Consider the following 56,737-nt stretch of genomic DNA (forward strand, 5'->3'; position numbering starts at 1 on the left):
GGGCAAGCTCGACATCGTCGCGCTGAGGAAGGCGTACGCGGGCGAGTAGCGGCGTGGGGCGGGCCCCCCCCCGGGGGGGGGGCGGGGGGCCCCTTTGGGGGGGGGGCCCGCCGCCGTCGTCGGGGAAGAGCGCGCCTCAGGCCTCGGTCAGCCCCGCCACCAGCTCGTCCGCCGCGCGGTACGGGTCCAGGTCGCCCGCGACGATCCGCTCGGCCAGGGCGCTCAGCCGCCGGTCGCCGTGCAGGTCGCCGATCCGTTCGCGCAGGGCCGTGACCGCGATGGTCTCCACCTCGTGGGCCGCGCGGGCCAGCCGGCGCTCGGCCAGCACCCCGTGCTCCTCCATCCAGGCGCGGTGCTTCTCCAGCGCCTCCACGACCTCGTCGACGCCCTCGCCGCGCGCCGCCACCGTCTTCACGATGGGCGGGCGCCAGTCGCCCGGGGCGCGGGCCTCGCCGAGGCCCAGCATGTGGTTCAGCTCGCGGGCGGTCGCGTCCGCGCCGTCCCGGTCCGCCTTGTTGACCACGTACACGTCGCCGATCTCCAGGATTCCGGCCTTCGCCGCCTGGATGCCGTCACCCATGCCCGGGGCCAGCAGCACCACCGAGGTGTCCGCCTGGGACGCGATCTCCACCTCCGACTGGCCGACGCCGACCGTCTCGACCAGGATCACGTCGCAGCCCGCCGCGTCCAGCACCCGGATCGCCTGCGGGGCGGACCAGGCAAGTCCGCCGAGGTGACCGCGCGTCGCCATGGACCGGATGTAGACACCGGGGTCGGAGGCGTGCTCCGACATCCGCACCCGGTCGCCGAGCAGCGCGCCGCCGGAGAACGGGGACGAGGGGTCGACGGCCAGGACGCCGACCCGCCGGCCCTGCTTGCGGTACGCCGTCACCAGCGCCGACGTGGAGGTCGACTTGCCCACGCCGGGCGAGCCGGTGAGGCCGACGACGTAGGCGTTGCCGGTGAGCGGCGCCAGCGCCGCCATGACCTCCCTCAGTTGCGGGGACGCCCCCTCCACCAGGGAGATCAGCCGGGCCACGGCCCGCGGCCGGCCTTCCCTGGCCTGGGCCACCAGAGAGGAGACGTCCTGCATCACAACTCCGATCACGAGGAAGACGTACGGGAATCAGGCCTTGGGGACCCGGACGATCAGGGCGTCGCCCTGGCCGCCGCCACCGCACAGGGCGGCCGCGCCCACGCCGCCGCCCCGGCGCTTCAGCTCCAGGGCCAGGTGCAGCACGAGACGGGCGCCGGACATGCCGATCGGGTGACCCAGGGCGATGGCGCCGCCGTTGACGTTCACCTTTTCCGTGGACACGCCGAGGTCCTTCATTGACTGCACGGCGACGGCGGCGAAGGCCTCGTTGATCTCGATCAGGTCCAGGTCGGCGACCTCCAGGCCCTCCTTCTTCAGGGCGTGCAGGATCGCGTTGGACGGCTGGGACTGCAAGGAGTTGTCCGGGCCCGCCACGTTGCCGTGGGCGCCGATCTCGGCGATCCAGTCCAGGCCCAGCTCCTGCGCCTTGGCCTTGCTCATCACGACCACGGCCGCAGCGCCGTCCGAGATCTGCGAGGCGGAGCCGGCCGTGATCGTGCCGTCCTTGGCGAAGGCCGGGCGCAGCTTGCCGAGGCTCTCCGCCGTGGTGTCGCCGCGGATGCCCTCGTCCTTGCTGAACAGGACCGGGTCGCCCTTGCGCTGCGGGATCTCGACCGGGGTGATCTCGGCCTCGAAGACGCCGTTCTTCTGGGCGGCGGCGGCGCGCTGGTGCGACAGGGCGGCGATCTCGTCCTGCTCCGGGCGGGCGATGCCCAGGCGCGTGTTGTGCTTCTCCGTCGACTCGCCCATGGCGACGTTCTCGAAGGAGTCGGTCAGACCGTCGTACGCCATCGCGTCCAGCATCTGGACCGCGCCGTACTTGAAGCCCTCGCGGGACTTCGGCAGCAGGTGGGGCGCGTTGGTCATGGACTCCTGGCCACCCGCGACGACGATGTCGAACTCACCCGCTCGGATCAGCTGGTCGGCCAGCGCGATCGCGTCGAGGCCGGACAGGCACACCTTGTTGACGGTGAGCGCCGGGACGCTCATCGGGATGCCGGCCTTCACCGCGGCCTGGCGGGCCGGGATCTGCCCCGCCCCGGCCTGCAGCACCTGGCCCATGATGACGTACTGGACCTGGTCGCCCCCGATCCCCGCACGGTCGAGGGCGGCCTTGATCGCGAAGCCGCCGAGGTCGGCTCCGGAGAAGGACTTGAGCGAGCCCAGCAGGCGTCCCATGGGCGTCCGCGCGCCCGCGACGATCACTGAGCTGTTCGTTCCAGAAGACATGAGCTGGATCCCCTTACCGGCCTGCACGACCGAGGAGTGAACGAGGGTTTACTTCGAATGTACTGAGGGGTAGTCCGCCGCGTCATCGGGCCGCCGGTGTGATCGCGCGCACGTTGCGTAACCACCTCCGGAGCGCTGCACTGAATTCATGCTGACGCGAATCGACCACATCGGGATCGCCTGCCACGACCTCGACGCCACCGTCGAGTTCTACCGTGCCACCTACGGCTTCGAGGTGTTCCACACCGAGGTCAACGAGGAGCAGGGTGTGCGGGAGGCCATGCTCAAGATCAACGAGACGTCCGACGGCGGCGCCTCCTACCTCCAGCTCCTGGAACCGACCCGCGAGGACTCCACCGTCGCGAAGTGGCTGGCCAAGAACGGCGAGGGCGTCCACCACATCGCCTTCGGCACCGCGGACGTCGACGCCGACGCCGCCGGCATCCGCGACAAGGGCGTACGCGTTCTGTACGAGGAGCCCCGACGCGGCTCCATGGGGTCACGGATCACCTTCCTGCACCCCAAGGATTGTCATGGCGTCCTGACAGAACTGGTCACTTCGGCGCCTGTTGAGTCGGCTGAGCACTGACCCTCGTACATAAGGGCCGGTAGGGTTGGGGGCGGTCGTCCCCGAAACAGGGACGACCGCTTTCCGGGGTCCGGTTTTCGGGGGACGAGCGTCGGGGCGGCAGCCCGTGCTCCGCCGTTGATCTGACACCATTCCCCGGGGGCCCCGTTCGGCGGATGGACGGAGCTCGTTTGGAGAAGCTTGCGACCAGGGGACGGATGGGACCGCGCAGTGCGGGGCTACGAACGCCAGGAGCGAGAGCCGGCGGCTGACGTCGACCACCTCTCTCGGTTCGAGGCCGAGATGGAGCGGCTGAAGACCGAGCGGGAAAAGGCGATCCAGCACGCCGAGGACCTCGGCTACCAGGTCGAGGTGCTGCGCGCCAAGCTGCACGAGGCGCGGCGCACCATCATGACCCGGCCCGCCTACGACAGCGCGGACATCGGCTACCAGGCCGAGCAGCTGCTGCGGAACGCGCAGATGCAGGCCGACCAGATCCGCGTCGACGCCGAGCGCGAGCTGAGCCAGGCCCGGGCGCAGACCCAGCGCATCCTCCAGGAGCACGCCGAGAACGCGGCCCGGCTCCAGGCGGAGCTGCACCAGGAGGCGGTCACCCGCCGCCAGCAGCTCGACCAGGAGCTCGCCGAACGCCGGCAGACCGTCGAGTCGCACGTCAACGAGAACGTGGCGTGGGCCGAGCAGCTGCGCTCCCGCACCGAGCAGCAGGCCCGCCGCCTCCTCGACGAGTCCCGCGCCGAGGCCGAGCAGGCGATGGCCGCCGCCCGTGCCGAGGCCGAGCGACTCGCCTCCGAGGCCCGGCAGCGGCTGCAGAGCGACGCCGAGGCGGCCCGCGCGGAGGCCGAGCAGATCCTGCGCCGCGCCCGCACGGACGCCGAGCGGCTGCTCAACGCCGCCTCCACGCAGGCCCAGGAGGCCACCGACCACGCCGAGCAGCTGCGCTCCTCCACCGCCACCGAGTCGGACACCGCCCGCCGTCAGGCCGCCGAGCTGAGCCGGACCGCCGAGCAGCGGATGGCCGAGGCCGAGCAGGCGCTGCGCGAGGCGCGCAGCGAGTCCGAGAAGCTGGTCGCCGAGGCCAAGGAGGCCGCGGCCAAGGCCCTGTCCGCCGCCGAGTCGACCAACGAGCAGCGCACCCGGACCGCGAAGGAGCAGGTCGCCCGGCTGGTCGAGGAGGCCACCAAGGAGGCGGAGAACACCCGCTCCGACGCCGAGCAGCTGGTCGCCGACGCCCGCGCCGAGGCCGAGAAGATCGTCGCGGAGGCCGCCGAGAAGGCCCGCACGATCACCGCCGAGGAGAGCGCCACCCAGCTGTCCAAGGCGGCCAAGACCGCCGAGGACGTCCTCAACAAGGCCTCGGAGGAGGCCAAGAACACCACCAAGGCCGCCGCCGAGGAGGCCGAGCGGATCCGCACCGAGGCCGAGGCCGAGGCGGACCGGCTGCGCGCCGAGGCGCACGACATCGCCGCACAGCTCAAGGGCGCGGCCAAGGACGACACCAAGGAGTACCGCGCCAAGACGGTCGAGCTGCAGGAGGAGGCCCGCCGGCTGCGCGGCGACGCCGAGCAGCTGCGCGCCGACGCGGTCGCCGAGGGCGAGCGGATCCGCGCCGAGGCCCGGCGCGAGGCGGTCCAGCAGATCGAGGAGGCGGCGAAGTCCGCCGAGGAGCTGCTGGCGAAGGCCAAGGCCGACGCCGACGAGCTGCGCGGCACCGCCCAGACCGACAGCGAGAAGGTCCGCACCGAGGCCATCGAGCGGGCCACCACGCTGCGCCGGCAGGCCGAGGAGACCCTGGAGCGCACCCGCAAGGAGGCCGAGCGGCTGCGCGCCGAGGCGACCGAGCAGGCCGAGTCGATCCGTGACGAAGCGGAGCGGGCCGCGGGCGAGCTGCGCGAGGAGACCGAGCGGGCCCTGACCGCCCGGCAGGACGAGGCCGCCCAGGAACTGACCCGCCTGCACACCGAGGCCGAGCAGCGCTTCACCGCCGCCGAGCAGGCGCTGACCGACGCCCGTGAGGCGGCCGCGCGGATCCGCCGCGAGGCAGCCGAGGAGACCGACCGGCTGCGCGGCGAGGCCGCGGAGCGCATCCGCACGCTCCGGCGGCAGGCGGACGAGGAGGCCGAGCGGCTGCGCGACGAGGCCGCCTCCGACGCGTCCGCCTCCCGCGCCGAGGGCGAGGCCGTCGCCGTACGCCTGCGCTCGGAGGCCGCCGCCGAGGCCGAGCGGCTCAAGGCCGAGGCCCAGGACACCGCCGACCGGGTCCGCGCGGAGGCGCAGGCCGCCGCCGAGCGCCTGGGCGCCGAGGCGTCCGAGACGCTGGCCGCCGCGCAGGAGGAGGCCGCCCGGCGCCGCCGCGAGGCCGAGGAACTGCTCGGCGCGGCGCGGCAGGAGGCCGACCAGGAGCGGGAGCGGGCCCGCGAGCAGAGCGAGGAGCTGCTGGCCTCCGCGCGCAAGCGGGTGGAGGAGGCGCAGGCCGAGGCCACCCGCCTGGTGGAGGAGGCCGACCGGCGCGCCGGCGAGATGGTGTCCGCCGCCGAGCAGCACGCACAGCAGGTGCGGGACTCCGTCGCCGGGCTGCACGAGCAGGCGCAGGAGGAGATCACCGGTCTGCGTTCCGCCGCCGAGCACGCGGCGGACCGCACCCGGCGGGAGGCCGAGGAGGAGGCCGACCGGGTCCGCGCCGACGCCTACGCGGAGCGGGAGCGGGCCGGCGAGGACGCGGGCCGGCTGCGGCGCGAGGCGCACGAGGAGACCGCGGCCGCCAAGGCGCTCGCGGAGCACACCGTGTCCGAGGCGGTCGCCGAGGCGGAGCGGATCCGCGCGGACGTCTCCGAGCACGCCCTGCGGCTGCGCACCGAGGCCTCCGACACCCTCGCGCAGGCCGAGCAGGACGCCACGCGCACCCGCGCGGAGGCCCGCGAGGACGCCAACCGGATGCGGTCGGACGCGGCGACGCAGGCGGACACGCTGATCTCCGAGGCGCGGGGCGAGGCCGAGCGGCTGCAGACGGAGACGGTGGCCGAGGCCGACCGGGTGCGTGCCGACGCGATCGCCAGGGCCGAGAAGCTGATCGCGGACGCCACCGGGGACGCGGAGCGGCTGCGCGCCGAGGCCGCGGAGACCGTCGGCTCCGCGCAGACGCACGCCGAGCGGATCCGCGCCGAGTCCGGGCGGGTCAGGGCCGACGCGGAGGCCGAGGCCGAGCGGCTGGTGTCGGCGGCCCGCGAGGAGGCGGAGCGGACGCTGGACGAGGCCCGCAAGGACGCCAACAAGCGGCGTTCGGAGGCGGCCGAGCAGGTCGACACGCTCATCACCGAGACCACGGCCGAGGCCGACAAGCTGCTCACCGAGGCCCAGCAGAGCGCGGTGAAGGCCAAGGCGGACGCCGAGTCCCAGGCGGACACCATGGTGGGCGCGGCCCGCAAGGAGGCCGACCGGATCCTGTCCGAGGCGACCGTCGAGGGCAACGGGCGGGTGGAGAAGGCCCGTACGGACGCGAACGAACTGCTCGTCGGCGCCCGCCGGGACGCCACCGCCATCCGGGAGCGCGCGGAGGAGCTGCGCGACCGCCTCACCACCGAGATCGAGGAGCTGCACGAGCGCGCCCGCCGCGAGTCCGCCGAGACGATGAAGTCGGCCGGCGACCGCTGCGACGCGCTCATCAAGGCCGCCGAGGAGCAGCTGGCCAAGGCGCAGGCGAAGGCCAAGGAGATCGTCTCGGAGGCCAACTCCGAGGCGGGCAAGGTGCGTATCGCCGCGGTCAAGAAGGCCGAGGGCCTGCTCAAGGAGGCCGAGCAGAAGAAGTCGGCGCTCGTGAAGGAGGCCGAGGAGCTCAAGGCCGAGGCGATCCGCGAGGCACGGCGCACGGTCGAGGAGGGCAAGCGCGAGCTGGAGACCCTGGTGCGGCGCCGCGAGGACATCAATGCCGAGATCTCCCGTGTCCAGGACGTCCTGGAGGCGTTGGAGTCTTTTGAGGCCCCGGTGGGCGGCAAGGACGGCGGTGTCAAGGCGGGAGCCACGATCGGTGCCCCACGATCGGGTGGCAAGTCGTCGGAGAACTAGCGCCGGTGGCGGTTTACGTGTCTTCTGGGGCCCTTTGACCGGTTCTCGCGCAACCCGTCCGGCGGTCAGCCACCCAAAAGAGGTGTCATTCTCCAGATCAAACGCGTATCCGCTCGATGACACGCCGCTAAGGCGCCTAGGATTCCACCTATCACCTCACCGGTCTCATTCGACAGGAACCCCATGAGCGACACTTCCCCCTACGGCTTCGAGCTTGTGCGGCGTGGGTACGACCGCGCTCAGGTGGACGAACGTATCTCCAAGCTCGTCTCCGACCGTGACAGCGCTCTCGCCCGCATCACCGCTCTGGAGAAGCGCATCGAGGAGCTCCACCTCGAAACGCAGAACGCCCAGGCCCAGGTCACCGACGCCGAGCCGTCGTACGCGGGTCTCGGCGCGCGGGTCGAGAAGATCCTCCGCCTCGCCGAGGAAGAGGCGAAGGACCTGCGGGACGAGGCACGGCGCGCGGCCGAACAGCACCGTGAGCTCGCCGAGTCGGCGGCCCAGCAGGTGCGCAACGACGCGGAGTCGTTCGCCGCGGAGCGCAAGGCCAAGGCCGAGGACGAGGGCGTCCGGATCGTCGAGAAGGCCCAGGGCGAGGCCTCCCAGCTGCGCACCGAGGCGCAGAAGGACGCGCAGTCCAAGCGCGAGGAGGCGGACGCCCTCTTCGAGGAGACCCGCGCCAAGGCCGCGCAGGCCGCCGCCGACTTCGAGACGAACCTCGCCAAGCGCCGCGAGCAGTCCGAGCGCGACCTGGCCTCCCGTCAGGCCAAGGCCGAGAAGCGGCTCGCGGAGATCGAGCACCGCGCCGAGCAGCTGCGCCTGGAGGCCGAGAAGCTGCGCACCGACGCGGAGCGCCGCGCCCGCCAGACGGTGGAGACCGCCCAGCGCCAGGCCGAGGACATCGTGGCCGACGCCAACGCCAAGGCCGACCGGATCCGTTCCGAGTCCGAGCGTGAGCTCGCCGCGCTGACCAACCGCCGCGACTCGATCAACGCCCAGCTGACGAACGTGCGCGAGATGCTGGCGACCCTCACGGGTGCCGCGGTGGCCGCCGCGGGCACGCCCGCCGAGGACGAGCCGATCTCCCGCGGCGTCCCGGCCCAGCAGAGCCGGTGACACCGTCCCGCGCAGCGGGCTGAACCTCGCGGAGCCCTCCGCCACTGAAGTGGCGGGGGGCTTCGTGCCGTTCTAGCGTGGCCGCATGATCGAGCTCGACGGGCTGACCAAGCGGTACGGCGGGAAACTGGCGGTCGACGACCTCACCTTCACCGTCCGGCCGGGCACCGTCACGGGCTTCCTCGGCCCCAACGGGGCCGGGAAGTCCACCACCATGCGGATGATCCTGGGTCTGGACCACCCGACGGCCGGGGACGTCCGCATCGACGGCCGGCCCTACCACCGGCTGCGGGATCCGCTGACGTACATCGGCGCCCTGCTCGACGCCAAGTCCGCGCACGGCGGGCGCACCGCCTTCCACCATCTGCTGTGCCTCGCCCAGAGCAACGGCATCCCCACCGCCCGGGTGCACGAGGTCCTCGACACCGTCGGCCTCACCGCGGTCGCGCGGAAGAAGGCGAAGGGCTTCTCGCTCGGCATGAGCCAGCGGCTCGGCATCGCCGGCGCGCTCCTCGGCGACCCGCGCATCCTCATGTTCGACGAGCCGGTCAACGGCCTGGATCCCGAGGGCATCCACTGGATCCGCGGCCTGATGAGATCGCTGGCCGCCCAGGGCCGTACGGTCTTCGTCTCCTCCCATCTGATGAGCGAGATGGCGCTGACCGCCGATCATCTGGTCGTCATCGGGCAGGGCCGGCTGCTGGCCGACACCTCCATGTCCGAGTTCATCGAGCGCCACTCCCACTCGTTCGTGCGCATCCGCACCCCGGAGCGCGAGCGGCTGCTGGACGCGCTGCACGGGGCCGGGATCACGGCGGTCGAGACCGGGGGCGGACTGCTGGAGGTGGACGGCGGCAAGCCGGAGCACATCGGCGAGCTGGCCGCGCGGCACCACGTCGTGCTGCACGAGCTGAGCGTTCGGCAGTCCTCGCTGGAGGAGGCGTTCATGCGGCTCACCGCAGGGTCGGTGGAGTACCACGCGCACGCGGAGACACCCGGCCGTCCATGGGGCGGCGACTGGCAGACGGAGGGCTGAGGCATGGCGGCGACCCAGGTGATCCGGTCCGAGTGGACGAAGATCCGGTCGGTGGCCTCCACGGTGTGGACGCTCTCCCTGGCCGTGGTCGTCACCGTCGCCCTCGGCATGCTGATCTCGGCCCTGTCGAAGAGCGAGTCCGGCCGGGTGGGCCCGCGGGACCTGACCACCTTCGACCCGACCTATGTCAGCTTCGCGGGCATGACGCTCGGGCAGCTCGCGATGATCGTGTTCGGGGTGCTGGTGGTGTCCAACGAGTACAGCACCGGCATGATCCGCCCGTCGCTGGCCGCCGTGCCGCGGCGCGGGACCTTCCTCTTCAGCAAGGTGGCGGTCGCCGCCGGCCTCGCGCTGGTGGTCGGGACGGCCACCAGCTTCGCCGCGTTCTTCCTCGGGCAGACGGTGCTCGGCCCGCTGCGGACGTCGCTGGGCGACCCGGGGGTGCTGCGGGCGGTGATCGGCGGCGGCCTCTACATGACCCTGATCGCGGTGTTCTCGATGGGGGTCGCCGCGATGCTGCGCTCGCCGATGCTGTCGCTCGGCATCCTGATGCCGTTCTTCTTCCTCGTCTCCAACATCCTCGGCAACGTGTCGGCGACGAAGAAGGTCGGCCAGTTCCTGCCGGACCAGGCCGGCAGCCGGATCCTGCAGGTGGTCCCCCGGGCCGGCGACGACACCCCGTACGGGCCCTGGGGCGGCCTCGGCATCATGGTGCTGTGGGTGGTCGCCTCCCTCGCCGGCGGTTACGCGCTGCTGCGGAAGCGGGACGCCTAGGGACTCTCAAGATCCGAGAGAGAGGCCCCATCTATGGCCTGGCCTGTTCACCCCGGTGCTTTTTACTCGCCCTTTAGGGGAACCGTGGGCTCCCCGATATCCTCCTAACCCTTACGGGGGCGTGGCCCCGCTGTCCTGAACCTTCCGATGGGTGCGGAGCATGATCGAGGCAGTCGGCCTGACCAAGCGCTATGGCGACAAGACCGCCGTGTACAACCTCTCCTTCCAGGTGCGGCCCGGTGCCGTCACCGGCTTCCTGGGGCCGAACGGCTCGGGCAAGTCGACGACCATGCGGATGATCCTCGGCCTGGACAACCCCACCGCGGGCACGGTGACGATCGGCGGTCACCCCTACCGCGACCTGCCCAACGCCCCCCGCCAGGTCGGTGCCCTGCTGGACGCCAAGGCCGTGCACGGCGGCCGGTCCGCCCGCAACCACCTGCTGTCCCTGGCCCAGCTGTCGGGCATCCCGGCCCGGCGCGTAGACGAGGTGCTGGGCGTGGTCGGGCTGCAGGACGTGGCCGGAAAGCGGTCCAAGGGCTTCTCCCTCGGCATGGGCCAGCGGCTCGGCATCGCCGCGGCCCTGCTGGGCGACCCGCAGGTGCTGCTGTTCGACGAGCCGGTGAACGGTCTCGACCCCGAGGGCATCCTCTGGGTGCGGAATCTGATGAAGTCACTGGCGGCCGAGGGGCGGACCGTGTTCGTCTCCAGTCACCTCATGAGCGAGATGGCGCTGACCGCCGACCACCTCATCGTCATCGGACGCGGGCAGCTGCTCTCAGACATGAGTGTGCGGGAGTTCATCTCCGCCAACTCCGCGGGCTTCGCGCGGGTGCGCACCCCCGACGCCGAGCCGCAGCAGCGGGAGAAGCTGACCTCGGCACTGACCGAGGCGGGCGGGCACGTCCTGCCGGAGCAGGACGGCGCGCTGCGGGTCACGGGACTGCCGCTGCCCCGCATCAGCGACATCGCGCACGACAGCGACGTACGGCTGTGGGAGCTGGCGCCGCATCAGGCCTCGCTGGAGGAGGCGTACATGCGGATGACGCAGGCGGCCGTCGACTACCGCTCCACCATCGACCAGAAGGCGGGGCTGATGCAGCCGCTGCCGCCCGGCGCCGAGCCGCCGATGCCGGTGCCGGGACAGGGCCAGCCCGGCTGGTACGCCCCGCCACCGCCCCGGCAGGGCGGGCAGCCGTTCGCGCCGCCGCAGGAGCAGGCCGGCGCCCCGGCGGCCGGCCCCTACGACGCTCCCGCCGACCCGACCAAGCCCGAGGACGCCCGATGAGCTCGCCCCAGACCCCGATGCCGCAGGCCGGGCCCGCCTGGCAGCAGGCGGCCGGTTCTCCCCCGCCCGGCTACACCTCACCGATCCCGGTCGTGCCCACGCACCTCGGGCACGCCGTCGCGTCGGAGTGGACCAAGATCAAGTCGGTGCGCTCCACGATGTGGACGCTCGGGGTGTTCGTGGTCCTCATGCTCGGCCTCGGCCTGCTCTTCGCGGTCATCGTCGCCGCCTCGGACGCGCATCTGGGGGGCGAGGCGCCCCTCGGCCTGGGCATCGGCGGAGCCCTGACCGGCAGCATCTGCATGATCACCCTCGGCGTGCTGACCACCGCCTCGGAGTACGGCACCGGGATGATCCGTACGACCATGACGGCCTGCCCCAGCCGCACCCGGGTGCTGCTCGCGAAGGCGATCGTGTTCTTCGGCGTCGCCTTCGTGATCACCACGGTGTCCGCCGCGCTCGTCGGCCTGCTCCAGACGTCGATGCTGGCGAGCAACGGCCTGGCCCACCCCACCGCGGCACAGTGGCTGAAAGGAACGGTCGGCATCGGGCTGTACGTCGCGCTGCTCGGGCTGCTCTCGCTCTTGATCGGTTCGATCGTCCGGCACTCGGCCGGCGCCATCACGATCATGATCGGCCTGCTGCTGGCCCCGCTGGTCATCGCGATGTTCCTGTTCGCGGACTCCCTGCGGGACCTGCAGAAGTTCCTGCTGGAGTACTCGATCCCGAGTCAGCTGAGCGTCCTGTACGGCGAATCCCTCAACGGCTCGGGCCCCACCGGCCTGGACCCGCTGTGGATCATCATGGGTGTGACGGCCGTCGCCTTCGCCGGCGCCTGGGCGCTGCTGCAGAAGCGGGACGTCTGACCCGTAGCTCAGAACCGCGGCGCGTTCCGGGACCGCTGCACCCGTGTGGTGCGGCGGTCCTTCGCGTTCCAGCAGGCCTTGTGCCAGTGCCGGCGGTCGTCCACGCCCGCGTGTTCGGGCCAGGCCACCACGTGCGGGACGCCGGAGGCGATCATCTGGTCGCAGCCCGGGCACCGGTAGGTCTTGCCCTGCGCGCTCGCGCCCGCCACATGGCGCACGCTCCACTCCTCGCCCTGCCAGCTCTCCGAGGACTGCCAGCCGCCGTAGCGGCCCGCCGGGTCGTCCTCGGCGCTCCGGCCGGACGAGCCGGACGAACCGGACCCCTTGGATCGGTTGCGACGCGGGGACACAGGACACCTCTCGGAGCGGTACGGGGAGCGCGGGTCCCGTCCAGCCTACGCGGCGCCGGGAGGGGTACGCGTACGGCGCCGAGGGCGCCGACCTCCCGCATCTCCCCTTCCTGTGCGGCCCATTCCGCAGACAATCCGCAAATCTCTTCGCCAGGCCGTGTCCTCGGCACGTGTCGACCGGTTATGCCGGGTGGGGGAGCTCCGGGTCGGAGCCGAGGAAGCAGGAAATGCAATGCGCGTAGGAAGTTTCGTGTTGGCGGCCCAGTTCCCGGGCCAGGGCCAGGGGGAGGCGCTGCACCGGGCGGTCCGCTCCGCCGAGGTCGCCGAGGAGGCCGGGCTCGACTCGGTCTGGCTGGCCGAGCACCACTTCGTGCCCTACGGCACGTGTCCGTCCGCCGTCACCCTGGCCGCGCTGCTGCTCGGCCGCACCCGCCGTCTGCGGGTGGGCACGGCGGTCAGTGTGCTGCCCACCGTCCACCCGGTCGCGCTCGGCGAACAGGCCGCGCTGCTGCACGTGACGAGCGGCGGGCGGTTCTCGCTGGGCGTGGGACGCGGCGGCCCATGGGTGGACCTGGAGGTCTTCGGGACGGGGCTGCGGGCGTACGAGGAGGGGTTCCCGGAATCACTCGATCTGCTGGTGCGCTGGCTGCGCGAGCCCACCGTGTCCGCCTCGGGGGAACGATTCACCTTCCGTGAGGTCCCCGTGGTCCCCCGCCCCTCGGAGGCCCTCACCGAGGTGGCGGGCCCCGAGGTCGTGGTCGCCTGCACCTCCCCCGCGAGCGTACGGCTGGCCGCCGAGCGCGGGCTGCCGATGCTGCTCGGCATGCACGTCGGCGACGAGGAGAAGGCCGAGATGGTCGCCCTGTGGCAGCGGAGCGCGCGGGAAGCGGGGCGGCCGGCGGACGAGGTCCGGGGCGCCGCCCATGTCTCGGCGGGCGTCTGCCAGATCGCGGACCGGCGCACCGACGCGGTGGAGACGCTGACGAAGGCGATGCCCGGCTGGCTGAGGCAGGGGCTGGACGCCCATGTCACGGTGGACGGCCGCTCCCGCCGGATGCGCGACCCGCTGGCGTACACGGAACTGCTCTGCGGGCTGCACCCGGTGGGCACCCCACGGCTGTGCGCGGACCGGCTCGCGGCGACCGCCGAGCGGACCGGCGTCACCCGCTTCGCCCTGCTCGTCGAGGGCTCCGGCGACCTGGCGGCCACGGAGGAGAACGTACGGCGGCTCGGCGCCGAGGTACTGCCCCACCTGGGCTGAGCGGGTCGCGTCGCGGGATGGCTTGCCGCCCCGTCACTCCATGCACCTCCCGCGGAAGGAGCGGCAAGCAGGCGACCTACTGCGTCAGCAGTCCCGGAGTTCCGGCGACTGGTTGAGCAGCTGGCTGCGCACCGACGTGAAGCGGTTCAGCGTCTCGTCGGCCGAGGCGTCCAGCGGGAACACCGCCACCCGGTGGCAGTTCTGGAAGGCCAGCCGCACACCGAAGTGCCGCTGCAGCGCACCGCGTATGGCGTCACTCGCGAGCGCACGCAGCAGCTGACCGCGTGCCTGCTCGTCCGGCGGGGGCGTCTGGTTGTCGGCGAACACCGCGCCGTCCACCTTCAGCTGGGCCACCAGGGAGCTGATCATCTCCCATGCGTAGGGCAGGGAGGTCCGGACGCAGTCGACGAAGGCAGCTTCGTCGACCTCGCCTCGCTCGGCCTGTTCGAGTAGGGCCGGTGAGACGTCGAGCGACATGGGTTCTCCTCTCGCACCCCCGAACAACAGGGGTTGCCGGACAGATAAAGGAGTGCGCGATACCGAACACGTTGTGTACACATATCGCGACCTCCCGTTCACTACGTTAGGCATCAGAGCGGGGGCCCACCAGGCGAATGCACGTACAGGCCAGGCCGGTTGGGCACACAATCGGCCACAAGTGAACACGGGTTATCCAGGGAAAAAAGGGGCGACCCCGAGGGCCGCCCCGACCGCCCGCGGGGCGCGGAGGACCGGGTGCTTCGCGCGCACCGCCCCCGGTCGAGTAGCGTTGCCGACCATGCGTCTCGTCATTGCCCGATGCTCCGTCGACTACGCGGGCCGGCTCACCGCCCACCTGCCGTCAGCGCCCCGTCTGATCCTGGTGAAGGCGGACGGCAGCGTGTCGATCCACGCGGACGACCGCGCCTACAAGCCCCTGAACTGGATGTCGCCGCCCTGCACGCTGAAGGAGGGTGTGGACGCCGAGGACGGCGTCTGGACCGTCGTCAACAAGGCGGGCGAGAAGCTCATCATCACGATGGAGGAAGTCCTCCACGACTCCTCGCACGAACTCGGCGTGGACCCCGGGCTGATCAAGGACGGCGTGGAAGCGCACCTGCAGGAGCTGCTCGCCGACCGCATCGAGACCCTCGGCGAGGGCTACACGCTGATCCGCCGCGAGTACATGACGGCCATCGGCCCGGTCGACATCCTGTGCCGGGACGCCGAGGGGCAGACCGTCGCGGTGGAGATCAAGCGGCGCGGCGAGATCGACGGCGTGGAGCAACTCACCCGCTATCTGGAGCTGTTGAACCGCGACCCGCATCTGTCCCCGGTCCGCGGAGTCTTCGCCGCGCAGGAGATCAAGCCGCAGGCCCGCGTCCTGGCGACCGATCGGGGCATCGGCTGCCAGGTCCTGGACTACGACGCGCTGCGGGGCATCGAGGACGACAAGCTTCGCCTGTTCTGAGCGGGCGGCCGCCCTCCGGTCGTGGGGCCGGCCCCGCCTCACGGCGCCGGGCCGGGGTCCGCCCTACGGCAGCGACGTCGGGTCCGACCTGCGGCGCGGGGGCGGGTCCGACCTGCGTCACCGGGCCCGGGTCCGTCCCACGGCACCGGGGGCCGGGTCCGTGCACGGACCCGGCCCCCGGTGCCGGCGCTGGAAGGCGGACGTCAGATCACCGTGTCGCCCGAACCGCTCGGGGACACGGCGGCACCGCTCTCGGGAGCACCCACCGAGGAGGTGGACGTGGCCGGGGCGCTCGCGGACGCCGGCCCGCTGGCCGAGTCCGACGTCGACGGGCTGGTCGTGGACGACTGGCTCGGGGACGGCGCCGGCGAGGTGCCCGTCGAGGACGGCGACGGGCTCGGCTTCGGCGTCTTGGACGGCGAGCTGCTCGGATTGGGGGACGTCGGCGTCTTGGTCGTCGTGGACTTCGACGGGGAGGCCGACGCGCCGCCGCCCGCCTTCCGCGTCCCGGTCGGTTCGTCCGACGGGCGGGCCGGCCCGGCCGGTGGGGCCGGGTCGTCGGTCGTGCCGTACGTGCCGTCGGGGCCCGGATCCGTCGGGCGGCTGGTCGCCGTACCCGTGTCCCCGTTGTCGGCGTCGCCCTGCGCCGGCGTGGCGGCGCCCAGGCCGCCGTCGTCCACGCCCTGACTGGCCGACGGGTTGACGTCGACCTTGCCGGAGGGGTCGTTGGCGTCGTTGTGGGACGTGGCGCCGAGCGTCACCACGGTGCCGAGGACGGCGGCGAGCAGCGCGCCCGCACCGACCGCCACCAGGTTGCGCCGGGTGACGCCCTTGACGCCCGTCCCGCCTTTCGCCGCGGCAGGCGCGGCCGCGGCGTACGAGGAGGACCCGCCCGGCGACGGCGAGCGGAACGTCACCAGCGACGCGTCGTCCAGGGGCGGTTGGAGCGCCGGGAAGGGCGCGGGGACACCGCCGGGAGGCGACGCCGACTCCTCGGTGCGCGCGTCGGGCACCTCCTCGCCCGCCGTCGCGGCCAGGCCCAGCAGGGGCAGGCCCAGCGCCGTACCGGAGCGGTCGGCGACCAGGGCGAGCGCGCGGCGGCCGGCGACCGTGCCGCGCTTGTCGGCGAGGGCGCCGCGCAGGCCGATGGAGGCCTCCAGCTCGGCCCGGGCCCGGTCCAGCCGTCCCTCGCAGAGCGCGAGGACTCCCAACTCGTGGTGGAAGTAGGCCTGTTCGGCGACCTCTCCGGCGAGCCGGGAGGCCTCGGCGCCGGAGCGCAGCGCCCGCTCCCAGGCGCTCCAGTGCAGCCCCGCGGCGAACGCGGGCGCGGCCGTGCGGGCCAGTCGCACGGCGATGCTCGGCTCGTCCTCGCCGGCCGAGGGGGACCCGGCCGACGGGGATCCGTTCTCCTCGAAGGAGGCCGAGGGCCTCGGGGAGGTCACCGGCACCAGGACGCTCAGCGCGGCGAGCACGGCGTCCGCCTCGGCGGACACCCGCTCGGGGGTGACGGAGGGGTGTCCGGCCCACCAGGTGTAGTGGCGGGCGGCGGCGGAGGCCTGCTCCTCGACGTCGTCGGCGTACCCGGCGGCCTCCAGTTGGGCCGGCACCCCGGCGGCGAGCCGGTAGCGGGAGCCGACCGGGGAGACCAGGCCGCAGCCCACGAGCTCCCCGAGCGCGGCGTCCGCGTGGGTGTCGCCGACCAGTGCGGGCAGGTGCGCCTGGTGCGGCACCTCGCCGCCGAGCGCGACGGCGAACCGCAGCGTGGCGCGGGCCGAGGCGCTCAGCCGGGCGGCGAGCAGCGGGGCGGGCGCGGCGGCCTGCCCGACCGAGGGCAGCGGCACGTCGTCGCCGTCACCGCCGTCGACAGGGGTGTCGGCAGGCGGAGCGTCCTCGAAGACGCCGAACTCGTCGACGGCGTTCGTGGCGGCCCGCAACTGGTCGTGCCGGCGCAGCAGGGCGCCGGCCTGGACGAAGCGCAGCGGCAGGCCCTCGGACTCGAACCAGAGGTCACCCGCCCAGTTCGACTCCTCCTCGGTGAGCACACGGCCGACCGCGCGCTCCAGCAGCTCGACGCCGCCCGCCCGGCCGAGGCCGCCGAGTACGATCTCCTCGACGGCCGCTTCGGCGGACGGCGCGGGCACGTCCGGGGTGGCGCCGAGCAGGAAGGCGCACTCGGGGGTGGCCTCGAAGAGCTCGTCCAGCGCGGCGCCGCCGAACTCGACGTCGTCGACGACGACGACCGCGCCGATCTCGCGGACGCAGTCGAGCAGTTCGTCGCGGCCGGGCCGGTGCAGGGGCGCGTCGTGGACGGCGGAGAACAGGTCGTACAGCAGGTCGCCCGCCGTGCGGCGGAAGCCGGAGAGGCGGACGACGCCGTCGGGGGCGAGGTCCCCGCAGTCGTCGGCGACGAGGTCGAGGAGGCTGGTGCGGCCGGACCCCGCGGGGCCGGTGAGGCGCACGGAGCGGCCGCGGGCGAGCAGCCGGACCAGTTGCTCGCGCTCGTCCTGGCGCTCCAGGAGGGCGAGCGGGGGCCGCGTGGGTCCGGGCGGGACGGGCGGCCTGGCCGCGCGCTCGATCTCCTCGCGCTCGGCGGAGGTGTACTTCCGCGGCCGGTTCGGGCGTTCTCCGGGCGGACAGGCCTCGATCTCGCTACCGTCTACGGGGTTGACGGTGAGCAGGAAGTCGCCGCTGACGAGCCGCACCGTGCGCACCTGGGCGGTTGGTGTGTGCTGGCCGAAATCGGATGCGAGGGATTCCCTGGGCGGGCGCTGGCGCGGCGCGTGGCCGTCGCCGTCGTGGCCCATGCCCTCGGGTCCCCGGGTGATCGGGTCCATAGGTTCCAAGCCCCCCAAAAGCGTCGTGTGCTCTGCAAGCCCTCCCGGCCGTTTTCGCACACCGCGCTGTCGCTTCTGGTCCGGGCCCGCTCGAGGGTTGCTAGGCAGCGGGCAGCCGAACCCTAAACCTTGGCACAGTATCTACGACAGCCCGGGGTACCGCGCGGTCCGAGACGTCACAGTCTCGTGAGGATTGCACGTGACGTACGTTTCGCTGACCTGCGCCCGGGTCTCCCCCGTCGCCCGGTTCACACTCGCACGAGCGCCTCGCGCGGCGACCCTCACCGGACCTGCACACGCGACGGCGCCCGGTTTCACACGCGGGGCAGGGACTCCACACCGATACCGCCCTCGATGGCCAGGATCCGGTGCAGCCGGGTGGCCACCAGCAGGCGCTGCATCTGCGGCGGGACCCCGCGCAGCACCAGCCGCCGGCCGCAGCGGCCGGCCCGCCGGTGGGCACCCATGATCACGCCGAGCCCGGTGGCGTCCCAGGAGTCCAGCTCGGACAGATCGAGCACCAGGTCTCCTACGCCGTCGTCGACGGCCGAGTGCAGGACCGTACGGGCGTCCGCCGCGCTGCGGACGTCGAGGCGCCCCCCGACGACCAGCTCGGCGTGGTCGCCCCTGATGTACATATGCGCTCCCCGAGAGTGCGGTGGCTGGCTGCTCCATGACGGTGGCTGTGCAACGTCTGACTGCGTCAGTGGCAGTGCGGTTGCTGCTTGTAAGCGAACCGATACCGAATTCACCCTGAAGGGTGAGGCGGCGGAGTCTGGGGCGGTCTCAGTGCTTGTAGAAGCCCTGCCCGCTCTTGCGCCCGATGTCACCGGCGTCAACCATCCGGCGCATCAGCTCCGGCGGAGCGAACTTCTCGTCCTGGGTCTCGGTGTAGATGTTGCCGGTGGCGTGCAGCAGGATGTCGACGCCGGTGAGGTCCGCGGTGGCGAGCGGGCCCATGGCGTGCCCGAAGCCCAGCCTGCAGGCCAGGTCGATGTCCTCGGCGGTGGCGACGCCCGACTCGTACAGCTTCGTCGCCTCGACCACGAGGGCCGAGATCAGACGGGTCGTCACGAAGCCGGCCACGTCCCGGTTGACGACGATGCAGGTCTTGCCGACCGACTCGGCGAACTCCCGTGCGGTGGCCAGGGTTTCGTCGCTGGTCTTGTAGCCGCGGACGAGTTCGACGAGCTGCATCATCGGCACCGGCGAGAAGAAGTGCACGCCGACGACCCGCTCCGGGTGCTCGGTCGCCGCCGCGATCTTGGTGATCGGGATGGCGGAGGTGTTGGAGGCGAGCACGGCGTCCGGCCGCACGATCTTGTCGAGGGCGCGGAAGATCTCGTGCTTGACCTCGAGCTTCTCGAAGACGGCCTCGACGACGACGTCGGCGTCGGCGGCCGCGTCCAGGTCGGTGGTCGCGGTGATGCGGGCGAGGGAGGCGTCGGCGTCGCGCGCCTCCATCTTGCCCTTGCTCACGAACTTGTCGTACGAGGCCTTGATGCCGTCGGTGCCGCGCCTGAGCGCCTCGTCGGTGACGTCCCGCAGGACGACGTCCCAGCCCGCCTGCGCGGAGACCTGGGCGATGCCGGACCCCATGAGACCGGCCCCGATGACGGCGAGCTTCCGTGCCACTCCGACTCCCCTTTGAACGACTGCACGAGGGCTTACAGGCTGTTTACGCAGCCTCTCGGCGGACATTAGCGTTCACCGGCTCCCTTGAGGACCGTAAGTAATGCGTGTCACTGTCTCAGCGCGTGAGACACCCGTCACGTCCCAATCGTCCGCACTGGCCCGCATGTTGCGGCCGCTCGGATACGCCTGGGAGCCGGTGCCGGAAGGCATCCGCGAGGGGGGCGTCTACGCTGGTCACATGGTCAATCTGACGCGCATCTACACCAGGACAGGCGACAAGGGCACGACCGCTCTCGGCGACATGAGCCGGGTCGCCAAGACCGATCTGCGAATCTCCGCCTACGCCGACGCCAACGAGGCGAACGCGGTGATCGGCACCGCGATCGCGCTCGGCGCGCTCGACGAGGAGGTCGTCAAGGTCCTCACCCGCGTACAGAACGATCTGTTCGACGTGGGCGCGGACCTGTCGACGCCGGTCGTGGAGAACCCCGAGTTCCCGCCGCTGCGGGTCGAGCAGTTCTACGTCGACCGTCTGGAGGCGGACTGCGACCGCTTCAACGAGCGGCTGGAGAAGCTGCGCTCCTTCATCCTCCCCGGCGGCACCCCCGGCGCGGCCCTGCTCCACCAGGCGTGCACCGTCGTCCGCCGCGCGGAGCGCTCCACCTGGGCGGCGCTGGAGGCGCACGGCGAGGTGATGAACCCGCTGACGGCGACCTACCTCAACCGTCTGTCCGACCTGCTGTTCATCCTCGCGCGCACGGCGAACAAGGACACCGGGGACGTGCTGTGGGTGCCGGGCGGGGAGCGCTGAGCGGACTCCCTCTCCCCCGCACCTCCAAACCGGCGCGCCGGTAAGGGAGTTGGTGATCAGGCCCGCCACCAGGGTAGTGGTCCAGACCTATTGACCTATGGTCCAGACCTTTCTATTCTCGCGGCACTGCGGGCCTGATGGCTCAGTCATGCCCCCACCCACTCCCCACCAAGGAGGCGCACCATGCGCTTCGGACACAGAGCCGCGGCAGGGCTCGCGACCCTGCTGCTCCCGCTGGCCGGACTGGTCGGCCTCGCGGCCCCCGCCCAGGCGGCCGCGACCGCCACCGCCACCTACACCAAGACCAGCGACTGGGGCACCGGCTTCGGCGGCCAGTGGACCGTCAAGAACACCGGTACCAGCACCATCAGTTCGTGGACCGTCGAGTGGGACTTCCCCTCCGGCACGTCCGTCACCTCCGCCTGGGACGCGGACGTCACCTCCTCCGGCACCCACTGGACCGCCCGGAACAAGTCCTACAACGGCTCCATCGCCCCCGGCGCCTCCGTCTCCTTCGGCTTCAACGGCGCCGGCTCCGGATCGCCCTCCAACTGCCGGCTCAACGGCGACAGCTGCGACGGCACCACCGTCCCCGGCGACGCGGCCCCCTCCGCCCCCGGCACCCCCACCGCCTCGAACATCACCGACACCTCGGTGAAGCTCTCCTGGCCGGCGGCCACCGACGACAAGGGCGTCAAGAACTACGACGTCCTGCGCGACGGCACGAAGGTCGCCACCGTGACGACGACCTCGTACGGCGACACCGGCCTGACCGCGGGCACCGACTACTCCTACACCGTGCAGGCCCGTGACACCGCCGACCAGACCGGCCCGGTGAGCGCCGCGGTCGCCGTGCACACCACCGGCGGCGGCAATCCCCCGCCCACCGGCGGCAGGGTCAGGCTCGGCTACTTCACCGAGTGGGGCATCTACGGCCGCAACTACAACGTCAAGAACCTGGTGACGTCGGGCTCCGCGTCGAAGATCACGCACATCAACTACGCCTTCGGCAACGTCACCGGCGGCAAGTGCGCGATCGGCGACTCCTACGCCGACTACGACAAGGCGTTCACCGCCGACCAGTCGGTGAGCGGCGTGGCGGACACCTGGGACCAGCCGCTGCGCGGCAACTTCAACCAGCTGCGCCAGCTGAAGGCCAGGTACCCGAACCTGAAGGTGCTGTGGTCCTTCGGCGGCTGGACCTGGTCCGGCGGCTTCGCGGACGCGGCCAAGAACCCGGCCGCCTTCGCCCAGTCCTGCTACGACCTCGTCGAGGACCCGCGCTGGGCCGACGTGTTCGACGGCATCGACATCGACTGGGAGTACCCCAACGCCTGCGGCCTCACCTGCGACACCAGCGGGGCGGCGGCCTTCAAGAACGTGATGGCCGCGCTGCGCGCCAAGTTCGGCTCCTCCGCCCTGGTCACGGCGGCCACCACCGCCGACGGCTCCGACGGCGGCAAGATCGACGCCGCCGACTACGCCGGCGCCGCCCAGTACGTCGACTGGTACAACGTGATGACGTACGACTTCTTCGGTGCGTGGGACGCCAAGGGCCCGACCGCCCCGCACTCCCCGCTCACCTCGTACGCGGGCATCCCCAAGGCGGGCTTCACCACCGCCGACGCGATGGCCAGGTTCAGGGCGAAGGGCGTCCCGGCGGCCAAGCTGCTCATCGGCATCGGCTTCTACGGCCGCGGCTGGACCGGCGTCACCCAGGACGCCCCGGGCGGCACGGCCACGGGCCCGGCGGCCGGCACCTACGAGCAGGGCATCGAGGACTACAAGGTCCTCAAGACGTCCTGCCCGGCCACCGGGACGATCGCGGGCACGGCGTACGCGCACTGCGGCGGCAACTGGTGGTCCTACGACACCCCGGCCACCATCGCCACCAAGATGGCGTGGGCCAGGACCCAGGGTCTGGGCGGCGCGTTCTTCTGGGAGTTCAGCGGCGACACCGGCAACGGTGAGCTGGTGAGCGCCATCAACAGCGGTCTGTCGTAACGGCCGCGATCGCAACCCGTCAAGGGGCGTTGACACTCCCCCGGGCTTCGTCCGGGAGGACCTCACCCAACGAGTGAATGTGGCTACGCCACATTCACTCGTTGCCCGGGCGGGGCTGCCTCCAGCCACGCGAGGAAACCGGTCAGCGCGTCCTCGCTCATGGCGAGTTCCAGACGCGTCCCGCGGTGCAGGCAGGCGAGGATCACGGCGTCGGAGAGCAGGGCGAGTTCCTCCTCGCCCTCGGGAAGCCGGCGGCCGGCCACCTCGATCGCGGAGCGCTCCAGGACGCGGCGGGGACGGAGGGCGTAGGAGAAGACCCGGAACCACGACACACGGTCGCCGCTGTAGCGGGCCACGCCGTAACTCCAGCCCTTGCCACCGGCGTCGGGCTTCTCGGGTACGTCCCAGCGCAGGCTGCAGTCGAAGGTGCCGCCCGAGCGCTGGATGAGTCTGCGTCGCAGGCCGAAGACGAACAGTCCCACCACCACGAGCACGACCACGAGCCCGCACACAGTCAGAGCGAGGATCATCGGCACCGACCTCCTCGTCTCCTAGGTAATGGAACGGAAAAAACACCCACATCGGCCTCAGCCGCGGCTGGTACCGGATCGCTCCGGTACCAGCCGCGGCTGAGTGACGTCAGCACATGGCGCGCTTGGTCAGCGTCCTGACGTCGCCGCCCGCAGTCGGACGTCCGCGCGGCGCTCGGCGGAGGCGTCCGCCTCGGCCTTGGCGCGCTCGAGCGCCCGCTCCGCGCGCTGAACGTCGATCTCGTCCGACAACTCGGAGATCTCGGCCAGCAGGGACAGCTTGTCGTCCGCGAACGAGATGAAACCGCCGTGCACCGCGGCGACGACGGTCCCACCCTCACTCGTACGGATGGTCACCGGGCCCGACTCCAGCACACCGAGCAGCGGCTGGTGACCGGGCATGACGCCGATGTCGCCGGACGTGGTGCGCGCGACGACCAGGGTGGCCTCGCCGGACCAGACCTGGCGGTCGGCGGCGACCAGCTCGACGTGCAGCTCAGCAGCCAAGGGAGGCTCCTCGGGTCACCACCCGGCGGTTGTGCCGGGTGTTGGGGTCAATTCTAGGGGGCGTGCGGAAGGGGGCGGGACGCGCCCGCCCCCTTCGTTGTGAGCCACGCGGCTCACGGTGAGCTCAGGGCTCAGGAGGGAGCGTCAGGAGACGCCCAGCTCCTTGGCGTTGTTCTTCAGGTCCTCGATACCACCGCACATGAAGAACGCCTGCTCGGGGAAGTGGTCGTACTCGCCGTCGCAGATCGCGTTGAACGCGGCGATCGACTCCTCCAGCGGCACGTCCGAACCGTCCACGCCGGTGAACTGCTTGGCGACGTGGGTGTTCTGGGACAGGAAGCGCTCCACGCGACGGGCACGGTGGACGACGAGCTTGTCCTCCTCGCCGAGCTCGTCGATACCGAGGATCGCGATGATGTCCTGAAGGTCCTTGTACTTCTGCAGGATGCTCTTCACGCGCATGGCCGCGTTGTAGTGGTCCTGCGCGATGTAGCGCGGGTCCAGGATCCGGGACGTGGAGTCCAGCGGGTCCACGGCCGGGTAGATGCCCTTCTCGGAGATCGGACGGGACAGAACCGTCGTCGCGTCGAGGTGGGCGAAGGTGGTCGCCGGGGCCGGGTCGGTCAGGTCGTCGGCGGGGACGTAGATCGCCTGCATCGAGGTGATCGAGTGACCGCGGGTCGAGGTGATGCGCTCCTGGAGGAGGCCCATCTCGTCGGCCAGGTTCGGCTGGTAACCCACCGCGGACGGCATACGGCCGAGCAGGGTGGAGACCTCGGAACCGGCCTGCGTGAAGCGGAAGATGTTGTCGATGAAGAACAGCACGTCCTGCTTCTGGACGTCGCGGAAGTACTCGGCCATGGTCAGGCCGGCCAGCGCGACACGCAGACGGGTGCCCGGGGGCTCGTCCATCTGACCGAAGACCAGCGCGGTCTTGTCGATGACGCCCGAGTCGGACATCTCCTCGATGAGGTCGTTGCCCTCACGGGTGCGCTCACCGACACCGGCGAACACGGAGACACCGTCGTGGTTGTTGGCGACGCGGTAGATCATCTCCTGGATGAGCACCGTCTTGCCGACGCCGGCGCCGCCGAACAGACCGATCTTGCCGCCCTTGACGTACGGGGTCAGCAGGTCGATGACCTTGACGCCGGTCTCGAACATCTCGGTCTTCGACTCGAGCTCGTCGAAGTTCGGCGCCTTGCGGTGGATGGTCCAGCGCTCGCCCTCGTACTGCTCGTCGACGTTCAGCACCTCACCGAGGGTGTTGAACACCTTGCCCTTGGTGAAGTCGCCGACCGGGACGGTGATGCCCGTGCCGGTGTCGGTCACCGGGGCCTGGCGGACCAGGCCGTCGGTGGGCTGCATGGAGATGGTGCGGACCAGGCCGTCACCCAGGTGCTGGGCGACCTCCAGGGTCAGCGTCTTCTTCGCGCCCGCGTTCGCCGGGTCGGCGACGTCCACGTGCAGGGCGTTGTAGATCTCCGGCATCGCGTCGACGGGGAACTCCACGTCGACGACCGGGCCGATGACCCGGGCGACGCGGCCCGTAGCCGCCGCGGTCTCAACAGTGGTGGTCATTTATCGGTCACTCCCCGCGGTCGCGTCGGCCAGGGCGCTCGCGCCACCGACGATCTCGCTGATTTCCTGGGTGATTTCGGCCTGGCGGGCCGCGTTGGCAAGACGGGAGAGCGTGTTGATCAGCTCGCCCGCGTTGTCGGTGGCCGACTTCATCGCGCGCCGCGTGGCGGCGTGCTTCGAAGCGGCCGACTGGAGCATCGCGTTGTAGATGCGGCTCTCCACGTAGCGCGGCAGCAGGGCGTCGAGGACGTCCTCCGCCGAGGGCTCGAAGTCGTAGAGCGGCAGGATCTCGCCCTTGGGCGCGGCCTGCGCGGCGACCTCGTCGAGGCGCAGCGGAAGCAGCCGGGAGTCGATCGCCGTCTGCGTCATCATCGAGACGAACTCGGTGTAGACGATGTGGAGTTCGTCCACGCCGCCGTCCGCCGTCTCCTTCTCGATGGCCTCGATCAGCGGCGCCGCCACCGTCTTGGCGTCCGCGTAGGAGGGCTCGTCGGTGAAGCCCGTCCACGACTCCGAGATCTTGCGCTCACGGAAGTTGTAGTGGGCGACACCGCGCCGGCCGACGATGTACGTGTCGACCTGCTTGCCCTCACGCTCCAGGCGCTCGGTCAGCTGCTCCGCCGCCTTGATGGCGTTGGAGTTGAAGGCCCCGGCCAGACCGCGGTCGCTCGTGAGGAGCAGGACCGCGGCACGGGTCGGGTTCTCCGTCTCCGTGGTCAGCGGGTGCTTGGTGTTCGAACCGGTGCCGACCGCCGTGACCGCGCGGGTCAGTTCCTGCGCGTACGGCGTGGAGGCCGCCACCTTGCGCTGCGCCTTGACGACGCGCGAGGCGGCGATCATCTCCATCGCCTTGGTGATCTTCTTGGTCGCGGTGACGGATCGGATGCGACGCTTGTAGACCCGGAGCTGGGCTCCCATGAGTCAGGTCCCTTCCTTACGTCACTTGGCGGCAGCGGCCGGAGCGTCCTCGCCGAGCAGCTTGCCGTCGGAGGTCTCGAACTGCTTCTTGAACGCGGCGACCGCGTCGTCGATGGCCTGGATCGTGTCGTCGGACATCTTCGCGCCCTCCTTGATGGAGGTCATGAGGCCCTGCTCCTTGCGGTGCAGGTACTCCAGCAGCTCCTTCTCGAAGCGGCGGATGTCGACGACCGGCACGTCGTCCATACGGCCGTTGGTGCCGGCCCAGATGGAGACGACCTGGTCCTCGGTGGCCATCGGCTGGTACTGGTTCTGCTTGAGCAGCTCGACCATGCGCTGACCGCGCTCCAGCTGCGACTTCGACGCGGCGTCCAGGTCGGAACCGAAGGCGGCGAACGCCTCCAGCTCACGGAACTGGGCGAGGTCCACGCGGAGACGACCGGACACCTGGCGCATCGCCTTGTGCTGCGCGGAACCACCGACTCGGGAGACGGAGATACCGACGTTCAGCGCGGGGCGCTGACCGGCGTTGAACAGGTCCGACTCCAGGAAGCACTGGCCGTCGGTGATGGAGATGACGTTGGTCGGGATGAACGCCGAGACGTCGTTGGCCTTGGTCTCGACGATCGGCAGACCGGTCATCGAACCCGCGCCCATCTCGTCGGAGAGCTTCGCGCAGCGCTCCAGCAGACGGGAGTGCAGGTAGAAGACGTCACCCGGGTAGGCCTCGCGGCCCGGCGGGCGGCGCAGCAGCAGGGACACGGCGCGGTAGGCGTCGGCCTGCTTCGAGAGGTCGTCGAAGATGATGAGGACGTGCTTGCCCTCGTACATCCACTGCTGGCCGATGGCCGAACCCGTGTACGGCGCCAGGTACTTGAAGCCGGCGGGGTCGGACGCCGGGGCGGCGACGATGGTCGTGTACTCCAGCGCGCCGTTCTCCTCCAGCGCGCGGCGGACCGACGCGATGGTCGAGCCCTTCTGGCCGATGGCGACGTAGATGCAGCGGACCTGCTTGTTCGGGTCGCCGGTGCGCCAGTTGTCGCGCTGGTTGATGATCGTGTCGACGGCCAGGGCGGTCTTGCCGGTCTGGCGGTCGCCGATGATCAGCTGGCGCTGACCACGGCCGATCGGGGTCATGGCGTCGACGGCCTTGTAGCCGGTCTCCATCGGCTCGTGCACCGACTTGCGCTGCATGACCGTGGGGGCCTGCAGCTCGAGGGCGCGGCGGCCGGACGTCTCGACCTCGCCGAGGCCGTCGATCGGGTTGCCGAGGGGGTCGACCACGCGGCCGAGGTAGCCCTCGCCGACGGCGACGGACAGGACCTCGCCGGTGCGGGTGACCGGCTGGCCCTCCTCGATGCCGCTGAACTCACCGAGGACGATGGCACCGATCTCGCGCTCCTCGAGGTTGAGGGCGAGGCCGAGGGTGCCGTCCTCGAACTTCAGCAGTTCGTTGGCCATGGCCGAGGGCAGGCCCTCGACCTTCGCGATGCCGTCGCCGGCAAGGGTGACCGTACCGACCTCCTCGCGCGAGGCCGCGTCCGGCTTGTACGACTGGACGAAGTTCTCCAGCGCGTCCCGGATCTCCTCCGGCCGGATCGTGAGCTCCGCCATCTGGGTTCCCTGCTCTCCTTGTTGGGCCCGAAGTTTCACTTGGGGGGTATGGGGACTCCCCCCAATAAGAGGTGAATCCTCTGCACGGCCCAACCAGGGCCGTCGTGTACGTCTTGTTGTTGAGTTGCTGCTAGCTCGCCATGCGGCGGGCGGCCTCGTCGAGCCGGTCCGCGAGAGAGCCGTTGATGACCTCGTCGCCGACCTGCACCTTGATGCCGCCGAGAACCTCGGGGTCCACGTCCAGGTTCAGGTGCATCTGGCGGCCGTAGAGCTTCGCGAGGGCCGCGCCGAGGCGCCGCTTCTGCGTGTCGCTCAGCGGAACCGCCGAGGTGACGACGGCGACCATACGGTCCCGGCGCTCGGCGGCGAGCTTGGACAGGGACTCCAGTCCCGCTTCCAGGCTACGTCCCCGCGGCGCGGTGACGAGGCGCGTCACCAGACGCTCGGTGGTCACCGCGGCCCGGCCGCCCAGAAGGCGGTGCAGCAGCGCGGTCTTGGCCGAGGTGCTCGCGGCACGGTCGGTCAGCGCCGCACGCAGCTCGGTGCTCGAGGAGACGATCCGGCCGAAGCGGAACAGCTCGTCCTCGACGTCGTCGAGCGCGCCGGTCCGCTGGGCGGCGGTGAGGTCGGCGGTGTCCGCCAGCTCCTCCAGCGCGTCCACCAGGTCGCGCGGCTGCGACCAGCGGGACCGCACCATGCCGGCCACGAGGTCGACCGTGGTGCCGCCGACCTGGCCGCCGAGCAGTCGCTGGACCAGCTCGGCCTTGGCCTCGCCGGGCTGCGCCGGGTCGGTGAGGACCCGGCGCAGGCCGGGCTCGCGGTCGAGCAGCGCGGTGACGGCCGCCAGCTCGTCCGCGAGTCGCGCCGCGTCCACGGACGTGGAGTCCGTCAGCGCGTCGAGACGCTCGCGTGCGGCTGCCAGGGCCTCGCGGCTCGCTCCGTTCATCGCGCGGCCTCGGCCTTCTCCTCGAGGTCGTCGAGGAAGCGGTCGATCACGCGGCTCTGACGGGCGTAGTCCTCGAGGGACTCGCCGACGAGCTTGCCGGCCAGGTCGGTGGCGAGCTTGCCGACGTCCTGGCGGAGCGCGGACGAGGCGGCCTTGCGGTCGGCCTCGATCTGGGCGTGACCGGCGGCGACGATCTCCTCGCGCTGCCGCTGGCCCTCGGCCCGCATCTCGGCGATGAGCGCGGCGCCCTGCTCCTGCGCCTCCTGGCGCAGACGCGCGGCCTCGTGCCGGGCCTCGGCGAGCTGGGCCTTGTACTGCTCCAGAACGCTCTGGGCCTCGACCTTCATGGCCTCGGCCTCTTCGATACCGCCTTCGATCGCCGCGCGGCGCTCCTCCAGAACCTTGTTGATGTTCGGAAGCAGCTTCTTCCAGAAGAAGAAGAACACGATGGCGAAGGCGATGGTGCCGACGAGCAGTTCGGGGCCGGGCGGGATGAGGGGATTCTGCTTCTCCTCAGCCGCCAGCTGAACCAGGTTGGCGATCACATCAGTGCCTTTCGTCGATACGTGCCGGTAAGTAGCTGATTACTGACCGAACACGAACGGCATAACGATGCCGATGAGGGCGAGCGCCTCACAGAAGGCGAAGCCGAGGATCTGGTTGGCACGGATCAGACCGGCCGCCTCGGGCTGACGGGCCAGCGCCTGGGTGCCGTTGCCGAAGATGATGCCGATACCGATGCCGGGGCCGATGGCGGCAAGGCCGTAACCGATGGAGCCGAGGGAACCGGAGACGGCGGCGAGGGTCTCAGTGGCAGCCATGCTGATTTTCCTTCTCTTTCACGGACCGGTGGGGGTTGGCCACCGGACGACTGGTGGGGTGGGGCGGACGGTGCTGCTCAGTGGTGCTCGGCGAGAGCGCCCTGAACGTAGGAGCAGGCCAGCAGCACGAACACGTACGCCTGGACGGCCTGGACGAAGAGCTCGAACATGATCATGACGATGGTCATCACGAAGGAGACGGCAGCGCCGGGGACCATGTAGCTGTTCAGCAGGTACCAGCTGGCGACGGTGAACATCACCAGGAGCAGGTGACCGGCGAACATGTTGGCGAAGAGTCGGACCGCGTGCGTGAAGGGCCGGACGAGGACGTTCGAGAAGAACTCGATGACCACGACGAGCGGCAGCACCGCACCGAGCGACTTGTCGTAACCGGTGAGGTTCTTGAACCCGCCCGCGAAGCCGTGCTTCTTGAAGGTGATCGACAGCCACGTGATGTAGACGATCGCGGCCAGCACGGCGGGGAACGCGATGATCGACGACACCGGGAACTGGGCGACCGGGATCACGGACCAGACGTTCATGATCCAGATGAAGAAGAAGAGCGAGACCATCAGCGGGACGTACTTCTCGCCCTCGCGCTTGCCCAGCGTCTCGTAGACGATGCCGCGGCGCACGAAGTCGTAGCCGGCCTCGCCGACCATCTGCAGCTTGCCCGGCACCAGCTTCGCCTTGCCGAAGGCCGCCCAGAAGAAGCCGACGACGATGACGGTGGTGATGAGTGAGAGCAGCATCACCTTGTTGAACTCGAAGCCGCCGACCGTGGCGATCGGCGCGAAGAGGAACGAGTGCAGGCCCGGAGCCGGGAAGCCACACCCGTTGTCGGACATGATCCGACAACTCCAGTCGAAGGCGAGCTGGGTCTGGTCAGCACTCACCGCGGGCTCCTTCGGCGTGACGCATAGGTACGGCAACCTCGTTGTGTCGGCGCGGCGCGCAGCCGCGGGTCGGCACCGGACAGGTGTTACGGATGTGGGGGCGGCTGGGGGGCATCGAGCCTCGCGAAGGGGCAGGCGTCAGCTCAGATGCCCGCGCCCGCGATGCCGCAGTTGGCACCGGACGATAGCAGGAGATCTCGCACGTCTTTATCCCGGCCCTACCCCTCACGAGGAGTGCCCCGTCTTCTCGGGCCTCTCGCTCTTCCCGGGCTCGGGTTCGACGTAGAAGATCTTGGCCTTCATGTGCGCACGGGCCTGCGCCGCCATCCACACGACGGTCGCCACGACCAGGGAGATCGCGAACGCCTTCGGGTCGAAGAGCGAGGTGTGCCTGAAGAGGGCCACGAAGATCATGAGCAGTAGGAGCTGGGCGACGTAGAGCATCAGCCCCATGGCCTGGAACAGCTGCGGAAGCGTTTTCGCGGTCCACTGGAGCACGTACAGGCCGACGCCCATGAACAGGACGGCCAGCAGCACGCCCACGGCCGCCCCGACCGCTCCCCTGCCGCCGGCCACCACACCGCTGACGGCGACCGCGACCACGCCGACGGCCACCGTGGGGACGGCGATCGGCAGCAGGCTCCGGACGTCATTGGCAGGCATGGCGGCAGCTCCGCTTTCGCAGGGGGTTCGGGGTGTCGTCATGGACGAGCGTAGTCCCGGACGTGAGAGAGAACCTCAACGCCCAGGGGTCGCGCACTTGCGCCCTTCGGCTCTGTCCGGGGGTTCTCGTGAACCGTATCACAAACTATTTGATGAGGTCTTTACCTGGTGGATGTGCCAGCTGTCACACATGAGAGTGACCGCGCGCGTACGTGCAGAAACCGAGCCGACATGTCTGGTATTGGGGCGCTTTGCACCCCCACGAGATGGCAACGCTTTAGTCAGATTCTTACCTTGGGCGTCAGCGCGACGACCCCGCCGTACGTCCGTCCAGAAGCCGCGAACGGGCACCCAGCGCGGTCGCTCCGTTGGCTCCCGCCACACCGGCCACCACGGGCGTGACGGGTGCCGAGGGCTCGGAGGCCTGGCCCGCGTCCCCCTGCGCCGCGGCCTCGGCGCTCTCCGCGGACGCGGTGGCCGGGGTCGAGGCGCCCGGCGCCGTGGCCCGCCGGCGGCGGTAGCGCGGCGGCACGAAGCGCTCGGCCCAGCGCGGGGCGCGCGGCGTGAAACGGGGCAGCAGGAGCAGCCCCAGACCGATCGCGCTGAGGAACACCACGCCGAGCACGATCCACATCGACGCCGAGTTGACCGAGTAGGTCAGCGCCCCGAAGCCGATCAGCGCCGCCCAGAAGTACATGATCAGCACGGCCCGGCTGTGCGAGTGGCCGATCTCCAGCAGCCGGTGGTGCAGATGGCCGCGGTCGGCGGCGAACGGCGACTGGCCGCGCCAGGTGCGCCGCAGGATGGCCAGCACCAGGTCGGCGGCCGGGATGGCGATGATGGTCAGCGGCATCAGCAGCGGGATGTAGACCGGCACCATCTGGTGCACGGAGTTGCGCTCGGAGCCGGTGAACAGGTTCATCAGGTCCGGGTCGACCTGACCCGTCACCGAGATCGCGCCAGCCGCCAGCACCAGGCCGATCAGCATCGAGCCGGAGTCGCCCATGAAGATCCGCGCCGGGTGCATGTTGTGCGGAAGGAAGCCCAGGCACATGCCCATGAGGACGGCGGCGAACAGCGTGGCCGGGGCGGCGGCCTCGATGCCGTAGGAGTACCAGATCCGGTACGTGTACATGAAGAACGCGGCCGCGGCGATGCACACCATGCCCGAGGCCAGCCCGTCGAGTCCGTCGACGAAGTTGACCGCGTTGATGGTGATGACGACCAGCGCCACGGTCAGCAGCGTGCCCTGCCACTGGGTCAGCGCGACCGTGCCGACGCCCGGCACCGGCAGCCACAGGATCGTCAGACCCTGCATGACCATCACACCGGCGGCGATCATCTGACCGCCCAGCTTGATCAGGGCGTCGATCTCGAACTTGTCGTCCAGGACGCCGATCAGCCAGATCAGCGCGGCCCCGGACAGCAGCGCCCGCGGCTCGTTCGACTTCTCGAAGACCTCGTTGAGGTTGGTGAGGTGGTCGGCGACCAGCAGGCCCGCGCACATGCCGAAGAACATCGCGATCCCGCCGAGCCGCGGAGTGGGCTCCCGGTGCACGTCACGTGCCCGGATCTCCGGCATCGCGCCCGCCACGATCGCGAACTTCCGTACCGGCCCTGTCAGCAGGTAGGTCACCGCGGCCGTGATGCAGAGCGTCAGCAGGTATTCACGCACAGGCTTCCCCACAGGTCTCGCTGGCCATCTCAGCCCCACAGCCTAGCGACGCAGGCATATGTATGGGGACTTCCGGGTAGCGACGATGGTTGCACGCGTGGCCGTGCACGATGCAGCGCCTACCCCGCTCAGCCGGGATACGGCGGAAATCTACCCGTGAGCTCGCACACGTCCGCACGCGCCCTCGCCGCGTCCGCCTCGCCACGCAGCACCTTCGCGACCAGCACGGCGATCCACTCCATCTCCGCCTGCCCCATGCCCTGCGAGGTCACCGCGGCCGTGCCCAGCCGCAGCCCGCGGACGTCGGCGTGGGGAAGCGCACAGCAGTCGAGGACGATGCCGGCGGCGGCGAGCCGCCCGCGCGCGGTGCGCCCGTCGCAGCCGAGCGGCGCCGGGTCGGCGGTGATCAGGTGGGTGTCGGTGCCGCCCGTGGTCACCACCAGGCCCTCGGCGGCCAGCCAGGCGGCCAGGACCCGCGCGTTGGCGACGACCTGATGGGCGTAGGCGGCGAAGGCCGGGGTCGCCGCCTCGCCGAACGCGACGGCCTTCGCGGCGATGGTGTGCATCTGCGCGCCGCCCTGGGTGAAGGGGAACACGGCCCGGTCGACCCGCTCGGCCAGCTCGGCGCCGCACAGGATCATCCCGCCGCGCGGCCCGCGCAGCACCTTGTGCGTGGTGGCGCACACCACGTCGGCGAACGGCACCGGACTGGGTGCCGCTCCCCCGGCGACCAGCCCGATCGGGTGCGCGGCGTCCGCGATGAGATACGCGCCCACCTCGTCGGCGACCTCGCGGAAGAAGGCGTAGTCGATGTGGCGCGGGTAGGCGATGGAGCCGCACACGATCGCCTTGGGCCGGTGCGTCCGGGCCAGCGTGCGCACCTGGAGGTGGTCCATCAGCCCGGTCTCCGCGTCCACCCCGTAGCCGGCGAAGTCGAACCAGCGGCCAGAGAAGTTCGCGGGCGAGCCGTGCGTGAGGTGACCGCCGTAGGGCAGGCCGAGGGCGAGCACGGTGTCGCCCGGGCGCAGCAGCGCGGCGTACGCGGCGAGCACCGCCGAGGAGCCCGAGTGCGGCTGCACATTGGCGTGCTCGGCGCCGAACAGCTGCCGCGCCCGCTCCACGGCGAGACGCTCGGCCATGTCGGCCATCTCGCAGCCGCCGTGGAAGCGGGCGCCCGGATAGCCCTCGGCGTACTTGTTGGCGAGCGGCGAGCCGAGCGCGGCGAGCACCGCGGGCGAGGTGAAGTTCTCGGCCGCGATCAGCTGGAGCGTCGTCGACTGCCGCCGGAGCTCCCCGAGCAGGATGTCGGCCACTTCGGGGTCCTGCCGCCGCAGGACATCGGCATCTAGCGCGGGGGTGACCGACATGGTGGGCTCCGGGCGGTCGACGGTGACGTACGTCCAATGTAGGCCCGGGGAGGGTGGGGCGCGCGGCTGTTACGCCCTTGTGGGTACGCCGGTCAGCGCCGTGACGACGGGGTCCAGCGCCTGGTGTATCTCGTCGCCGATCGAGCGGAAGAAGGGCAGCGGCGCCCCGTACGGGTCGTACACCTCGTCCGCCTCGGCGGTCGGGGCCAGCAGCCACCCGCGCAGCGCGGCGGCCGCGCGCACCAGGGCGCGGGCGCGTTCGACCAAGCCGTCCTCCAGCGGGGGCAGCGTGGCCGGGTCTATCGCCTTCACCAGGCGGGTGAACTCCTTCAGCGTGAAGGTGCGCAGGCCCGCCGAGTGGCCCATGGAGATGACCTGGGCGCGGTGGTCGCGGGTCGCGGTGAGGACCAGGTCGGCGCGGATGACGTGCTCGTCCAGCAGCTCCCGGCCGGTGAAGCCGGTGGCGTCCGCGCCGAAGTCGGCCAGCACGGTCTCCGCGTTGGCCTCCATGGGCGCGCCCTCGTGGCCCCAGGTGCCGGCGCTCTCCACGATCAGCTCGCCGCCGAGGCGCCGTCCGGCGGAGCCGAGCGAGGGGTCGCCGAGCCGGTCCGCCAGAAAATGGCGGGTCAGCCGCTCGGTGATCGGCGAGCGGCACACGTTTCCGGTGCTGACGTGGAGGATCCGGAAGGCGTCGCGCGGAAGACCCGGCTCCACCGGGCCCCGCGTCTCGTCCCCGTTCCCTATGCCACGCATGGGGGTACCCCCTGCTCGAGCGCGGCCGAGAGCTTGGGGGAGTCGGGCGCCGTCAATTCGCCACCTCGAGGTCGGGTACGACCTTCCGCAGCTCCTCCGGCGACAGGGCGCCCTCGCGCAGCAGCACCGGCACCCGGCCGGTGACGTCGACGATGGAGGACGGGACGTTGCCGGGAGTCGGGCCGCCGTCGAGGTAGACGGAGACGGAGTCGCCGAGCATGTCCTGGGCGGCGTCGCAGGTCTCCGGCGCGGGGTGACCGGTGAGGTTGGCGGAGGAGACGGCCATCGGGCCGACCTCGGTGAGCAGTTCGATGGCGACGGGGTGCAGCGGCATCCGCACGGCGACCGTGCCGCGGGTGTCCCCGAGGTCCCACTGCAGGGACGGCTGGTGCCGGGCGACCAGGGTCAGCGCGCCCGGCCAGAACGCGTCCACGAGCTCCCAGGCCATCTCGGAGAAGTCCGTGACGAGGCCGTGCAGCGTGTTCGGGGAGCCGATGAGGACGGGCGTGGGCATGTTGCGGCCCCGGCCCTTGGCGGCGAGCAGGTCGGCCACGGCCTCGGAGGAGAAAGCGTCGGCGCCGATGCCGTACACGGTGTCGGTCGGCAGCACCACGAGTTCGCCCCGGCGGACGGCGGACGCGGCCTCGCGCAGACCCGTCACGCGGTCGGTCGCGTCATTGGTGTCGTATCGCCGTGCCATTGTCAGCGGGCCTCCTCGTACACGTACTGCTCGGTCGAAGTCCTGGTGGGGGTCACGGCATCGCCTTGCGGGCGGTGGCGAAGCGCGGCCGGTTGTTGAGGTCGGGGTGGTCGGCCGCGTCGGCCCAGCCCCGCTCCTCGGTGAAGATCCACGGCACCTGGCCGCCCTGGGTGTCGGAGTGCTCGATCACGACGACACCGCCGGGGCGCAGCAGCCGGTGCGCGGTGCGCTCGATGCCGCGGATCAGGTCGAGACCGTCCTCCCCGGAGAACAACGCGAGTTCGGGGTCGTAGTCGCGGGCCTCCGGGGTGACGTACTCCCATTCGGTGAGCGGGACGTACGGCGGGTTGGAGATGACCAGGTCGACCTGGCCGTCGAGGTCCGGGAAGGCGGTCAGCGCGTCGCCCTGGCGCAGGTCGACGCGGGAGCCCTCCATGTTCCTGCGGGTCCAGCGCAGCGCGTCCTCGCTGAGCTCCACGGCGTGCACCCGGGAGCGGGGCACCTCCTGGGCGAGGGCGAGCGCGATGGCGCCCGAGCCGGTGCACAGGTCGACGATGCACGGCTCGACCACGTCCATGGCGCGCACGGCGTCTATGGCCCAGCCGACCACGGACTCGGTCTCCGGCCGGGGGACGAACACCCCGGGGCCGACCTGGAGCTCCAGGTACCGGAAGTAGGCGCGCCCGGTGATGTGCTGGAGCGGCTCGCGCTGCTCGCGGCGCGCGATGACCTCCCAGTAACGGGCGTCGAAGTCGGCGTCCTTGACGGTGTGCAGCTCGCCCCGTTTGACACCGTGCACGAACGCGGCGAGCTCCTCGGCGTCGGTGCGCGGCGAGGGCACGCCCGCGTCGGCCAGCCGCTGGGTGGCCTGGGCCACCTCCGCGAGCAGCACGCTGCGGGGGCTTGGGGGCCGCCCCCCAAATTCTTGCTGCATGCCGGTCCTCCGGTCCTCGGTACTTCCTCTGGTGAGCGCTGTGCGGCCCGTGACGGCCCTCGCCCTACGCGGCGGCGAGCTTGGCCGCCGAGTCCGCGTCGACGCAGGCCTGGATCACCGCAGCGAGGTCGCCGTCCAGGACCTGGTCCAGGTTGTACGCCTTGAAGCCGACGCGGTGGTCGGAGATGCGGTTCTCCGGGAAGTTGTAGGTGCGGATCTTCTCGGAGCGGTCGACGGTGCGGACCTGGCTGCGGCGGGCGTCCGCGGCCTCCTTCTCCGCCTCCTCCTGCGCCGCGGCGAGCAGCCTGGAGCGCAGGATACGCATCGCCTGCTCCTTGTTCTGCAGCTGGCTCTTCTCGTTCTGGCAGGAGGCGACGACTCCGGTGGGGAGGTGCGTGATGCGCACCGCGGAGTCGGTGGTGTTCACGGACTGGCCGCCGGGACCGGAGGAACGGTAGACGTCGATCCGCAGGTCGTTCGGGTTGATCTCGACGTCGACCTCCTCGGCCTCGGGGGTGACGAGGACGCCCGCGGCGGAGGTGTGGATGCGGCCCTGCGACTCGGTGGCGGGCACGCGCTGCACGCGGTGCACCCCGCCCTCGTACTTCAGCCGGGCCCAGACGCCCTGGCCGGGCTCGATCTGCCCGCGGGCCTTCACCGCGACCTGGACGTCCTTGTAACCGCCGAGCTCGGACTCGGTGGCGTCGATGATCTCGGTCTTCCAGCCGACGCGCTCGGCGTAGCGCAGGTACATCCGCAGCAGGTCGCCGGCGAACAGGGCGGACTCGTCGCCGCCCGCGCCCGCCTTGATCTCCAGGATGACGTCCTTGTCGTCGCTGGGGTCGCGCGGGACCAGCAGGAGGCGCAGCTTCTCGGTCAGCCCCTCGCGGTGCCGCTCCAGCTCCTTGACCTCGGCGGCGAAGTCGGGGTCGTCGGCGGCGAGTTCGCGTGCGGTCTCGATGTCGTCGCCGGTCTGCTTCCAGGAACGGTACGTGGCGACGATCGGGGTGAGCTCGGCGTAGCGCTTGTTGAGCTTGCGCGCGTTCGCCTGGTCGGCGTGGACCGACGGGTCGGCGAGCTTCTTCTCCAGGTCGGCGTGCTCGGCGACGAGTTCCTCGACGGCCTCGAACATCTTGGGGCTCCTGTACTGCGCGGCGGGTGAGGGGAAGGCGGGCGACCAAAAACGCCGGTCCCGGCGCGCCCCCGCGGTGGGGGCGCGGCCGTGGACCGGCGATTTGGGGCTCGCTACTTCTTGGAGCCGGCAGCCTTGCCGAAGCGGGCCTCGAAGCGGGCCACACGGCCACCGGTGTCGAGGATCTTCTGCTTGCCCGTGTAGAACGGGTGGCACTCGGAGCAGACCTCGGCGCGGATGGCGCCGCTGTTGATCGTGCTGCGGGTGGTGAACGACGCGCCGCAGGTGCAGCTGACCTGCGTCTCGACGTACTCGGGGTGGATGTCGCGCTTCAAGGTGTCTCCTAGGATCGGGAGGGCGCCGGGTCGCAGCCGCGGGATGCGAAAGCGTGAACCGGAGCCGACGTACCAGTCTGCCAGGACTGGCGCCATCCCCCAAAACCGGGGGGCGGGGCGAGGTATTCCCGCGCGCCGCCGGGCCGCGCCTAGGACGCGCTCACGACACCCTTGGCCTCGCCCGTGGCGGTGTTCTTCGTGGCGCTCTCCGGGATCGGCCGGTCGTTCCTGAGCGCCTCCCACACCTGCTCCGCCTTGGGCTTGTCGATGAGGACCCGGTTGGCGTTCGCGCTGTCGTACTGCACCGGCATCGTGACCATGTTCATGTCCGAGGACTGGATGCGCTTGAGGCCCTCGGCGAAGGACATCAGGGAGTTCACCGAGCCGAGGTCGGAGTCGGTGGTGACGGACTTGGTGGCGGTGTCGGCGAGGTCGTAGAGCCTCTTCGGGTCGGAGAACAGGCCGATGTGCCCGACCTGCTCGACCAGGGCCTTGACGAAGGACTGCTGGAGCTGGATGCGGCCGAGGTCGGAGCCGTCGCCGACGCCGTGCCGGGTGCGCACCAGGGCGAGCGCCTGCCGCCCGTCGAGGGAGTGGGTGCCGGCCGCGAGCTTGAGGTGGCTCTCCCGGTCGTCGATGTCCTTGCTGGTGGTGACCCGTACGCCGCCGAGCTCGTCGATGAGCTTCTGGAAGCCCCGGAAGTCGACCTCCAGGTAGTGGTCCATCCGGACGCCGGTCAGCGACTCGACGGACTTCACGGCGCAGGTGGCGCCCCCGGTGGAGTACGCCTCGTTGAACATCACTCCCCGCGTGGCGGGGTGCGTGGTGCCGTGGGCGTCGGTGCACTCGGGGCGGTCGACGAGGGTGTCGCGCGGGATGGAGACCACGCTGGCCTTCTTGTGGCCCTTGTAGACGTGCACGATCATCGCCGTGTCGGAGCGGGCGCTGCCGTCGTCGACGCCTCCGCCCAGCTTCCTGTTGCCGCCGGCGCGGGTGTCGGAGCCGAGGACCAGGATGTTCTCGGAGCCGTTGTCGACCTTGGCCGGCCGGTCGCCGCCGAGGGCCTGGTTGATGTCGACGCTCTTGATGTTGCCGTTGAGCTTGAAGTAGACGTACCCGGCGCCGGTGCCGCCGAGCACGACGATGCCCGTCGCGGTCCAGGCCGTGACCAGCAGGGCCTTGCGCCGCCCCCTGGGGGGCTTGCGACGGCCCCCGGCGGGGCTGGACGGGCTCGCGGAACCGGTGTCCCCGGATATGGCGGGGTCCGGCGTGCTCTCGGCGGACATGTGCTCCTCAGACTCTCGTGTACGGCCTCTTACCCCCTGCTTTCAGGGACAGGCCCCGGTCCCCTGGTGGACGCGCGGGCGTACCGCACCATCGTCGCTCGTACGGTCAGACGGGGGAACTCGGGAAAGGGTTGCACAACGCACCCTGCCCGCCATGTCAGGAGGTACGCACGCCGCGCAGCCGCCCGCGGCGCGCCCTCCGGGGTTCACCTGCGGCTTCACCGGGGTGGCCGAAAACGCTCAGTGCCGGGGGCGGACGCACCGCCTGTGGCGAAGGTCTCGCACGGCCGGCGCCGCCGCGTGGCCACGCGGCACGACCCTGCCGCACGAGGGAAGCCGCTCCCCGGCCGCCGCACGGACCCCGCGAACATGTCTCACGGGCCTCGCGGCACGTTTCACGGCCCTCGCGGCACGGCGAAGGGCCGCCCCCACAGCGGGAGCGGCCCTCGCGGACGATGCCGGTGAAGCGCGAGCGTCAGTCGCCGTTGCCCGGCGCCGGGGTCGTCTTCTGGATCTGCATCAGGAACTCGCCGTTCGACTTGGTCTGCTTCATCTTGTCGAGCAGCAGCTCGATCGCCTGCTGCTGGTCGAGCGCGTGCAGCACCCGGCGCAGCTTCCAGACGACGGCGAGCTCCTCGTTGCCGAGCAGGATCTCCTCCTTGCGGGTGCCGGACGCGTCGACGTCCACCGCGGGGAAGATGCGCTTGTCGGCGAGCTTCCGGTCGAGCTTGAGCTCCATGTTGCCGGTGCCCTTGAACTCCTCGAAGATCACCTCGTCCATGCGGGACCCGGTGTCCACCAGGGCGGTGGCGAGGATGGTCAGCGAGCCGCCGTCCTCGATGTTGCGGGCCGCACCGAAGAAGCGCTTCGGCGGGTACAGCGCGGTCGAGTCGACACCACCGGACAGGATGCGGCCGGAGGCCGGGGCTGCGAGGTTGTACGCGCGGCCCAGGCGGGTGATCGAGTCGAGCAGGACGACCACGTCGTGGCCGAGCTCGACGAGGCGCTTGGCGCGCTCGATGGCCAGCTCGGCGACCGTGGTGTGGTCCTCGGCCGGGCGGTCGAAGGTCGAGGAGATGACCTCGCCCTTGACCGACCGCTGCATGTCGGTGACCTCTTCCGGACGCTCGTCGACGAGGACGACCATCAGATGGCACTCGGGGTTGTTGTGGGTGATCGCGTTGGCGACCGCCTGCATGATCATGGTCTTGCCGGTCTTCGGCGGGGCCACGATCAGACCGCGCTGGCCCTTGCCGATCGGCGACACCATGTCGATGATCCGGGTGGTCAGCACGCCCGGGTCCGTCTCCAGGCGGAGGCGGTCCTGCGGGTAGAGCGGGGTCAGCTTGTTGAACTCCGGTCGGCCGCGGCCGTGTTCGGGCGCCATGCCGTTGACGGAGTCGAGACGGACCAGCGCGTTGAACTTCTCGCGGCGCTCGCCCTCCTTCGGCTGGCGGACCGCACCGGTGATGTGGTCGCCCTTGCGCAGGCCGTTCTTGCGGACCTGGGCCAGGGAGACGTACACGTCGTTCGGGCCCGGCAGGTAGCCGGAGGTGCGGATGAAGGCGTAGTTGTCGAGGATGTCGAGAATGCCCGCGACGGGGATCAGCACGTCGTCCTCGGTGAGCTGCGGCTCCTGGACCTCGTCGCGGCCACGGCGGCCACGGCGGTCGCGGTAACGGCCGCGACGGCCCCGGCGGCCGCCCTCGAAGTCGTCGTCGTCCTGCTGTCCGCCGCGGTCCTGACGGCCGCCGCCCTGCTGCTGGCCCTGCTGGCGCTGGCCGCCCTGGCCCTGCTGGTCGTCGCCCTTGCCGCGGCGGTCGCCACGCTCACGGTCGCGCTCACGGTCACGTCCGCGCTCACGGCGGTCGCGGCGGCGGCCCTCGGCACCCGCCTCACCGGCGTCGCCCTGCTGCTGCGCGGACGTCTCGGCCTTCGCCTCGCCCTTGGCCTCGGCAGCGACGGTCTCGGGGCTGCCCGCCTCGGCGGTGGCGCGGCGCCGGCGGCGCTCGCCCGGCGTGTCGTCTCCCCCGCGCTCGGCTTCGCCCGCGCGGGTGGGGCCCCCGGCCGGCTGGCCGGGAATCTCGATCTGCTGCTGGGCCACGGCCTTGTCGGCGGACGCCTCGGCCGCGTTCTTCTTCTCCGCGGCGGCCTCGTCGCCCGTACGGGTGCGGGAGGTGGTCCGGCGCTTCGGCTTGGTCTCGCCCTCCCCGGCGGGGGCCGCGGCCTTCGCGGGGGCGGCGCCCCCACCCGCCTGCGCCTCCTTGATGACCTCGATCAGCTGGCTCTTGCGCATCCGCGCGGTGCCCCTGATGCCGAGGCCGGATGCGACCTGCTGCAGCTCGGCCAGCACCATGCCCTCGAGGCCGGTACCGCGGCGCCGCCGGGAGCCGGCACCGCCGGCAGGCGCGGAGGCGTCCGTGGAGGGCGCGGCAGCGGTCTCCTCGACACGTGCGCCCATCAGATCGGTGGTGTCGCTCACGAAGGGTCCTTCCCTGGAGCGGACGTCGGCCTGTCTGGCTCGGCGACCGGTTGTGCTGTCCGGCTTCGGTCCTTGGTGTGTGGACCGTGCCGGGGCGGTGGTCCGCCAAAGCGGCGGAAGAGATTTCTGGTGATGGTGCTTCCCCGACGAGCCGTGGCACCCGGTGTCACGTGGCGTGGTCGCACCGATTCCGGAGCGTGCCCGGCGGACCGCTCAGTGTCGCCGTACGACGTACTGCCCAGGTACGAGGTACACCACACAGTGCGGCTTGGGGGGCTCCCGGAAGAATGTCTGTCCCGGACGGGGACACGAAGCACCTCGCCATGGTGGGGTCGGGTGCAGACTTGAGGTTAACACTACCGGATCCAACAAACATTCCCCCTCTCGAAATCCGGCAAGCGGCCGTTTTTCAATCCATGCCGGCAGCCGTGAGCGGCAGCACGCCGGCTCCCTGCAGGTCGAGATTCAGCCGGTTGGCGGCCCAGTCCGCGCCCGCCAGGCGCTCCACCTTGTCGGCGGTGTCCGCGTCGGCCAGCGCCATGACCGTGGGCCCGGCGCCGGAGATCACCGCGGGGATGCCGTCCGCCCGCAGCCGCTCCACCAGCGCCGTGCTCTCCGGCATGGCCGGGGCACGGTACTCCTGGTGGAGGCGGTCCTCAGTGGCCGGGAGCAGCAGTTCGGGGCGGTGGGTGAGAGCCTCGACGAGCAGGGCGGCGCGGCCCGCGTTGACGGCCGCGTCGACGTGCGGCACGGTGCGCGGCAGCAGGCCGCGCGCGGTCTCGGTGAGCACCGGCTTCCCGGGCACGAAAACCACCGGAACGATGGAATCGGAGGGCTCCATCCTGATGGCGCGGGCCGCTCCCCCCTCCATCCAGGACAGGGTGAACCCGCCCAGCAGACAGGCCGCGACGTTGTCGGGGTGTCCCTCGATCTCGGTGGCCAGTTCGAGCAGGGCCGCGTCGTCGAGCCTGGCCTCGCCGCCTATGGTCACCGCGCGGGCGGCGACGATGCCGGCGCAGATGGCGGCGGAGGAGGAGCCGAGGCCGCGGCCGTGCGGGATGCGGTTGGCGCAGACGATCTCCAGGCCGCGCGGCTGCCCGCCGAGGACGTCGAAGGCGGTGCGCAGGGAGCGTACGAGCAGGTGCCGCTCGTCGCGGGGCAGCGTCTCGCTGCCCTCGCCCGCGATGTCGATGTGCAGCCCGGAGTCGGCCACCCGGACGACCACGTCGTCGTAGAGCCCCAGCGCGAGGCCGAGGGCGTCGAAGCCCGGGCCGAGGTTGGCGCTGGTGGCGGGGACGCGCACCCGGACGGCGGCGGCGCGGAACGCTGGACCGGCCATCGCTCGATGACTCTCCTTGAGCTGCGGTCGAATGAAATTCGATGGATACGGGAGTGTGGGGACCCTCGGACCGCACAGACGGCGCGGGACCGCACGCCCTGCGAGGGCATATGCGGCGGGCGGGTTCAGTACAGCCTATCGAAGGAAGGTTCTGTGGCGACATAGGGCGCACGGGAGGCGCACGATGCGTGTCGTAAGCCCCCCGTGCACCCCTGCCGGGGCGTCCTCGGGAGAGGACCGCCCCCGGACGTCACGGGGTCGCGCGACCGGACGGAACCGGGCGCGCGGACCGGCACGGACCAGCACGGACCGTTCGAACGCGACCGTACGGAGCGGCCGTGCGGATCGGCGGTTCGCACCGGCCGCGCGGCCGGCCTCACCGGCCGGGGCGAGCGGGACGTACTGACCGGGCGTTCAGGCCCGGCCGTCCGGACGGGGCGTTTCCGGCCCGCGGGGCCCGGACCGGGCGTTTCCGGACGGACCGGACCGCGCGGGTCAGGCGAGGCCCAGGCGCTCGGCCGCCGTCGCCGCGTCGACCGGGACGGTGACCGGCTGCGGGGCGCCGGCGACGGCCCAGTCGGGGTCCTTCAGGCCGTTTCCGGTAACGGTGCACACGATGCGCTGGCCCGGGTCGACCTTGCCCTGCTCCGCGGCCTTCAGCAGGCCGGCCACGGACGCGGCGGACGCCGGCTCGACGAAGACGCCCTCCTGGGCGGCCAACAGGCGGTAGGCGCGCAGGATCTCACGGTCCGTCACCTCGTCGATGAGGCCGCCCGACTCGTCGCGCGCCGCGAGGGCGTACGTCCACGAGGCCGGGTTGCCGATCCGGATCGCGGTGGCGATGGTCGCGGGGTCCTTGACCACCTCGCCGCGCACGATCGGGGCGCTGCCGGAGGCCTGGAAGCCCCACATGCGCGGCGTGCGCCGGGACACGCCGTCGGCGGCGTACTCCTGGTAGCCCTTCCAGTAGGCGGTGATGTTGCCCGCGTTGCCGACCGGCAGGACGTGGATGTCGGGCGCGTCGCCGAGCATGTCGACGATCTCGAAGGCGGCCGTCTTCTGGCCCTCGATGCGTACCGGGTTGACCGAATTGACCAGCGAGACGGGGTAGTTGTCGCTGAGGGAGCGGGCCAGCGTGAGGCAGTCGTCGAAGTTGCCGTCGACCTGGAGGATCTTGGCGCCGTGCACGAGGGCCTGGCCCATCTTGCCGAGCGCGATCTTGCCCTGCGGGACGAGGACGGCGGAGACCATGCCGGCCCGTACCGCGTACGCGGCGGCGGAGGCGGAGGTGTTGCCGGTGGAGGCGCAGATGACGGCCTTGGCCCCCTCCTCCTTCGCCCGGCTGATGGCCATGGTCATGCCCCGGTCCTTGAAGGAGCCGGTCGGGTTGGCGCCCTCGACCTTGAGGTGGACCTCGCAGCCGGTGCGCTCGGAGAGCACCTGAGCGGGGACGAGGGGCGTACCGCCTTCACGGAGCGTCACGACCGGCGTGCTGTCGGACACCGGCAGCCGGTCCCGGTACTCCTCGATGATTCCGCGCCACTGGTGGGTCATTGCTGGTTACTCTCCTTCAACCCGCATGATGCTGGCGACACCCCGCACGGTGTCGAGACTGCGCAGCGCCTCGACGGTCCCGTTCAGGGAGGCGTCGGACGCACGGTGGGTGACGACGACGAGGGAGGCCTCGCCGTCCTTGCCCTGCTGGCGGACCGTGTCGATGGACACTCCGTGCTCGGCGAACACGGTGGCGACCTGGGCGAGGACGCCCGGCTTGTCGGCGACGTCGAGACTGATGTGGTAGCGCGTGACCGCGTCGCCCATGGGCGAGACGGGCAGGGCCGCGTACGCGGAGTCGCCGGGGCCGGTCGCGCCGCTGAGCCGGTTGCGGCAGACGGCGACGAGGTCGCCGAGCACGGCGGAGGCGGTGGGCGAACCACCGGCGCCGGGCCCGTAGAACATCAGCTGTCCGGCGGCGTCCGACTCGACGAACACCGCGTTGTAGGCGCCGCGCACGGAGGCCAGCGGGTGGCTGAGCGGAATCATCGCGGGATGCACGCGCGCGGTGACGGAGGCGCCGTCCCGCGCCCGCTCGCAGATGGCGAGCAGCTTGATGGTGCAGCCCATCTCCCTGGCGGAGGCGAAGTCGGCGGCGGTGACCTCGGTCATGCCCTCGCGGTAGACGTCGTCGAGCCGGACGCGCGTGTGGAAGGCGATGCCGGCCAGGATGGCGGCCTTGGCGGCGGCGTCGAAGGCCTCGACGTCGGCGGTGGGGTCCGCCTCCGCGTACCCGAGGGCGGTGGCCTCGTCGAGGGCCTCCTGATACCCGGCGCCCGTGGAGTCCATCTTGTCGAGGATGAAGTTGGTGGTGCCGTTGACGATGCCCAGCACCCGGTTCACCTTGTCGCCGGCGAGGGACTCGCGCAGCGGCCGGATCAGCGGGATGGCACCGGCGACGGCGGCCTCGTAGTAGAGGTCCTTGCCGTGCTCCTGCGCCGCCGCGTGCAGGGCGGCACCGTCCTGGGCGAGCAGGGCCTTGTTGGCGGAGACGACGGAGGCACCGTGCTCGAAGGCGGTGGTGATGAGGGTCCGGGCGGGCTCGATGCCGCCGATCACCTCGACCACGACGTCGATGTCGCCGCGTTTGACGAGGGCGGTGGCGTCGGTGGTGATGAGGTCCGGGTCGATTCCCTCGCGCACCTTGGAGGGCCGGCGCACGGCGACCCCCGCGAGCTCCACGGGGGCGCCGATACGGGCGGCGAGGTCGTCGGCGTGCGTCGTCATGATGCGCGCCACCTCTGAGCCGACAACCCCACAGCCCAGCAGCGCCACCTTCAGCGGACGCGTACGCATCATCCGACCTCGTTTCCTCTCACCGTCTACGGTTGGACCAGTCTCACTCACCGGACCGGAGTTTCTATCCTTTGTCCGGATCGTGAGACGTTTATTTCATTTTCGCAGGGTCGCCCGACAGGAGATCTTCCGGGACCTTCCGGAACGGGAAATTCTCCGGTTTCCCCCGTCCCCGCCTCTCTCCCGGACCCCCCTGCCCGGCCGGGGTCCCCAGCGGGGCCCCCACCCGAATGGAGCCGCGACCGGGGCGGTCACCCGACGTCGAGACGCAGCACGTCCTCCTCCGTCTCGCGGCGGACGATCACCCGGGCCGCACCGTCGGAGACGGCGACGACCGGCGGGCGCGGCACGTGGTTGTAGTTGCTCGCCATGGAACGGCAGTACGCCCCGGTGGCGGGTACGGCGATGAGGTCGCCCGGCGCCAGGTCCGCGGGCAGGAACGCGTCCCGCACGACGATGTCGCCGCTCTCGCAGTGCTTGCCGACCACCCGGACGAGCATCGGCTCGGCGTCGGAGGAACGGGAGACCAGGGCGACGCTGTAGGCGGCGTCGTACAGCGCGGTCCGGATGTTGTCGGACATCCCGCCGTCGACGGAGACGTAGGTGCGCAGTCCCTCGAGGGGCTTGATGGTGCCGACCTCGTAGAGCGTGAAGGCGGTCGGGCCGACGATGGCGCGGCCGGGCTCGACGGAGATGCGGGGGGTGCGCAGCCGGGCCGCGTCGCACTCGCGGGAGACGATCTCGTTGAGCGCCTTGGCGATCTCGTGCGGCTCGCGCGGATCGTCGTCGCTGGTGTAGGCGATGCCGAGGCCGCCGCCGAGGTCGATCTCGGGCAGCTCGACGCCGTGCTCGTCCCGGATGTCCTTCAGCAGCCCCACCACCCGGTGGGCCGCGACCTCGAAGCCCGAGGTGTCGAAGATCTGCGATCCGATGTGGCTGTGGATGCCGATCAGTTCGAGCCCGTCGAGCTGGAGGGCGCGGCGCACCGCCTCGGCGGCCCGGCCGCCGGCGAGCGGAATGCCGAACTTCTGGTCCTCGTGGGCCGTGGCGATGAACTCGTGGGTGTGCGCCTCGACGCCGACCGTGACCCGGATCTGCACCCGCTGCCGCTTGCCGAGGGACTGCGCGATGTGCGCGACCCGGACGATCTCCTGGAAGGAGTCGAGGACGATCCGGCCGACGCCGACCTCGATCGCGCGCCGGATCTCCTGCTCGGACTTGTTGTTGCCGTGGTAGGCGATGCGGTCGGGGTCCAGGCCGGCGGACAGGGCGGTGGCCAGTTCGCCGCCGGAGCAGACGTCGAGGTTGAGCCCCTCCTCGTCCAGCCACCGCACGACCGCGCGGGACAGGAACGCCTTGCCCGCGTAGAAGACGTCGGCGTCGTGGCCGAAGGCGGTGCGCCAGGCACGCGCCCGGGCCCGGAAGTCGACCTCGTCGAGGAGGTAGGCGGGCGTGCCGAACTCCTCGGCCAGCCGCGTGACGGGAAGTCCGCCGACGGTCGCGACACCGTCCTCGTCACGGGCGACGGTCTGGGCCCACACCTTGGGGTCGAGGGCGTTGAGGTCGGCGGGCGGGGCGGAGTAGTGGCCCTCGGGCAGGACATCGGCGTGACGGGGCCCGGCGGGGTGTGCGGAACGGCTCATGACGTGTAGTGCGCTCTCTCAGAGATGTTCGGGTGCGTCGATGCCGAGCAGGGACAGGCCACCGGCGAGCACCGCCCCGGCGGCTTCGGCAAGCGCGAGCCGGGCACGGTGGGCGGCCGAGGGTTTCTCCTCCCCCAGCGGAAGCACGCCGGGCAGGAACGGCAGCACGGCATCCGCGACGCTCACGAGATGCCGGGCGAGCCGGTCGGGCGCCCGGTGCGCAGCCGCCTGGGCCAGGACCCGGGGATGGTCGGCGAGGGCGGTGAGAAGAACCGCGGCGGCGGCTTGGGCGCCGGGGGGCTCGGAGGGGGTGTCGGAGGAGACGTCTGCGGGAGTGTCGGAGGAGACGTCGAAGGGGGCGCGGGCGGGGGACGAAGCCCGCGACTCGAAGGTCGTTTCGTCGGTCGTCGCCCGGAAGACCAGCGGGCCGGGCTGGGAGGAGAAGCCGAGGTCGGCGGCGTTGCGGCCGAGGGCCCGGGTGCGGGCACAGGCGTACCGGACGCGGAAGAGAGGGTTGCTCTCACGCTGGACGAGGTGCTCGTCGCCGATGCGCGGCCGGTCGTGGGCTGCGGGATGGAGCAGGGCCCACCGCCCGGCGTCCCGCCCGAGGGGAACGGGATCGGCGGGGGCGGGAACCGGACGGATGTTGACGTCGAGAGGGGAGGGCGGGTCACCGCTCCGCCTCCAGAGATCCAGATCGACCCCGAGCACGGCCTCCCACGCCGGCAGCGGCGGGCCCTCGCAACTGCTCCGCAGCAGGGCGCCCTGCGAACGAAGCAGCCGCGCGACCACGTCCGTGACGACGACGGCGCGTACGTCCCGGGGACAGTGGAGCTGGTACAGCTGCCCGGTGAGCTGGTCGGCGTGTCCGTACCGAGGCCCGCGCCGCAGAATCTCCTCGACGAGAGGAGCGGACCCGGAACGGTCCAGGCTGATGTTGAGGAACCCGGGCCCGGTGACGGTCACGTCGGTGATGCCGCCGAGGCCGACGAGGCGGGTCCGGAGGATCTCGGCGACCCGCAGAGGCGGCTGTCCGGCCGGGCGGGCGAGCTGAAGGGCGACATTGGTGGCGTAGTCACCGCACCCACCGGGCCCGGGAACGGTCACGAGGGCCCGCTCCGGCACGGCCACACTCAGCTCCCCGTCCTCGACAGCACGACGCACCGCGCGCAGCACGGTACGGGAGAGCTCGACGGGGGTCACGGGGACAAGCGTAGGGGAGGAGGGGGGTGGGTGGGCGAGCCGATTTGGCGGAGGGTCCGCTATGTGGACGGATGTGGACGCGGGGCGGGCTGCGGATGGGGCTGGCGGAGGCAAGGGTCGGTGCGGGACGAGGGTTGGCATGGGACCAGGGTGGGTGCGGGATGAAGATTGACGCGGGGCCGGGGGTGGTCGGTGCGTGACGCCGACGCCGAGAGGGCGCCACCGCGGGAGCCACTGGCCGACTGACCGACTGGCCGGCCGACCCGGGGGAGCGTCAGCCGCCGACAGGCCCGGCCTGCTGAGCGTGCGAAGCCTCATGACTGTCGTGACCCTCTTGACTGTCATGGGTGTCACGGGTGCCATGAGTGCCCTGGACCTCATGGCTGTCACCGGAGTCGAGGGGACCGGGGGTGAGGGGAGCGGAATCGGCAACGAACTGGCCTGAAGCGAACTCCCCAGGCGTCCCACTGGCACCAGCGCCCGCAGCACCCCCGACAGCCCCGGGCCCCCCGCCGGGAACCGCTCCGATCCCCCTCCCCCGCCGACCGATCAACTCCCAAACAGTCCGCACAAGTTCGGAGGGATCGAACGGCTTGCCGAGAAAGGCGTCGACCCCGACGTCGAGACCGGCCTCGACCTCGTACTGCGTACAGGCGCTGACGATGGCGAGCGGAAGATCCCGGGTCCGTGGATCGGCACGGAGCCGAGCGGCGGTACGAAGCCCGTCGAGCCGCGGCATGACGACATCGAGGGTGACGACATCGGGCCGCACCTGGTGCACGAGATCAAGGCACTCGGCACCATCCGCCGCGGTCACGACCTCGAGCCCCTCCAGCTCGAGATTGACCCTGATCAGCTGCCGGATGACCTTGTTGTCGTCCACAACAAGCACCCGCCCCGAAGCGCCTGGCACAACTCGAGAGTAGGTCCAGACCGCCCACCGCGTCCGGCGTTTCCCCACTTCCAACCCCCGCGAGGGACACCACCCCGCACCGACACACCCCCGAGGCGAGCAGAGCGGAAAACGTTCATGACCACCCCGGCGGAGCTGGTAGTGTTCTACCCGTCGCCGCGCACACAGCGCACCCGACACGCCCCCGTAGCTCAGGGGATAGAGCAACGGCCTCCGGAGCCGTGTGCGCAGGTTCGAATCCTGCCGGGGGCACCCTTCATGAGGTGCCCAAAGACCCCGTCACCAGCGGAAACGCTGAGGCCGGGGTCTTCGCGTTTGTGCAGGCGTGTGCGGCCCGAAGCGGCCGTATGTCGGGGTCCGTGGACGAGGCGTGGACGGGATCTTGGGGCATCGCCGCAGGTCGTTTCCCCTTCCGGCGCTCGGCTTGGCTTTCCTCGATGACAGGACAACTGGCGCGGCCCCAGCCGTGAAGCCTGCGGTGCCGACTGCTTAGATCGCTGTCATGACGGACTGGTCCCAACTCCACCACGCCTACGGCACGGCAGAAGACATTCCCGGCCTGCTCGACGCAGTGAGCCCGGCAGCAAACGATTCAGGCTGGACCGCACTTTGGTCCCGACTGTGTCATCAGGGCACCGTCTACTCAGCAAGTCACGCGGCCTTGCCAATCCTGCGAGACAGGGCACGCCAGTGGTCACCCGCTGACAGGCAGATGCCACTCGTGCTGGCCGGCGCCATCGCGGCCAGCACTGATCAGCCATACGGTGAGCAAGATCCCCACGTGGCGTACGCCTCGGAGATGTCCGACCTGGCGCAACTGACAGAGGAAGCCCTTCGAGATCAGACCCTGGGCGACGACCCCGGCACTACGTCTACTTGCTGGCCGCGCTCATCAGCTTCGAGGGCGTCGAGATCTGGGGCGAACAGCTCGACGGCCTGAACGACGACGAATACGAAGTCTCCTGCCCCTCGTGCAGTGCAGAGAACTTCATAGCCTTCGGCGAGTACGGCTGCTTCTCGACGACGGACAGCATGTACATGAACGACACCGCGGCAAAGAAGGTGCCGCTACAGCCTGCGGACGCCTCGACCCTGGAGGGGCTGGCCCAAAGACTCCACAGTCGCGCACTGGCAGATGGCCAGACCGATGTCGCGCATAAGCTGACTTACGTTTTCGGCAAAGCACAGTGCGCCGAGTGCGACGAGGTCTTCAGCGTCGCGGAAGCCATCACCACTCGCTGGGACGCGTGAACCACGGCCACCGATCAGCGCCACAACACGCGGCCGAGGCAAACTGGCGCTTCGCTGAGGCGCATCAGGCATTGTTCCAAGCTTGCCGATGGCGAGCCACGCTGTACACCTGCTCCACCTGGTCGGCCGTGAGAACGCCTGAGAGCGGAGCGAGTGCCGATACCTGGCGCTCCTGGTACACCCGGACATCGAGCTGCGTAGCGACCACCTTCAGCTCGGTGACACCCACGAAGACGAGCACCGGCTCCACCGGGACCGGGAAGTCGCAATAACGCTCAAGCACTCGGCCGACCCGCTTGGCCTCCGCCCGGCTCTTGCGTGCATAGGGCGCAGGCTTTCCGTGATCGACTATGACGGAATCGTCCCCCACCCATACGGCCCGCTTATGGTGGTGCTTCGTATTGATGCTGAACACCCCACCAGGCCCGATCAGTAAGTGATCGACATCCACTTTGTTGGCCAATGGGATGGAGTGCAGGACACGCCAACCGTGGCGCCCTAAACGGTTCAGCTCGGCTCCCACTCGCCGCTCCCCCGCCAATCCCTTTCGCCAGCGGTCCCATTCCGAGGTCCGCCGCAGGAGCCGTGAGACGACTCGCTCCATCAGCCCCGGGCCGGATTCGTCGAGCAAGTCACGTAAGGCCCGTCCGGGAGGGTTGATGGCCAGGTCGTCGGCCGGCGTCAGAGGTGGCAGCATCGGACGCGCCTGAGTCTCCGGCGCCCTGTCTGGCGGGACAGGCTCAGCGAGGTTCTGTAGGTGCCGTGTGAGCACGGCGATCACGTCGTCGCGATACTCGGCCCGCAAGACCGTGATGTCCCCCGTCGTGACGTCCACCCAACCGACCGCGGTGCCATCGGGCAGGTTGGCGTAGAGACGGTCATGTCCGTACCGCTTCCAGCGTGTGACGTGAAGCTCCACAAGGCCCCCTGTACTCCCCCATTGACGTTGGCGACATGCCAGCAGCAAGCGAGACGAGGCCACAAGACCGCAGCGCACACGGCGCGGCTCAGTTCGCTCTGTCCGGATCAAGCGTCGCCGCAGGTAGGGCACGAAACGAGGGAGGCCCCAGGCGGCATGCCTAGGGCCTCGGGGTGGGTGCAGGTTGTCTTACTCGTACTCGCGGAGCAGGTCCTCGATGCGGCGGTTGGCGACGTCCTGCCGACCGTCGAGGCACTTCGCGTACCGGGTCAGCAAGACCTCAACGCTGTTGCCAGCACGCTCGGCGACTTCGGTGGGATCAACCCCGGCGTTGAGCCACGTCGATAGCGCCGAGTGCCGAAGGTCGTACGGCCTGCTCGCGAGCGGCGAGGCCGCGACGGCTGGCGGCAGTGCGAGCAGCCGAGCTTCCTGCCAGACGCGGTAGTACGTCGAGGACGGGACCACCGAGCCTTTCTCACTGAAGAACAACCGCCCGTCGTCGGCCGTCCCGAAGGTGGCCAGGTGCTCACGGAGCACGGCGACGAGGTGAGGCGGGATAGGCACCCGCCTGACGTCCTCGGTCGGTCGGTTCTTCAACCCGCGGTCGTCGTGGGTCTCCCCCGAATCGGTCCATTGCTTGCCCACAGAGGGGCGAGTCCGGTGGAGGAGAGCCGATCCCCAGCCCTGCTCGGGTAAGACGAGGTCCGTCTCGACGAGGCCGACCGCTTCAGCCGGCCGGAGGCCACCGAAGTACATGGCGGCGAACAGGCCCACGAGGCGACGCCCGCGAGCACGCCGGTACCCGCCCACGTAGGAGACGGCCGCCAGGAGACTGCGAGCCTGCTCCGGGTTGGCGACGACGCGAGGATCGACCTGGTTGGACACCTTCGGCTTCTGCCAGCGGACAGCCGCGATGGGGTTCTCACGCAGCTCCCCCAGGTCGACGGCGTAATTCGCGGCATTGACGAGCGTCCGACGCTTGCGCCGCACGGTCTCCGCCGCTGCCGCCGTGCCGTCGAGCTTGAGCTTCAGCGAGTCGAGGACCGCGCGAGCCGTGGCCGGTTCAGCGAGATCGGCGAGCGGCCGGGACGCCTTAGACACCCAGTGGAGAACGTTCCGCACGTCGTCCGGGACTTCCCGGTCATCGGGTCCCGGCAGTACGAAAGCCCAGTTACGGAGCGCTTTGCGGATCGCCTCGTCGGACGGCCGTCCGGCGCGCTCACCGAGGAGCCCCACGGTTACGCTGGTGAGCGACTCGTTAATGCCATCCCGTGTGTTGGGAGCGGCGTGGGGCCACTTCATCGCGAGGTACTTGAGGGCGAAGTCGTACCAGGACACGACCGACTTCTGCTCCTCCATCGAGGCCGGGAGGCCGCGTGCCGTGTCGAACTCCTCGCCGTCGCGCATCGCACGCATGAGCTTCGTGCGGTAGTGATCAGCGAGTGCCTTGGTGCGGAAGGATTCCGAGAAGACGTTGCCCGCCACAGACCAGCGGACGCCGTACGAAGGCGTTTTGGTGTCGCGCTTGCGCACGCCCCACACCTTCACGTCGAGTGACTTCACGCCGCTGCCTCCAACTGCCGCAGCCAGGTGGTGAAGTCGCTCCGCCAGACTCGCAGCTCACCGTTGGGCAGCTTGAAAGCTGCCGGCCCATGGCCCAACTCGCGCCAGCGGTAGAAGGTCCGCCGGGAGATACCGCCCAGCTCGTCGAGGATCTGGGGCACGGTCATCAGCTCGTCGCGTCGGTGGTCCACGTCGGTACTCCTTCCGTGTCGTCGTCTGTTAGGGCTGCAGGCGAAGGGACGCCATGAGTGATGAGGTCTTCCGCAGCAGTCAGTCCGGTCCCGGCGAAGACCCAGTGCGAGAGGACGAGGACGGTGTCCGGGTCGGGCAGCGGGTGGCCGGCCTCGGCGGCGCGTTCCCGGGCCAGGGCTTCGTTGTGGTCGGCGCGTTCCTGGCGGAGGGCGCCGAGGGTGACGGAGTAGGCGCGGGACTTGGTGGAGAAGTGGCCGCGGAAGCCGAGCATGTGGGCCCACTTGCGCAGGCGCAGGGCTTCGAGGCCGGGCAGGGCGCCAAGGTGCCAGCAGGTGAGGATCATCCGCCGGGCGTGATCGGTGACGCCGGAACCGATCAGGTCCGTGATGGGGTTGCGGATAGGTCGGTCCAGGGTGCCTGCGGTCTCGGCTCCCTTGGTGGCGTACTTGGCGATGTAGGCGGCCACGGCGCGGCTGGACAAGTCCGAGGTACCCGCGAAGTCGGCGGAGCGGATGGGGCGGATGTCGAGTTGCTCGCCGAATCGGAAGGCGTACGCGCGGCCGTCGAGGACGGGGCCGGGGGTCTCGGCCATCCTGGTCGCCGAGCGGATGGCGTCGGTGAGCAGTTCCGTGGTGGCCCACGCGGGCGGGGCGTCCTCGGTGCCGTCCGGGCCGTCGAGGCGGATGACCGCGTGGAAGTGGACGGCACCGCGCCTCTGGTATTCGGCGACCTTGGCGTAGGAGACCTTGAGGCAGTGACGCAGTGCCGAACGGCTGAGGCCCGCGCGGGAAGCGAGCTGCTGGCGCAGGTAGGTGGTGAAGGGGCCCCACAGTGCCCCGGCGTGCGCGTTCCACAGGACAGCCGCGCGGTAGTCGTAGCGGTCCGGGTCCAGGGGCGTGCCGAGGGCGGGGTCGTCGTCCGGGTGGAGGCGCCCGCAACGGCACCGCCCGCCGCCGGGCCGGTTGTGGACGGGGCCGAAGGACGGAGCGGTGAACGTGGCGAAGACGCGCGGGTGTTGGGCGACGGCCGACCCGATGCCCTTGCCGCCGCTCAGGCCGGCGGTGACCAGGTGGAAGGTGTCCTTGCGGTAGATCTCGGCGCAGGAGGCGCACCGGGTGGCGCGGCGGTTGTTGCAGCGGATGAGGAGCTGCCCGGCCGGAAGGTCCCGGTCGGCGATCTCACGGACGATCTCACCGGTGGTGGCGTGGACATCGAACCGGCGGCCCTCCATCCGGACGCGCCGCTCACAGCCGCCGAGGCTGTGGATCTGGCGTGCGTAGGACCTGAGGTCGCCATGCTGGGCGAGTGCTGCCAGCTGGCGGATGGCTGCGGTCGGAGCCGCAGGGCGCATGTGCGGGTTCCTCCTTGCAAGAGAGGGGCGTGCGGTGCAGACGCCCGGCCTGTCGAGGGGGCTAGACAGCGTGAGTAGGCCGGGCGGGTGAAGCGATGAAGTCAGCGCCGGCTGAGGACGGAGCAGATGACGAGGGCGCACACGGCCACGGACGCGGCAGTGATGGCGACGGCGAGGAGCATGCTGAGCAGGACGGCGCCGACGACCAGGACTACGGCGGTGCCGCTGCCCACGACGGCGAGCACGGCGCCGGGCGTGAGCCGGACGGCCGGGCGGGACGGGGCCGGGGCTGCGGTGGCCGGTAGCGGAGCCGGGACGCGTGGCGTGATGGTGGTGGGCTCGACAACGGCGGACGGGGTGTCCAGGCCGCTGGGTTGAGGCATGGTCGGGATCTTCGGCCGGAGCATGAACGGATCTCCCTTGGGGTTACTTGAGAACGTTGTCGATGAGGGGGGCGAGCAGGCTGTCGGCGAGGAGGTAGCCGCCGACGAGCAGGACGGCGATGAGCCACCAGGGCGGGCGGATGAGCTTGACGCCGAGGACGCCGACGACGAGCAGGGCGAGCCAGAGCGGAACGTCCATCGCGGTGGTCTCCTGTCAGGCCGGGCAGCGGTGGGTACGGGCGGCGAGTTCGGCGGCGGCGCGGCTGTCGTACTCGGCGGAGAAGTCGCAGCGGGGTGCGGTGCAGGCGGCCAAGTGGCGGTTGCGGCCGCGGTCGACGTACGAGGCGACGTTGACGGGGCCGATGCGGGGGACGTTGCGGAAGCGCCGGTTCACGGTGGTGCTCCTCTCAGAGGTGCGCGGCGACGGACGGGGTCATGGACGGGGGCAGGCCGAGCCGAGCGCGTACGGCGTCGGGGTCGGCCGGGTGGCCGGTGGCCGAGCGGTGTTCCTCGGCCAGGGCCCGGACCCGGTCGACGAGGACGGGCGGCAGGGAGACGGCGGGAGCGGGTGCCGGGGTCGGAGTGGCGAACGGTTCGGCGGTGGGCTCCGGAGCCGGTTGGGGGTTGGTGGAGGGCGCCGGAAGCGCGTCGCGGTCGGTCCCGTCGAAGGCGACCGGGGCGGGGTGCGGCTCCGCATCCGTGTCCGCCGTCGAGGAGAAGGCCGGGGCCGCCGGCGCCTGCGGACCATGCGGAGCGTGGGCCAGCAGCGTTCCGCCGAAGAAGGCGACTGCGGGCCAGCCCGCGACGACCACGCGCAGCGAAGCCGGTACGTGGCCCAGGTCGAGGAGCCCGGCGGTGGCGACGTTGGCACCGAGGGATGCGGCCAGGGCCACCAGGAACCACAGCCGCGTTCCCCCGGCCGCCTGCCCCGCTCGTTGCTGCTGGCCCATCCGGCGCCAGGCGGCGACCAGCAGCAGGTCGACGCTCACGGGGTAGGCCCACGCCTTCCAGCCGCCCTGTCCGGCCGCTGCCGCGAGGTCGTGCAGGTGGGAGAAGGACAGTGCGCCCGCGATGACGGCCTGGACGACTACGGCGTCCACTCGGGCCAGGTGGGCTCGCATCGACTCGGCTTCCTTCCGGTTTCGGGCATGGGAGGGGTAGGGACGTGGCGCGAGGCGGTCACGCCGACCGTGGGAGAAGAAGCGCCGTTACTCGGTCACCGGGCGAGCGGTGGGCACGGCAGGGGAAGGCCCGGCGGGCTTCATGGCGACAACGGGCCGGAAGGAGTCGAGTCGCGGCAGTTCCGGGACCAGGCCCGAAGTGTCTCGGCAGACGGCCGCCGCGTCGTCGAGGGTGAGGTGAGGCGAGCGCACGCGGGACCAACCGCCGGAGGAGTCGCCGACTACCGCGACGCCGGGCCGTTCGGCCGGGATGGAGGTCGCGGCGAGCGCCGCTTCGGGCGCGATGTCACCAAGTGCCATGTTGGCGGAGGTCTCGTCGTTGACGCGGTGGCAGACCCGCCCGGTGAGCTGGGCGCGCAGCATGGTGGCGCCTTTGCCGAGTTCGGCGCCGAAGCGCTGCCCGCACA

The 56,737-nt window shown here is 71.0% G+C and carries 51 protein-coding genes, 1 tRNA gene and 2 pseudogenes (1 of these 54 running past the window's edge); 13 read left to right on the forward strand and 41 right to left on the reverse strand.

The window, feature by feature from the left end; translation table 11 throughout:
* Positions 1–136: 136 nt before the first annotated feature.
* Together meaB and ACIQ9G_RS10365 are read right to left on the reverse strand one after the other, a co-directional pair.
* Positions 137–1,093: a methylmalonyl Co-A mutase-associated GTPase MeaB gene (meaB, locus tag ACIQ9G_RS10360; protein ID WP_403608793.1), complete on the reverse strand. Its 957-nt coding sequence runs from the start codon at positions 1,091–1,093 to the stop codon at positions 137–139.
* A 33-nt stretch (positions 1,094–1,126) separates the two neighbouring features.
* On the reverse strand, positions 1,127–2,326 hold the full coding sequence (locus ACIQ9G_RS10365) for an acetyl-CoA C-acetyltransferase (protein ID WP_403608028.1): 1,200 nt from the start codon (positions 2,324–2,326) through the stop codon (positions 1,127–1,129).
* 148 nt (positions 2,327–2,474) lie between these two features.
* Between ACIQ9G_RS10365 and mce the strand changes: the two genes are divergently transcribed.
* The 7 genes and pseudogenes from mce to ACIQ9G_RS10400 all read left to right on the forward strand — a co-directional run bounded on the left by mce (position 2,475) and on the right by ACIQ9G_RS10400 (position 12,057).
* On the forward strand, positions 2,475–2,915 hold the full coding sequence (gene mce / locus ACIQ9G_RS10370) for a methylmalonyl-CoA epimerase (RefSeq protein ID WP_392196013.1): 441 nt from the start codon (positions 2,475–2,477) through the stop codon (positions 2,913–2,915).
* A 210-nt stretch (positions 2,916–3,125) separates the two neighbouring features.
* Positions 3,126–6,974, forward strand: coding sequence for a polarized growth protein Scy (scy, locus tag ACIQ9G_RS10375; protein WP_403608030.1), 3,849 nt, complete (start codon positions 3,126–3,128; stop codon positions 6,972–6,974).
* Between the two features lie 183 nt (positions 6,975–7,157).
* A complete protein-coding gene (locus ACIQ9G_RS10380; RefSeq protein ID WP_403608032.1) occupies positions 7,158–8,093 on the forward strand; it encodes a cellulose-binding protein in 936 nt (311 codons plus the stop codon).
* Positions 8,094–8,178: 85 nt separating this feature from the next.
* Complete coding sequence (locus ACIQ9G_RS10385) at positions 8,179–9,129, forward strand: ABC transporter ATP-binding protein (RefSeq protein WP_403608034.1); 951 nt, start codon at positions 8,179–8,181, stop codon at positions 9,127–9,129.
* A 3-nt stretch (positions 9,130–9,132) separates the two neighbouring features.
* Positions 9,133–9,903 carry an ABC transporter permease gene (locus ACIQ9G_RS10390; RefSeq protein WP_403608036.1) on the forward strand — a complete coding sequence of 257 codons (771 nt, stop codon included), beginning with the start codon at positions 9,133–9,135 and terminating at the stop codon, positions 9,901–9,903.
* Between the two features lie 160 nt (positions 9,904–10,063).
* Positions 10,064–11,168 (forward strand): annotated as a pseudogene (locus ACIQ9G_RS10395) (ABC transporter ATP-binding protein); the annotation flags it as partial.
* A gap of 19 nt (positions 11,169–11,187) precedes the next feature.
* Positions 11,188–12,057 carry an ABC transporter permease gene (locus ACIQ9G_RS10400; RefSeq protein WP_403608037.1) on the forward strand — a complete coding sequence of 290 codons (870 nt, stop codon included), beginning with the start codon at positions 11,188–11,190 and terminating at the stop codon, positions 12,055–12,057.
* Between the two features lie 8 nt (positions 12,058–12,065).
* Here the strand turns inward: ACIQ9G_RS10400 and ACIQ9G_RS10405 are convergent, their stop codons facing one another.
* Entirely contained in the window at positions 12,066–12,407 is a 342-nt protein-coding gene (locus ACIQ9G_RS10405) for an ATP/GTP-binding protein (protein WP_392196006.1), read from the reverse strand.
* A gap of 232 nt (positions 12,408–12,639) precedes the next feature.
* On the opposite strand from ACIQ9G_RS10405, the gene ACIQ9G_RS10410 reads away from it, so the two are divergent.
* A complete protein-coding gene (locus ACIQ9G_RS10410; RefSeq protein ID WP_403608039.1) occupies positions 12,640–13,668 on the forward strand; it encodes an LLM class flavin-dependent oxidoreductase in 1,029 nt (342 codons plus the stop codon).
* A gap of 84 nt (positions 13,669–13,752) precedes the next feature.
* Here ACIQ9G_RS10410 and ACIQ9G_RS10415 read toward each other — a convergent pair whose 3' ends face one another.
* The gene (locus tag ACIQ9G_RS10415) at positions 13,753–14,145 is read right to left on the reverse strand and encodes an SCO5389 family protein (RefSeq protein WP_403608040.1); all 393 of its coding nucleotides are present in this window, start codon (positions 14,143–14,145) and stop codon (positions 13,753–13,755) included.
* Positions 14,146–14,446: 301 nt separating this feature from the next.
* Between ACIQ9G_RS10415 and nucS the strand changes: the two genes are divergently transcribed.
* A complete protein-coding gene (nucS, locus tag ACIQ9G_RS10420; RefSeq protein WP_403608042.1) occupies positions 14,447–15,118 on the forward strand; it encodes an endonuclease NucS in 672 nt (223 codons plus the stop codon).
* 203 nt (positions 15,119–15,321) lie between these two features.
* Here the strand turns inward: nucS and ACIQ9G_RS10425 are convergent, their stop codons facing one another.
* The 3 genes from ACIQ9G_RS10425 to ACIQ9G_RS10435 form a co-directional block, all read right to left on the reverse strand.
* Positions 15,322–17,952, reverse strand: a complete 2,631-nt coding sequence (locus tag ACIQ9G_RS10425; protein ID WP_403608044.1) for an ATP-binding protein — start codon at positions 17,950–17,952, stop codon at positions 15,322–15,324.
* 314 nt (positions 17,953–18,266) lie between these two features.
* Positions 18,267–18,590, reverse strand: a complete 324-nt coding sequence (locus tag ACIQ9G_RS10430; RefSeq protein WP_030672301.1) for an STAS domain-containing protein — start codon at positions 18,588–18,590, stop codon at positions 18,267–18,269.
* A 148-nt stretch (positions 18,591–18,738) separates the two neighbouring features.
* On the reverse strand, positions 18,739–19,587 hold the full coding sequence (locus ACIQ9G_RS10435; protein ID WP_403608046.1) for a 3-hydroxyacyl-CoA dehydrogenase family protein: 849 nt from the start codon (positions 19,585–19,587) through the stop codon (positions 18,739–18,741).
* A 238-nt stretch (positions 19,588–19,825) separates the two neighbouring features.
* Between ACIQ9G_RS10435 and ACIQ9G_RS10440 the strand changes: the two genes are divergently transcribed.
* Together ACIQ9G_RS10440 and ACIQ9G_RS10445 are read left to right on the forward strand one after the other, a co-directional pair.
* The gene (locus tag ACIQ9G_RS10440; protein WP_403608048.1) at positions 19,826–20,398 is read left to right on the forward strand and encodes a cob(I)yrinic acid a,c-diamide adenosyltransferase; all 573 of its coding nucleotides are present in this window, start codon (positions 19,826–19,828) and stop codon (positions 20,396–20,398) included.
* A gap of 183 nt (positions 20,399–20,581) precedes the next feature.
* Positions 20,582–22,402: a glycosyl hydrolase family 18 protein gene (locus tag ACIQ9G_RS10445; RefSeq protein WP_403608050.1), complete on the forward strand. Its 1,821-nt coding sequence runs from the start codon at positions 20,582–20,584 to the stop codon at positions 22,400–22,402.
* Positions 22,403–22,485: 83 nt separating this feature from the next.
* On the opposite strand, the gene ACIQ9G_RS10450 is transcribed toward ACIQ9G_RS10445, so the two are convergent.
* The 25 genes and pseudogenes from ACIQ9G_RS10450 to ACIQ9G_RS10570 form a co-directional block, all read right to left on the reverse strand.
* On the reverse strand, positions 22,486–22,932 hold the full coding sequence (locus tag ACIQ9G_RS10450) for a DUF2550 domain-containing protein (RefSeq protein WP_403608052.1): 447 nt from the start codon (positions 22,930–22,932) through the stop codon (positions 22,486–22,488).
* Positions 22,933–23,061: 129 nt separating this feature from the next.
* Positions 23,062–23,439 carry a F0F1 ATP synthase subunit epsilon gene (locus ACIQ9G_RS10455; protein WP_403608054.1) on the reverse strand — a complete coding sequence of 126 codons (378 nt, stop codon included), beginning with the start codon at positions 23,437–23,439 and terminating at the stop codon, positions 23,062–23,064.
* Positions 23,440–23,583: 144 nt separating this feature from the next.
* A complete protein-coding gene (gene atpD / locus ACIQ9G_RS10460; RefSeq protein WP_403608056.1) occupies positions 23,584–25,020 on the reverse strand; it encodes a F0F1 ATP synthase subunit beta in 1,437 nt (478 codons plus the stop codon).
* Entirely contained in the window at positions 25,021–25,938 is a 918-nt protein-coding gene (locus tag ACIQ9G_RS10465) for a F0F1 ATP synthase subunit gamma (RefSeq protein ID WP_403608058.1), read from the reverse strand.
* 21 nt (positions 25,939–25,959) lie between these two features.
* Positions 25,960–27,552, reverse strand: coding sequence for a F0F1 ATP synthase subunit alpha (gene atpA, locus ACIQ9G_RS10470; protein ID WP_403608060.1), 1,593 nt, complete (start codon positions 27,550–27,552; stop codon positions 25,960–25,962).
* Positions 27,553–27,682: 130 nt separating this feature from the next.
* A complete protein-coding gene (locus ACIQ9G_RS10475; RefSeq protein WP_403608062.1) occupies positions 27,683–28,498 on the reverse strand; it encodes a F0F1 ATP synthase subunit delta in 816 nt (271 codons plus the stop codon).
* Entirely contained in the window at positions 28,495–29,043 is a 549-nt protein-coding gene (locus ACIQ9G_RS10480; protein ID WP_403608063.1) for a F0F1 ATP synthase subunit B, read from the reverse strand. Before ACIQ9G_RS10480 ends, ACIQ9G_RS10475 begins: the two co-directional genes overlap by 4 nt.
* A 39-nt stretch (positions 29,044–29,082) precedes the next feature.
* Positions 29,083–29,319 (reverse strand): ATP synthase F0 subunit C, encoded by a 237-nt coding sequence (gene atpE / locus ACIQ9G_RS10485; RefSeq protein WP_159535807.1) that lies wholly within the window; start codon positions 29,317–29,319, stop codon positions 29,083–29,085.
* Between the two features lie 77 nt (positions 29,320–29,396).
* Positions 29,397–30,167 carry a F0F1 ATP synthase subunit A gene (gene atpB / locus ACIQ9G_RS10490; protein ID WP_403608794.1) on the reverse strand — a complete coding sequence of 257 codons (771 nt, stop codon included), beginning with the start codon at positions 30,165–30,167 and terminating at the stop codon, positions 29,397–29,399.
* A 273-nt stretch (positions 30,168–30,440) separates the two neighbouring features.
* The gene (locus ACIQ9G_RS10495; protein ID WP_403608065.1) at positions 30,441–30,878 is read right to left on the reverse strand and encodes a hypothetical protein; all 438 of its coding nucleotides are present in this window, start codon (positions 30,876–30,878) and stop codon (positions 30,441–30,443) included.
* Positions 30,879–31,179: 301 nt separating this feature from the next.
* Positions 31,180–32,553, reverse strand: coding sequence for an MraY family glycosyltransferase (locus ACIQ9G_RS10500; RefSeq protein WP_403608067.1), 1,374 nt, complete (start codon positions 32,551–32,553; stop codon positions 31,180–31,182).
* A gap of 128 nt (positions 32,554–32,681) precedes the next feature.
* Positions 32,682–33,920, reverse strand: coding sequence for a serine hydroxymethyltransferase (glyA, locus tag ACIQ9G_RS10505; RefSeq protein WP_403608069.1), 1,239 nt, complete (start codon positions 33,918–33,920; stop codon positions 32,682–32,684).
* Between the two features lie 69 nt (positions 33,921–33,989).
* Positions 33,990–34,673 (reverse strand): protein-tyrosine-phosphatase, encoded by a 684-nt coding sequence (locus ACIQ9G_RS10510; protein WP_403608071.1) that lies wholly within the window; start codon positions 34,671–34,673, stop codon positions 33,990–33,992.
* Positions 34,674–34,725: 52 nt separating this feature from the next.
* On the reverse strand, positions 34,726–35,373 hold the full coding sequence (locus ACIQ9G_RS10515) for an L-threonylcarbamoyladenylate synthase (protein WP_356191991.1): 648 nt from the start codon (positions 35,371–35,373) through the stop codon (positions 34,726–34,728).
* 52 nt (positions 35,374–35,425) lie between these two features.
* Entirely contained in the window at positions 35,426–36,307 is an 882-nt protein-coding gene (prmC, locus tag ACIQ9G_RS10520; RefSeq protein ID WP_403608073.1) for a peptide chain release factor N(5)-glutamine methyltransferase, read from the reverse strand.
* A gap of 64 nt (positions 36,308–36,371) precedes the next feature.
* On the reverse strand, positions 36,372–37,439 hold the full coding sequence (prfA, locus tag ACIQ9G_RS10525; protein ID WP_403608075.1) for a peptide chain release factor 1: 1,068 nt from the start codon (positions 37,437–37,439) through the stop codon (positions 36,372–36,374).
* Positions 37,440–37,552: 113 nt separating this feature from the next.
* A complete protein-coding gene (gene rpmE, locus ACIQ9G_RS10530) occupies positions 37,553–37,774 on the reverse strand; it encodes a 50S ribosomal protein L31 (protein WP_328873842.1) in 222 nt (73 codons plus the stop codon).
* A 149-nt stretch (positions 37,775–37,923) separates the two neighbouring features.
* Positions 37,924–39,060, reverse strand: a complete 1,137-nt coding sequence (locus ACIQ9G_RS10535) for an LCP family protein (protein ID WP_403608077.1) — start codon at positions 39,058–39,060, stop codon at positions 37,924–37,926.
* Between the two features lie 475 nt (positions 39,061–39,535).
* Positions 39,536–41,542: a transcription termination factor Rho gene (gene rho, locus ACIQ9G_RS10540; protein WP_403608079.1), complete on the reverse strand. Its 2,007-nt coding sequence runs from the start codon at positions 41,540–41,542 to the stop codon at positions 39,536–39,538.
* Positions 41,543–41,951: 409 nt separating this feature from the next.
* Entirely contained in the window at positions 41,952–42,881 is a 930-nt protein-coding gene (thrB, locus tag ACIQ9G_RS10545) for a homoserine kinase (RefSeq protein WP_403608080.1), read from the reverse strand.
* 495 nt (positions 42,882–43,376) lie between these two features.
* A complete protein-coding gene (thrC, locus tag ACIQ9G_RS10550) occupies positions 43,377–44,435 on the reverse strand; it encodes a threonine synthase (protein WP_403608082.1) in 1,059 nt (352 codons plus the stop codon).
* A 6-nt stretch (positions 44,436–44,441) separates the two neighbouring features.
* Positions 44,442–45,734, reverse strand: coding sequence for a homoserine dehydrogenase (locus ACIQ9G_RS10555; protein WP_403608084.1), 1,293 nt, complete (start codon positions 45,732–45,734; stop codon positions 44,442–44,444).
* 248 nt (positions 45,735–45,982) lie between these two features.
* Positions 45,983–47,374 (reverse strand): diaminopimelate decarboxylase, encoded by a 1,392-nt coding sequence (gene lysA, locus ACIQ9G_RS10560; protein ID WP_403608086.1) that lies wholly within the window; start codon positions 47,372–47,374, stop codon positions 45,983–45,985.
* Between the two features lie 18 nt (positions 47,375–47,392).
* Entirely contained in the window at positions 47,393–48,577 is a 1,185-nt protein-coding gene (gene nrtL, locus ACIQ9G_RS10565) for an ArgS-related anticodon-binding protein NrtL (RefSeq protein ID WP_403608088.1), read from the reverse strand.
* 463 nt (positions 48,578–49,040) lie between these two features.
* Positions 49,041–49,544, reverse strand: a pseudogene (locus ACIQ9G_RS10570) (response regulator); the annotation flags it as partial.
* Positions 49,545–49,670: 126 nt separating this feature from the next.
* Between ACIQ9G_RS10570 and ACIQ9G_RS10575 the strand changes: the two are divergent.
* Together ACIQ9G_RS10575 and ACIQ9G_RS10580 are read left to right on the forward strand one after the other, a co-directional pair.
* Positions 49,671–49,742: transfer RNA gene (locus tag ACIQ9G_RS10575), tRNA-Arg, on the forward strand.
* 624 nt (positions 49,743–50,366) lie between these two features.
* Positions 50,367–50,741 (forward strand): hypothetical protein, encoded by a 375-nt coding sequence (locus tag ACIQ9G_RS10580; protein WP_403608090.1) that lies wholly within the window; start codon positions 50,367–50,369, stop codon positions 50,739–50,741.
* Positions 50,742–50,805: 64 nt separating this feature from the next.
* Here ACIQ9G_RS10580 and ACIQ9G_RS10585 read toward each other — a convergent pair whose 3' ends face one another.
* The 9 genes from ACIQ9G_RS10585 to ACIQ9G_RS10625 form a co-directional block, all read right to left on the reverse strand.
* Complete coding sequence (locus ACIQ9G_RS10585; RefSeq protein WP_403608092.1) at positions 50,806–51,660, reverse strand: nuclease-related domain-containing protein; 855 nt, start codon at positions 51,658–51,660, stop codon at positions 50,806–50,808.
* 189 nt (positions 51,661–51,849) lie between these two features.
* Positions 51,850–53,223, reverse strand: a complete 1,374-nt coding sequence (locus ACIQ9G_RS10590; RefSeq protein WP_403608095.1) for a tyrosine-type recombinase/integrase — start codon at positions 53,221–53,223, stop codon at positions 51,850–51,852.
* Positions 53,220–53,390 (reverse strand): helix-turn-helix transcriptional regulator, encoded by a 171-nt coding sequence (locus ACIQ9G_RS10595; RefSeq protein ID WP_403608795.1) that lies wholly within the window; start codon positions 53,388–53,390, stop codon positions 53,220–53,222. The genes ACIQ9G_RS10590 and ACIQ9G_RS10595 overlap by 4 nt, the downstream gene beginning before the upstream one ends.
* On the reverse strand, positions 53,390–54,766 hold the full coding sequence (locus tag ACIQ9G_RS10600; RefSeq protein WP_403608097.1) for a replication initiator: 1,377 nt from the start codon (positions 54,764–54,766) through the stop codon (positions 53,390–53,392). Before ACIQ9G_RS10600 ends, ACIQ9G_RS10595 begins: the two co-directional genes overlap by 1 nt.
* Before the next feature lie 101 nt (positions 54,767–54,867).
* Positions 54,868–55,173, reverse strand: coding sequence for a SpdD-like protein (locus ACIQ9G_RS10605; protein ID WP_403608099.1), 306 nt, complete (start codon positions 55,171–55,173; stop codon positions 54,868–54,870).
* Positions 55,174–55,192: 19 nt separating this feature from the next.
* A complete protein-coding gene (locus ACIQ9G_RS10610) occupies positions 55,193–55,348 on the reverse strand; it encodes a hypothetical protein (protein WP_403608101.1) in 156 nt (51 codons plus the stop codon).
* A 15-nt stretch (positions 55,349–55,363) separates the two neighbouring features.
* Entirely contained in the window at positions 55,364–55,543 is a 180-nt protein-coding gene (locus ACIQ9G_RS10615; protein WP_403608103.1) for a mobile element transfer protein, read from the reverse strand.
* A gap of 13 nt (positions 55,544–55,556) precedes the next feature.
* Positions 55,557–56,270, reverse strand: coding sequence for a DUF2637 domain-containing protein (locus ACIQ9G_RS10620; protein WP_403608105.1), 714 nt, complete (start codon positions 56,268–56,270; stop codon positions 55,557–55,559).
* Positions 56,271–56,357: 87 nt separating this feature from the next.
* A protein-coding gene (locus tag ACIQ9G_RS10625; protein WP_403608107.1) for an FtsK/SpoIIIE domain-containing protein crosses the window boundary here: on the reverse strand, positions 56,358–56,737 show its end. It continues 979 nt past the right edge of the window; the window shows 380 of its 1,359 coding nt (coding positions 980–1,359); its start codon lies off the right edge, out of view — the gene reads right to left on this strand; its stop codon occupies positions 56,358–56,360.

The organism is Streptomyces sp. NPDC096152 (assembly GCF_044763235.1).
Classification (GTDB): Bacteria; Actinomycetota; Actinomycetes; order Streptomycetales; family Streptomycetaceae; genus Streptomyces.

Bases quoted from the DNA above. Each gene is read 5' to 3' on its own strand.
- ACIQ9G_RS10445 (WP_403608050.1), top strand. From the start codon at position 20,582: ATGCGCTTCGGACACAGAGCCGCGGCAGGGCTCGCGACCCTGCTGCTC.
- prfA (WP_403608075.1), bottom strand. From the start codon at position 37,439: ATGTTCGAGGCCGTCGAGGAACTCGTCGCCGAGCACGCCGACCTGGAG.
- ACIQ9G_RS10410 (WP_403608039.1), top strand. From the start codon at position 12,640: ATGCGCGTAGGAAGTTTCGTGTTGGCGGCCCAGTTCCCGGGCCAGGGC.
- ACIQ9G_RS10380 (WP_403608032.1), top strand. From the start codon at position 7,158: ATGAGCGACACTTCCCCCTACGGCTTCGAGCTTGTGCGGCGTGGGTAC.
- nucS (WP_403608042.1), top strand. From the start codon at position 14,447: ATGCGTCTCGTCATTGCCCGATGCTCCGTCGACTACGCGGGCCGGCTC.
- ACIQ9G_RS10595 (WP_403608795.1), bottom strand. From the start codon at position 53,390: ATGACCGTGCCCCAGATCCTCGACGAGCTGGGCGGTATCTCCCGGCGG.
- atpA (WP_403608060.1), bottom strand. From the start codon at position 27,552: ATGGCGGAGCTCACGATCCGGCCGGAGGAGATCCGGGACGCGCTGGAG.
- ACIQ9G_RS10510 (WP_403608071.1), bottom strand. From the start codon at position 34,673: ATGCGTGGCATAGGGAACGGGGACGAGACGCGGGGCCCGGTGGAGCCG.
- glyA (WP_403608069.1), bottom strand. From the start codon at position 33,920: ATGTCGGTCACCCCCGCGCTAGATGCCGATGTCCTGCGGCGGCAGGAC.
- ACIQ9G_RS10475 (WP_403608062.1), bottom strand. From the start codon at position 28,498: ATGAACGGAGCGAGCCGCGAGGCCCTGGCAGCCGCACGCGAGCGTCTC.
- mce (WP_392196013.1), top strand. From the start codon at position 2,475: ATGCTGACGCGAATCGACCACATCGGGATCGCCTGCCACGACCTCGAC.
- atpD (WP_403608056.1), bottom strand. From the start codon at position 25,020: ATGACCACCACTGTTGAGACCGCGGCGGCTACGGGCCGCGTCGCCCGG.
- ACIQ9G_RS10620 (WP_403608105.1), bottom strand. From the start codon at position 56,270: ATGCGAGCCCACCTGGCCCGAGTGGACGCCGTAGTCGTCCAGGCCGTC.
- ACIQ9G_RS10415 (WP_403608040.1), bottom strand. From the start codon at position 14,145: ATGTCGCTCGACGTCTCACCGGCCCTACTCGAACAGGCCGAGCGAGGC.
- ACIQ9G_RS10605 (WP_403608099.1), bottom strand. From the start codon at position 55,173: ATGCTCCGGCCGAAGATCCCGACCATGCCTCAACCCAGCGGCCTGGAC.
- thrC (WP_403608082.1), bottom strand. From the start codon at position 44,435: ATGACCCACCAGTGGCGCGGAATCATCGAGGAGTACCGGGACCGGCTG.
- ACIQ9G_RS10440 (WP_403608048.1), top strand. From the start codon at position 19,826: ATGGTCAATCTGACGCGCATCTACACCAGGACAGGCGACAAGGGCACG.
- ACIQ9G_RS10495 (WP_403608065.1), bottom strand. From the start codon at position 30,878: ATGCCTGCCAATGACGTCCGGAGCCTGCTGCCGATCGCCGTCCCCACG.
- atpE (WP_159535807.1), bottom strand. From the start codon at position 29,319: ATGGCTGCCACTGAGACCCTCGCCGCCGTCTCCGGTTCCCTCGGCTCC.
- ACIQ9G_RS10450 (WP_403608052.1), bottom strand. From the start codon at position 22,932: ATGATCCTCGCTCTGACTGTGTGCGGGCTCGTGGTCGTGCTCGTGGTG.
- meaB (WP_403608793.1), bottom strand. From the start codon at position 1,093: ATGCAGGACGTCTCCTCTCTGGTGGCCCAGGCCAGGGAAGGCCGGCCG.
- thrB (WP_403608080.1), bottom strand. From the start codon at position 42,881: ATGGCCGGTCCAGCGTTCCGCGCCGCCGCCGTCCGGGTGCGCGTCCCC.
- lysA (WP_403608086.1), bottom strand. From the start codon at position 47,374: ATGAGCCGTTCCGCACACCCCGCCGGGCCCCGTCACGCCGATGTCCTG.
- ACIQ9G_RS10425 (WP_403608044.1), bottom strand. From the start codon at position 17,952: ATGGACCCGATCACCCGGGGACCCGAGGGCATGGGCCACGACGGCGAC.
- ACIQ9G_RS10465 (WP_403608058.1), bottom strand. From the start codon at position 25,938: ATGGGAGCCCAGCTCCGGGTCTACAAGCGTCGCATCCGATCCGTCACC.
- prmC (WP_403608073.1), bottom strand. From the start codon at position 36,307: ATGCAGCAAGAATTTGGGGGGCGGCCCCCAAGCCCCCGCAGCGTGCTG.
- ACIQ9G_RS10535 (WP_403608077.1), bottom strand. From the start codon at position 39,060: ATGTCCGCCGAGAGCACGCCGGACCCCGCCATATCCGGGGACACCGGT.
- ACIQ9G_RS10610 (WP_403608101.1), bottom strand. From the start codon at position 55,348: ATGGACGTTCCGCTCTGGCTCGCCCTGCTCGTCGTCGGCGTCCTCGGC.
- ACIQ9G_RS10600 (WP_403608097.1), bottom strand. From the start codon at position 54,766: ATGCGCCCTGCGGCTCCGACCGCAGCCATCCGCCAGCTGGCAGCACTC.
- ACIQ9G_RS10385 (WP_403608034.1), top strand. From the start codon at position 8,179: ATGATCGAGCTCGACGGGCTGACCAAGCGGTACGGCGGGAAACTGGCG.
- ACIQ9G_RS10555 (WP_403608084.1), bottom strand. From the start codon at position 45,734: ATGATGCGTACGCGTCCGCTGAAGGTGGCGCTGCTGGGCTGTGGGGTT.
- ACIQ9G_RS10515 (WP_356191991.1), bottom strand. From the start codon at position 35,373: ATGGCACGGCGATACGACACCAATGACGCGACCGACCGCGTGACGGGT.
- ACIQ9G_RS10365 (WP_403608028.1), bottom strand. From the start codon at position 2,326: ATGTCTTCTGGAACGAACAGCTCAGTGATCGTCGCGGGCGCGCGGACG.
- ACIQ9G_RS10400 (WP_403608037.1), top strand. From the start codon at position 11,188: ATGAGCTCGCCCCAGACCCCGATGCCGCAGGCCGGGCCCGCCTGGCAG.
- ACIQ9G_RS10390 (WP_403608036.1), top strand. From the start codon at position 9,133: ATGGCGGCGACCCAGGTGATCCGGTCCGAGTGGACGAAGATCCGGTCG.
- ACIQ9G_RS10430 (WP_030672301.1), bottom strand. From the start codon at position 18,590: ATGTACATCAGGGGCGACCACGCCGAGCTGGTCGTCGGGGGGCGCCTC.
- atpB (WP_403608794.1), bottom strand. From the start codon at position 30,167: ATGTCCGACAACGGGTGTGGCTTCCCGGCTCCGGGCCTGCACTCGTTC.